Raw genomic sequence first — 56140 nt, 5'->3', positions numbered from 1 at the left:
GGTGTGCGCCTGCTTCGACGTCGCGGACACCCAGATCCTCGAGGCCTGTCCGCCGGACGCAGCCACCGTCGAGGCCCGACTGCACGCCGTGCAGGCCCGGTTGCGCTGCGGCACGCAGTGCGGTTCGTGCCTGCCCGAGGTCCGCAAGCTCCTTCAAGCCCCGACCGCACTCGCGGCGCCTGCCTGAGCAGCCGGGGCCTGTGCACCGGCCCTCGGTACGCCATACCCGCGATGCGCGCCCGCCACGACCGGCGCGCGGCGAACGCTGGTCCGAGAATTGCGGGATTGCATGGGCGCGGCCGCACCGGCTGCGCGGTGGGACGCGACAGCGTGATGGGTATTTCTCACTACATCAAAGAAATCGGCCGCGGCAAGGAAGGCGCACGCTCGCTCTCGAGCGAGCAGGCCTACGACCTCATGTGTCAGGTGCTGGACGGCCGGGTCACCGACCTCGAACTCGGCGCCTTCGCCATCGCCATGCGCATCAAGGGCGAGTCGATCGAAGAGCTGCAAGGCTTCCTGGAGGCCGTCACCGAGCGCTGCATCCCGGTGCCCGCGCCTCGCCCCATCGTGGTGCTGCCGTCCTACAACGGCGCACGCCGCCTGCCCAACTTGACACCGCTGCTGGCGCTGCTCCTCGCACGGGAAGGGGTGCCGGTGCTGGTCCATGGCGTGGGGCACGATCCCGGTCGGGTCACCACGGCGCAGATCCTCACGGCCCTGGGTGTGCCGCAAGCCAGCGATGCCCGCGCGATCCTGCAGGCCTGGCACCGCCGCCGTCAACCGGCGTTCATCCCCACCGAGGCCCTGTGCCCGCCTTTGGCGCGGCTGCTGGACGTGCGCAGGGTGATCGGGCTGCGCAACCCCGCGCACACCGTCGCCAAGATCCTCGCCCCCACCGCGCCCGGACAGGCGCTGCGCGTCGTGAACTACACCCACCCCGAGTACGGCCAAACGCTCGCGCAGTTCCTGGAGCGCACCGCCGCCCATGCGTTGCTGTTGCGGGGGACGGAGGGCGAGCCGGTGGCCGACCCGAGGCGCACGCCGCGCATGGAGGTCTTCCTCGCCGGCCGCCGGCAGCCCGCGCTGGGCGCCACCGCGCGCGAAGGCGTGCTGACCGACCTGCCGCCGCTGCCGCGCGAGTGCGACGCCGCCACCACGGCGCAGTACATCCAAGGCGTGCTCAGCGGCGAGCAGCCCGTCCCCGCGCCCATCCTCAAGCAAGTGGAATGCATCTTGCAGACCCTCGCGCAACTCCCCTGCGCGAGCGGCACGTCGCATGAACTTTCCGCATGAACTCCCCCCCAGCGAGCCACCCTGCGGCCCGGTGGTCACCCTGGTCGGTGCGGGGCCGGGGCATCCCGACCTGCTGACCGTCGCAGCCGTCAAAGCCATCCGGCGCGCCACCGTCCTTCTGGTGGACGATCTGGTCGGCGACGCCGTCTTGCGCTACGCGCGCCCGAGCACGCGCATCGTTCGGGTCGGCAAACGCGGCGGCTGCCGCAGCACCCCCCAAGCCTTCATCGAACGCTGGATGATCGCCGAGGCGCGGCGAGGCGAGCGGGTCGTGCGACTCAAGGGCGGCGACCCGTGCATCTTCGGCCGTGCGGGCGAGGAGCGCCGTGCCCTCGAAGCGGCGGGGCTGCGCGTGGAAGTGGTCAACGGCATCACGGCCGGCGTCGCCGCCGCCACCGCACTGGGCGTGCCGCTCACCCACCGCGCCCATGCGCACGGCGTGATCTTCGCCACCGGCCATACGCGCGACGGCGCCCCGTCGCCCGACTGGCGCTCGCTGGCCACCCTCGCGTCGCAGGGCTACACCCTGGTGATCTACATGGGCGTCGCCTCGGCGGCCGAGATCGAGCGCGGGCTGCGGGAGGTGCTCCCCGCCTCGACGCCCGTCGGCATCGTGCAACACGCCAGCTTGCCTCAGGAGCGGCGCGTGCACGCCCGCTTGGGAGACTTGCACGCAGCCCTCTCGCGCCACGGTCTGGCGAGCCCCGCCATCATCGTCGTCGGCGACGTGCTCGCCGCAGCGAGCCCGCACGTCACCGCCCCTTCGGCGCAGGCGGGTGGCGCCGCGCCGACGCCACGCGCCGGGCTGAACCCGACACCGGCCGCCGTGCAGGAGTGCTGAGCCGTCAGTGAGCCTGGCGCCGCACGAAGAACAGGGCCGCGCCGACGGCCATCAGCACGCTGCCGAAAAAGCGGTTCTGCCAGCGCATCGCCTGCGGGCGGCGGAACAGGGCCTGCAAGCGCGAGGCCAGCAGCGCATAGCCGTGCATCACAACGAGGTCCACCGCACACATCGTCGCCCCGAGGATCAGCAGTTGCAGGGCGAGCGGCCGCGCCGGGTCGATGAACTGCGGCAACACCGCCACCATGAAGACGATGCCCTTCGGGTTCGTCAGGTTCGTGAACACCCCGGTGAAGAAGCGCCGGCGTGCCGACATCGGTGCCACTTGCACCGTCTTGCCTGAGGTGTGCACCGGCGAACGCCACTGCTGCACCCCGAGCCAGATGAGGTAGGCGGCTCCCACCACCTTGATGACCATGAAGGCCGTCTCGGAGGCGAGCAGGATGGCCCCCAGTCCGCCGCCGGCGATCAGCAGCGTCCCCATGAGCCCGACCTGCAATCCGGCGATCGTCGTGCTTGCCCTGCGCACGCCGTACGACAGGCCGTGGCTCATCGACAGCACCGCGCCCGACCCCGGCGAAACGGCGATGACCCAGCAGGCGAAGAAGTACGCCCACCACACTTCAGTCTTCATGAGGTCTCCGAGGAAGACGCCGCAGCCGCGAAGGCGGCGCCAAGCGCAAACGAGGATGGAGGATCGGCTCGATTCTGCCGGACAGCGCCAAGGATAATCCGCCCGATGCAGCAGTTCGATGTCGTGATCGTCGGGGCCGGGGCGGCAGGCCTGTTCTGTGCGGGCGTCGCGGGTCAGCTCGGCCTCAAGGTCCTGGTGCTCGACCACGCGAAGAAGGTCGCCGAGAAGATCCGTATCTCGGGCGGCGGGCGGTGCAACTTCACCAACCGTGACGCCACGCACGAGCAGTTCCTCTCGTCCAACCCGCACTTCTGCCGCTCGGCGCTCGCCCGGTACACGCCGCGAGACTTCCTGGCACTCGTGCAGCGCCACCGCATCGCCTGGCACGAGAAGCACAAGGGGCAGCTCTTTTGCGACGAGTCGAGCGAGGACATCATCCGCATGCTGCTGCGCGAATGCGACGCCGGGGGCGTCCAGCGCTGGCATTCGTGCACCGTGCACGCCGTGCGGCACACGGCAGCCCGCTTCGAACTCGACACCCGTGCCGGCGTCGTGGCCGGCGCCCGGCTCGTGGTTGCGACCGGGGGCCTGTCGATTCCGCAGATCGGTGCCTCCGACTTCGGGTACCGGCTCGCTCGCCAGTTCGGCCACCGCGTGGTGCCCACCCGGCCCGCCCTGGTGCCGCTCACGTTCGACGCTGCAGCCTGGGCGCCCTTCGCGGCGCTGGCCGGGGTGTCGCTCGAAGTGCGGATCGCCACCGGCGAGGGCAAGGGGCGCGGCGAGTTTCTGGAGGACCTGCTCTTCACGCACCGGGGTCTGAGCGGGCCCGCCGTGCTGCAGGTTTCCAGCTACTGGCATCCCGGCCAGCCCATCCTCGTCGACCTCGTGCCCCACCTGCGCTTGAGCGAGGCGCTGCGCGAAGCCAAGGCGGCCCGCACGCGCAAGCACCTGCCGAACGAACTGGCCGCGTGGATGCCTGCCCGACTCGCCGACACCTGGCTCGCCCTCGGCGTGGAGGCCGAGGGCGCCACGCGCGGCGCCCAGCCAGGAAGTGGCCCCCCATACAAGGCGGCCGTCCCCCCTGCACTCGAGCGACCCCTCGGCGAGATCCGCGACCGTGACCTCGACCACTTGGCCGAGCGGCTGCACCGTTGGTCGCTGGTGCCCAGCGGCACCGAGGGGTACCGCAAGGCCGAGGTCACGGCCGGGGGCGTCGACACGCGGGAGCTGAGCTCCCAGACGATGGAAAGCCGGCTCGTACCCGGGCTGCACTTCATCGGCGAGGTGGTGGACGTGACCGGCTGGCTGGGGGGCTACAACTTCCAGTGGGCCTGGGCGAGCGCGGCCGCCTGCGCCCGGGCGATGGCTGCCGCTCGGCCCGGGCCCTGAGCCTCGGCGCCGCGCTCTTTGCGCCCGGCGGCCAGCCCGCTTATAATGACCGACTTTGCTGGCAAACCGCGCGCAGCATGCCGACCTCCGTTTGGCACGGCGCACGAGGGCCGAGAGGCCCCGGCACCCAGGCCGAGCGGGCCGAATCGACGCAGCGACCCTTCGAGGCGCCGCGCTCGGCTCGGCCTCTTGCGGCGCCCGGCCGGTACCACCGGGCGGCCCCGAGCGACGACGCTTGCCCCGCGCACCGATTATCGAGAAGGATCCGATCTCTCAATGACTACCATTCGCGTCAAAGAAAACGAGCCGTTCGACGTGGCCCTGCGCCGCTTCAAGCGCACCATCGAGAAGCTGGGCCTGCTGACCGAACTGCGCGCCCGCGAGTTCTACGAGAAGCCCACGGCCGAACGCAAGCGCAAGAAGGCTGCGGCGATCAAGCGCCACTTCAAGCGTGTGCGCAGCATGCAGCTGCCCAAGAAGCTGTACTGACGACACCGGCGCGGCGCCTGGCGTGGCCGCGCTGCGACGCGATACCGAAGGCGCCGCGTGCGCGACGAATCCAAGCCCGGCCGGGGACGCCCTGCCGGGCTTTCGTGTTTCTGTACCATGCCACCTCTGGCCGATCGGCACCGCTGAGAGGGCGCGGGGCACCCTCACCTCCCGCGGGCCCCGGGCCACGCCCGGCGAAGGCCGCACCCCTTTTGGGACGAACGAAATGAGCCTCAAGGAACAAATCCAGGAAGACATGAAGGCCGCGATGCGCGCCAAGGACAGCGCGCGGCTCTCCACCATCCGCATGCTGCTGGCGGCCGTCAAACAGAAGGAAGTCGACGAGCGCATCGAGTTGGACGACGCCGCCGTCATCGGGGTGGTGGACAAGCTTATCAAGCAGCGCAAGGACGCGCAGGCGCAGTACGCGCAGGCGGGCCGCGGCGATCTGGCCGACAAGGAAGCGGCCGAGATCGTCGTGCTGGAGGCCTACCTGCCCCAGCGCCTGACCGAGGCCGAGATCGAGGCCGAAGTCGCTCGACTGGTGCAGGAGACGGGCGCCACGGGCCCGGCCGACATGGGCAAGGTGATGGCAGCCGCCAAGACCCGCCTGGCGGGCAAGGCCGACATGGGCCAGGTCTCCGCCGCCGTCAAGCGGGCCCTGAGCCGCTGAGCTCGGCGCCGCGCCGAAGAGCCAGCACCGCCGCGACCGCTGGCGAGGCGCTTGCCACGCTTCCCATCGAGGGGCAGGATTCGAAGCCCGGATCCGCCCCCGCTGCCCACAGGAGGACCGACGATGACCCTATCCCTGCAACAGCTTGCGCCCGATGTGTGCGCCGCGCCGCAACTCACCCCGGCCGACATGGCGGCGGTGGCGGCCGCCGGCTTCAAGAGCGTGATCAACAACCGCCCCGACGGCGAGGGCGGCCCGGACCAACCCAAGAGCGCCGACATCGAAGCCGCGGCGCGGGCCGCGGGCCTTCAGTACGTGCACCTGCCGGTCAACCCCACCGTGCAGACACCCGAGGAGATCGCGCGCTTCGGCGAGTTGCTCCAGACGTTGCCCCGGCCCGTGCTGGCCTTCTGTCGCTCCGGCGGCCGCTGCACCCGCCTCTTCCAAGCCGCCACCTCGCGCTGAGACCCGACGGTTTTCCTAAGGGTCTTCCCTAGAACTCGCGGAAACACGGCCTGCTTTCAGGCCGTGTTCAGTTCAAGCTCCGTACAGTGCGCCCGCCGCTGTGCGGGTCGTGCGGCCCCAGTGCCGCACGCACCCGAGGCGCGTCTGCAGTTCCGGCTCGGGGGATGTCCACTGCCCCAAGCCGTCCACCATCCACGGAGACGAGATGTCCGCGCTATTAAAGCTGTCTGGTCTGATCGACCGGATCAATCTTCTTGTCGGCAAATTGACCATGTGGCTCGTCCTGGGGGCCGTACTGATCAGCGCCGGCAACGCCATCGTGCGCAAGGTGTTCAACATGAGTTCGAACGCCCTGCTCGAGATCCAGTGGTATCTGTTCGCAGCGGTCTTCATGCTCGGCGTGGGCTACACGCTGCTGCACAACGCGCATGTGCGCATCGATTTCATCTCCTCGCGACTGTCCAAGCGCACCAACGCGATCATCGACGTCCTGGGAATCATCGCCTTCATCATCCCGCTGAGCCTCATCCTCATCAACCTGTCCTGGCCTCTGTTCTACAAGGCCTATGTCAGCGGCGAGATGTCGCAGAACGCCGGCGGCCTCGTGCGCTGGCCCGTGTACCTGCTCATGCCCGTCGGCTTCTCGATCCTGCTGGTGCAGTCCGTGTCGGAGCTCATCAAGCGCGTCGCTTTCCTGGCCGGCCACCGCAGCGAGCCGTTCACCTTCAACGAAGAGAAGTCCGAGGAACAGAAGCTGGCCGAGGAACTGGCCCGCGAAGCTGAACAAGTCCAACTGAAGGCCAAGTGATGATCGAGTTCCTGACCGCCAACTTCGTCCCGCTGATGTTCGCGGGACTCCTGTTCTTCCTGCTCAGCGGCATTCCCGTCGCCTTCGGTCTGGCCGCCACCGGCCTGCTGTTCGGCTTTCTCGGGATGGAACTGGGGCTGTTCGGCTCCAACCTCTTTCAGGCCTTGCCGCTGCGTGTGTTCGGCATCATGCAGAACGACACGCTCCTGGCCATCCCCTTCTTCACGTTCATGGGCATCATCCTCGAGCGCTCAGGCATGGCAGAGGATCTGCTCGAGACGGTGGGCCAGGTCTTCGGGCCGGTGCGCGGCGGCCTGGCGATTGCCGTCATCCTGGTGGGCGCGCTGCTCGCAGCCACCACCGGCGTGGTCGCGGCCGCGGTGATCTCGATGGGCCTGATCTCCTTGCCCATCATGCTGCGCTACGGCTATAACCGCGTGATCGCCACCGGCACCATCACCGCGTCCGGCACGCTGGCCCAGGCGATCCCCCCGTCGCTCGTGCTGATCGTGATGGCCGACCAGCTCGGCCGCTCGGTTGGGGACATGTACGCCGGCGCGCTGATTCCGGGCCTGATGCTCGTGGGCCTGTACCTTGTCTTCATCGTCCTGGTGGCGATCTTCAAGCCCAGCTGGGCCCCCGCACTCCCGCCCGAGGCGCGCATCTACCGCGAAGACAACGGCTCCAGCGGCCATCGATCCTTGCTCGTGCTGCTGCTCATCTGCGGCGCTGCCGGGTATGCCTGGTCTCGCGTGCACGGCCAGATCATCAACCCGATGGTCGAGCGCAGCGGGCCGGCCCCGGGAGACGAGGTCTTCATCATGTCGATGACCGTCGCCTCCCTGCTCGCGCTGCTGATCGCGCTCCTGACGAAAGTCCTGCGGCTCAACCTGCTGTCCAAGCTCGCTCAGCAGGTCACGTTCGTGCTGATCCCGCCGCTGGTGCTGATCTTCCTGGTGCTGGGCACCATCTTCCTCGGCGTCGCCACGCCCACCGAGGGCGGCGCGATGGGCGCCGTCGGTGCCCTGGTGATGGCTCTCGCCCGCAAGCGGCTGTCCCTGCCGACCATGAAGCAGGCATTGGACAGCACGGCACGCCTGTCCTGCTTCGTGTTGTTCATCCTGATCGGCTCCACCGTCTTCAGCTTCACGTTCAACGCGGCGGACGGCCACATCTGGGTCGAGCATCTGTTCGACAAGCTGCCGGGCGGCGCGCTGGGCTTCCTGATCGTCGTGAACCTGCTGGTCTTCGTGCTCGGCATGTTCATCGACTTCTTCGAGATCGCCTTCATCGTGATCCCGATCCTGGCGCCGGTGGCCGACAAGATGGGCATCGACCTCATCTGGTTCGGCGTCATCATCGCGATGAACCTGCAGACCTCCTTCCTGACCCCGCCCTTCGGATTCGCGTTGTTCTACCTGCGCAGCGTCGCAGCGAAGAACGACTACGTGGACCGGGTCACCAACAAGCTCATCCCGGCGGTGACCACGGCGCAGATCTACAAGGGCTCGATCGCCTTCATCATCCTGCAACTGATCATGGTGTCGATGATCATCGCGTTCCCGGGGCTGGTCTCCGACAACCTCCAGAAAGGCGAGGAGCTGAGCTCCGAGGAAGTGATGCAGCAGCTCCAGATGCCGCAGGACGGCGAGGAGCCCGCGCCTGAGGAGGGTCAGAGCGAGGAAGAACAGATGCCCGCGCCCGAGGACGAGGCGCCGGCCGAGGAAGACCCGATGAAGGCGCTTGAAGATGCCGCGAACAAGGCGAACGAGGGCACGAAGCCCTAGTCGATGCCCCGGGGGCGGGTAGCCACCCGCCCCTGCCGCCGGCGCTCCCGCACGGCGCCGCGCTACACGAAGGAGCCCGACCGGGCTCCTTTGTTTTTGCCTCGCCTTGCCGGGCCCGGCGGCGACAAAAAAGCCGCCCTGGATGGGCGGCTGGGTCGCTGGGCGGCCTGGCGGCTTGCCGGCGAGGCAAGCGAGCCGCTCGCCCCGCGACGACGGCCACAGCCGGATCAGAGCTTCGCCGACTGCATGTAACGGTCGAACTGGCCCTCGGTGAAGCGGAACCACAGGTTCTGCTCGCGGCGGAAGTTCGCGTAGTCGGTGTACACCTTCTTCCAGTTCGGATTCTTGCTGCTGATCTCGCTGTACAGCGCCATCGACTCCTTGAAGGCTGCGTCCATCACCGCCTTGGGCAACGCGACCACTTTGGTCTTGGCCGCCACCAGCTGCTTGAGCGCGCCCGGGTTGCGCGCGTCGTACTTGGCCTGCATGTCGGTGTGCGCGTACGCGGCGGCCGCCTCGATGATCGCCTTGTACTCGGACGACAGACCCTCATACGCCTTGGTGTTGACGTACAGGTCGAGTTGGGGGCCGCCCTCCCACCAGCCGGGATAGTGGTAGAACGGCGCCACCTTGTTGAAGCCCAGCTTCTGGTCGTCGTACGGGCCCACCCACTCGGCCGCGTCGATCGTGCCCTTTTCCAGCGCCTGATAGATCTCGCCGCCCGGGATGTTCTGGGGAACCGATCCGAGGCGCTCGACCACCTTGCCCGCGAAGCCGCCGATGCGGAACTTCAAGCCCTTCATGTCGGCCAGGGTCTTGATCTCCTTGCGGTACCAGCCGCCCATCTGCGCCCCCGTGTTGCCCATCGGGAAGCTGATGATGTTGTACTGGGCATAGAACTCGCGCATGAGCTTCAGACCGTTGCCTTCGTACATCCAGGCGGTCATTTGCCGGGAGTTGAGGCCGAACGGGATCGCGCAGCCGATAGCGAAGGTCTCGTCCTTGCCGAAGAAGTAGTAGGGCGCGGTGTGAGCCAGTTCGACCGTGCCGTTCTGCACACCGTCCACCACGCCGAAGGGAGGCATCAGTTCACCGCCGGCATGCACCGAGATCTGGAACTTGCCGCCGGACATCTCACCGACCTTCTTCGCGAAGACCTCGGCGGCGCCGAAGATGGTATCCAGCGATTTCGGGAAGCTCGACGCGAGCCGCCAGCGGATGTTCGCCTGGGCGTGGACCACGGCGGGCGCGGCACCAGCGGCCAGGACCCCCGTCAGGCCGGCGTGACGCAGGAAAGAACGGCGTTCCATGTGTGTACTCCTGAAAGAGCGGTTAAAGGTTTTGCAAACGCGCCGCTGATTCTAGGAAGGCACTTTCAGCTCTTAGCCAGGGGTTTCCCTGTCACCGCCGCACTCGCCGCAAAAAAGGCCCTGCGGGGAAGGGTTTTCCGAGGCTGGCCGGCACGCTGGAGAGCCGCACCTTCTCACCGCGAGTTGCTCGATCGCGACAGGAGCAGGTCGGCCGATCTTCAGAAATGAAAAGGCCCCGCCTTGGCGGGGCCCGCACCGTGCTCCTCGAGCGAAGCTCAGAGCTTGGCCGATTGCATGTAGCGATCGAACTGCGCCTCGGTGAACCGGAACCAGAGGTTCTGGTCGCGGCGGAAGGCCTGCAGGTCGGAGTAGATCTTCTTCCAGGCGGGGTTCTTCGCCGAGAGCTCGGCGTAGAGCGCCTCGCACTCCTTGAACGCGGCGTCCATGATGGCTTTCGGGAACGGCAGCACCTTCACCTTGTGGCCCACCAGCTGCTTCAGGGCTCCCGGGTTGCGCGCGTCATACCTGGCCTGTACCTCGACGTGCGCGGAGGTGGCGGCTGCTTCGACGATGGCCTTGTACTCGGCGGACAACGAGTCGTAGGCTTTGCGGCCGATGTAGAAGTCCACCTGCGGGCCGCCCTCCCACCAGCCCGGATAGTAGTAATTGGGCGCGACCTGCCACAGCCCGAGCTTGAGGTCGTCGTACGGCCCCACGAACTCGGCGGCGTCGATCGTGCCCTTCTCGAGGGCCTGGTACACCTCGCCGCCCGGCAGGTTCTGCGGCACGACGCCCAGGCGCTCGACCACGCGGCCCGCGAAGCCGCCGATGCGGAACTTGAGCCCCTTCAGATCGGCGGCCGACTTGATCTCCTTGCGGAACCAGCCCGCCATCTGCGCGCCCGTGTTGCCGCCCGGGAAGTTGATGATGCCGTAGTTCGAATAGAACTCACGCATCAGCTTGAGGCCATTGCCCTCGAACATCCACGCCGTCATCTGGCGGGAGTTCAGTCCGAAGGGGATGCCGGCCCCCAGAGCCCAGGTGTCGTCCTTGCCGAAGTAGTAGTAGCCCACGCTGTAGCCGGCCTCGATGGTGCCCGCTTGCAGCGCGTCGACCACGCCGAGCGCGGGCACGATCTCGCCCGCGGCGTGCACGGAGACCTGGAACTTGCCACCGCTCAGCTCGGAGACCTTGCGGGAGAACGTCTCGGCCCCACCGTGCAGCGTGTCGAGGGACTTCGGGAAACTCGTGGCCAAGCGCCAACGCACGTTGGCCTGAGCCTGCACGACGGCAGGAGCCACCCCTGCGGAAAGCACGCCGGCCAAGCCGGCGGAACGAACGAAGAAACGACGGTCCATGGATACTGCCTCGATGTAAGACCGTGGATGAAATGCCAGGACATCGCGGCCGCAAGGACGCGACACCGGCGCGCAAAGGGCCTGGCTCGGTCGTCTTCGTGCGACGGCCGGGCGGGCCGAAACGTCCGAAGAGCCCCCGGTGGGAGCTCCCTTCCGCAGGTCACCGAGCACCCGATCGGGGCTGGAGACCGGGCGGGCGCCCTCGCGAGCGCCCGGCAATGGGTCGAAGACAATGACCGCGCCGCCACCAAGGCCGCGCGGTGCGCGTCATTACAGCTTGGCCGCCTGCATGTAGCGGTCGAACTGCGCCTCCGTGAACCGGAACCACAAGTTCTGATCGCGGCGGAAGGCGGCGTAGTCGGTGTACACCTTCTTCCAGTTCGGGTTGCTGGCCGACAGTTCCGAGTACAGCGCCATCGACTCCTTGAAGGCCGCGTCCAGGATGGCCTTCGGATAGGGCAGCAGCTTCGTCTTCTGGGCCACCAGCTGCTTGAGCGCAACGGGGTTGCGGGCGTCGTACTTGGCCTGCATGTCCACGTGCGCGTAGGCCGACGCCGCCTCGATGATGGCCTTGTATTCGGCGGACAGGCCCTGATAGGCCTTCGTGTTGATGTAGAAGGACAGCTCCAGGCCACCTTCCCACCAGCCGGGGTAGTAGTAGAAGGGCGCCACCTTGTTGAAGCCGAGCTTCTGGTCGTCGTACGGCCCGATCCATTCGGCGGCGTCGATCGTGCCCTTCTCCAGCGACTGGTAGATCTCGCCGCCGGGGATGTTCTGCGGCACACCGCCCAGGCGCTCGACCACCTTGCCAGCGAAGCCGCCGATGCGGAACTTCAGGCCCTTCATGTCCGCCAGGGTCTTGACCTCCTTGCGGAACCAGCCGCCCATCTGGGCCCCGGTGTTGCCGCCCGAGAAGCTGATGATGTTGTACTGCGCATAGAACTCGCGCATCAGCTTGGTGCCGTTGCCCTCCTGCATCCACGCGGTCATCTGGCGCGAGTTCAGTCCGAACGGGATCGCCCCGCCGATGGCGAAGGTTTCGTCCTTGCCGAAGAAGTAGTAGGGGGCCGTATGGGCGATCTCGACCGTGCCGTTCTGCACGCCGTCCACCACGCCAAAGGGAGGCATGAGTTCGCCGCCCGCATGGACCGAGATCTGGAACTTGCCGCCCGACAGCTCGCTCACCTTCTTCGAGAACACCTCGGCTCCGCCGTAGATGGTGTCCAGCGACTTCGGAAAGCTCGACGCAAGGCGCCAACGGATCGTTGCCTGCGCATGGACAGCCGGGGCCACCCCGGCGGCCAGCACGCCGGCCAGGCCGGCGCCCCGGATGAAGGATCTACGTTCCACAAAAGCTCCTAAGTTATTGCCGAAGGCTGTAAGAAAAAAATAACCGCTGCATTCTAAAGAAATGCAGCGGCGCTTCTGTTGGGGAACCTTCTGATTCGCTCTCCCGGCTTTCCTCCAGGATTATCAGGATATTTTCAGGCGACCATGATAAATACCGGCGCCATATTCAGGGAATATTCAGGAGCCCGCGACTTTCATTCGCTCGATCAGGACCGAGCCGATGGTCTTCGACCCGAGCGTGTAGGCATCGGCCCCGACCGCCACGATCTGCCGGAACATATCCTTCAGGTTCCCGGCGATGGTGATTTCGTGCACCGGATAGGCGATGCGTCCGTCCTCGACCCAGAAGCCGGCGGCGCCGCGGGAGTAATCACCCGTCACGTAATTGACGCCCTGCCCCATCAGCTCGATGACGAAAAGACCACGGTGCAGCTTGCGAAGCATCTCGTCGAGATCGTCCTGCGGCTGCGTGAGGCGGCTTTGCAGCGTGAGGTTGTGGGAGCCGCCGGCATGGCCGGTGGTCTTCATGCCCAACTTGCGCGCCGAGTAGCTCGAGAGGAAGTAGCCTTCCACCCGCCCGCCGCGCACCACATGGCGCTGCCGCGTGCGGACGCCCTCGTCGTCGAACGCAGCGCTGCCCTTGCCCTTCGGGATGTGCGGATCCTCGACGATGTCGATGTGCTCGGGAAACACCTGCTCGCCGAGGCTGTCGAGCAGGAAGCTCGCCTTGCGGTACAGCGCGCCGCCGCTCGTCGCTTGCACGAAGCCGCCCAACAACCCGGCCGCGAGCGTCGACTCGAACAGCACGGGGCACTCGCAGGTGCGGATCTTGCGTCCGTTGAGCCGCGACAACGCACGCTCGGCCGCATAGCGACCCACGGCCTCCGGCGCCGCCAGCTCGGCCGGATCGCGCATCGAGCTGTACCAGGCGTCGCGTTGCATGTCGTCGCCGCGGCCGGCTATCGGCGCCACCGAGATCGAGTGGCGCGAGCTCGCGTAGCCGCCGCCGAAGCCCCGGGTGTTGCCGGCGTAGAAGTGCGACTGCTGGGCCGACACCCCCGCCCCCTCCGAGTTGGTGATGCGCTTGTCGGTCTGCAAGGCCGCCTGCTCGCAGCGCAACGCCAGCTCTGCAGCCTTCTCCGCGTCGATCGGCCAGGGATGAAAGAGGTCCAGATCGCGTGCGGCTTCCGCGCCAAGGGCCAGGTCGTCCTCGTCCGGCAATCCGGCCGCCGGGTCCTCGGCGGTGAAGCGCGCGATGTCGTAGGCCGCGCGCACGGTCTGCTCGAGCGCCTGCCGCGAGAAATCGGACGTGCTCGCGTTGCCGCGCCGCTTGCCGAGGTACACCGTCACGCCGAGGGACTTGTCGCGGTTGCGCTCGACGTTCTCGAGCTCGCCCTTGCGCACCGAGACCGACAGGCCCACCCCCTCGGACACCTCGGCGGCCGCATCGCTCGCCCCCAACCGCTTGGCCACCTGTAGGGCTTCCTCCACGAGCTCGCGGAACTGCTCGCGCGTGTAGGAGAAGCCGTGGTCGTCGCGGGTCCTGGATGCATCGGTCATGGTGTGACAGTCGTAGAGAGGTAAAGGGCGGACTTATGATAGCGAGCCCCGCTTTGCATCCGGCCGACTGCGACGCTTGCTCGCCCACCTGCGGCGACAGGTTCGCGCCTTCGGGCGGCGGGCGGCAAAGCCCCTCGACAGGGCAAGCACACATGTCACGACGAGACTCCGACGTATTCGACGATGCCGCGGCCCAGGCCGAGCGGCCGAGCAAGACGCGCCGCAAGAAGGCGATGCACGAGTTGCAGGACTTGGGCGAGGCATTGGCCGCGCTGCCCGCGCACCAGCTCGTCACGCTCGAGATGCCCGAATCGTTGCGCGAAGCCATCCTGGAGTACCACCGCACCCGCTCTCACGAGGGGCGTCGGCGTCAGATGCAGTACATCGGCAAGCTGATGAGGGGTGTGGACTCGCAGCCCTTGCGTGAAGCGGTCGCCGCGCTCCAACTCGGCCGCGCCCGCGACACCCTGACGCTGCATCAGACCGAACGCTGGCGCGACGAGCTCATCGCCGACGACGACGCCCTCACCCGCTGGATGGCCGAGCACCCGGACTGCGACGTGCAGCCCCTGCGCGCCCTCATCCGCGCGGCGCGCAAGGATGCCGCCGCGAGCCCCGAGCAGCGCAGCGGCCGCGCGTACCGGGAGCTGTTCCAGTTTCTCAAGCCGTACCTGCAGGAGACGAACGACGATGAGTGACTTCGACCGTGTGCGCATCGGCGTGGTGTCCATCAGCGACCGCGCCTCCAGCGGCGCGTACGAGGACAAGGGCATCCCGGCCTTGAAGGAGTGGCTCACGCGCGCCTTGCGCAACCCCATCGACTGGGAGACGCGGCTCATTCCAGACGAGCAGGAGGGCATCAGCGCCAGCCTGCGCGAGCTGGTCGACGAGTGCCGCTGCGACCTGGTGTTGACCACGGGCGGCACCGGGCCCGCCCCGCGCGATGTGACGCCGGAAGCCACGCTCGCCGTCGCGGACAAGGTCATGCCCGGCTTCGGCGAGCAAATGCGGCAGATCAGCCTGCGCTTCGTGCCGACCGCCATCCTCTCGCGCCAGGTGGCGGTGATCCGCGGCCGGGCGCTCATCATCAACTTGCCGGGCCAGCCGAAGTCGATTGCCGAGACGCTGGAAGGCCTCAAGGACGACCAGGGGCAGCCGGTGGTACACGGCATCTTCGCGGCCGTGCCCTATTGCATCGACCTCATCGGCGGACCGTACATCGAGACCGTCGAGAGCGTGTGCAAGGCGTTCAGGCCCAAGTCGGCGCAGCGGCCTGCCAAGAGCGCATGACGGTGCGGTAAGGCGCCATGCCCCGGCCGGCGCCGGGCCTGCACTGGAGCAGCGGGGCCGGACCGCCGGGGGCGCGCCCGCCCCCCCGTGCGATCACTTGACGAGCTGGTTCAGCTGCTCGGCGTCGAACTGCTCGGTCGTGTGCGCCTCGCTGGGCACGCACTCCTGCGCACTTCGTCCGTGCGAGAGCTTCTGGATCGCCTGCCACAGCAAGGCGATCTGGTGCTCCTGGCTCGCGGCGTTGTCCACCAGGCCCTTGATCGCCTGCGACAACGGATCGTCGCCCTGCGTGATTCCGTAGGCCGAGAACCCCATGCGGTTGGCCGCCTCCTCGCGTGCCGATTCGGCCTCCTTGTGCAGGACGCGCGCCGGGTTGCCGACCGCCGTCGCCCCGGGGGGCACTTCCTTGACGACCACGGCGTTGGAGCCGATGCGGGCACCGTCGCCGACCGTGAACGCACCGAGCACCTGGGCATTCGCACCCACGATGACGCCGCGCCCGAGCGTCGGGTGACGCTTGGCGCCGCGAGTCAGGGACGTGCCCCCGAGCGTCACGCCTTGGTAGATGGTGCAGTCGTCACCGATCTCGGCGGTCTCGCCGATCACCACGCCCATGCCGTGATCGATGAACACGCGGCGGCCGATGCGGGCCCCGGGGTGGATCTCGATGCCGGTGAAAAAGCGGGCGAGGTGCGAGATGAAGCGGCCGAGCCACCGCCAGCCGTGCACCCAGCACCAGTGCGCCAGCCGATGCATCTGCAGCGCGTGCAGGCCCGGGTAACAGGTGAGCACCTCCCACGCGGAGCGCGCCGCAGGGTCGCGCTCCAGGATGCAGGAGATGTCTTCTCTCAGGCGCTGAAACATGGGCCGTCTGCCGGGAAACGAAACGGAGCGTGACAGTGTACCGGTGCACGCCCCGTCCTGCCCGGCGGCCCGGCGCTCGCCCCGACGCCGCCGATGGCTTGGACCCGGGGCTTCGCCCGTGCGACGAGGCCCCGGATCGCCACTGCGCGTCAGCGCGGCCCGTACACCGGCAGCGCGTTGCCCGCCTCGTAGGCCCCGATGTCGGGTGCCGCCCCGCGGAAACCGGAGTTCACGTTGGGAATGACGATGCCCTTGTCGACCACTGCAGCCGTCGCCGCGGGACGCAGGTCCGGCGCGTTGTAGGCCGTCATCGGCGAACCGGGCATCGAGGTGGGCGAGGCGAAGACGTTGAGCCCGACCTGGACGGCATGCTTTTCGGTCGTCTGGCTGCGCAGCGCCTCCAGGCTTGCGAAGCGCGCGCTGCCCAGTTGCCCGGAGAAGCTCGAGGCGGTCGTGCCATACGCATCGTAGTCCGCCTGCGAGGTCGCCGCATCGAGGTCGGCCACCTGCACCACGCGGCCAGAACCCGTGTTGTAGCCGTTGTACGTGCCGCCCGGCCCACCGATGAAGAGGTTGTTCCGGAATCGGGCGTGACGGATCGGTGCTCCGGCGAAGATGCCGAGGGCGTCGCCGCTCTTGACCACCGTGTTGTGCAACAGCAGATCGCCGGTGCTGCCGTTGTGCAGCTTGAAGGGCGACATCAGCACGTTGTACATGACATTGCGCACGAAGAACGTCGGGCCGCCGAGGCTGGGCTGCGACGAGGCTCCCATGAACGCGTTGGTGATGCGGTTGCGCAGGATGCGGCAGTTGTGGAAGCAGTAGTCGGCCTCGATGCCATCGTCGGCCGCATTGCGGATGTCGTTGTTCAGCACGTCGATGCTGAACTGATCGACGGCCTCGGACTGCTCGAGGAACGAGATCCCGTCGCGGAACCCGATGACGCGGTTGTTCATGACCACGTGGCCGGGCCCGGTCACGAGGATCCCCTCGCCCACGTTGTTGCCGCTGACCCCGAGCGAGGACGCGGCCCAGGCCGTGGCGCCGGTGACCACGTTGTCGGCGATGTAGGCGTTCTCCGCGCGCAGGAAGGTGACGATGCCGTCTCCGTTGGTCTTGATCGTGTTGCGCGTGATCGCGACATGCTTGGAGCTGTTGAATCGGACCCGCCCGTTGATCGTCAGCCCGGTGAGGTGCACGTGCTGCTGACCGATGATGTCGACGTTGCCGTTGATGACCGCGCCGCTGCTGCCCCGGATGACGATGGGCTTGCCCTCCACCCCGCTTCTCGACCAGCTGAAGCCGCTGTAGGTGCCGGGGCCGAGCTGCAGCACGTCTCCGGGCTGCGCAGAGGCCGCCACGCTGGAGAAGTTCGACGGGGTGACCGCCTTCACCGGCGCGTTCGCCATCGGGGCCGGCACCGGCCGCGTGCGCGCCTGCACCATGCGCACCGTAGAGCCTCCGTCCGGGTCCTTCAGGTTGAGCTCGATCTCGTAGGTGGTACCCGGCTTCAGGTCCATCAGGCTGCCGGAGTGCCGGTTGCCCCATGAGAAGCCGGCGTTGCTGCCCGCAGGCACACGGCGCAGCGCCATCGCGGTACGCCAGGTGGTCGCGCCCCGCTCGCGGAACCGCACCGACACTACCCCGTCCAGGTCCGCATCCCCGCTGATGGGCCACTCGATCGTGAGGCTGTGCAGCGTGGGATACGGGGTGGACACGGTACCGGGCGTGGTTGCATTCGAGGACACCGACATGCGCTCGGCCTGCTCGGGGTCGGCTCCCGCGAACTGAGGGGCCGCTCCACTGAGGTCGGCATCGAAAGCAGACGGATCGACGGTGTTCGTCCCGTCGCTCTCCCCGAGGCCGGGTGCTTCGCCCGATTCGGCGGTATCGACGCTGTCGGGGCTCGCCTCGGCCGTGGACGTGGCGCTGCCACCCCCACCGCAGGCACTCAGCCCGGCGGCAAGTGCCACCGCGCTGACCGTCAGGCGCCAAGGCATGCGGGACCATCCCGCATGAGAAAGCAAAGCAAGCAAAGGCCGGCTAGGCCGTGCAAACGACGACATCAGAGTTTCCCAACGACTGTGTGTTCGAGACACCGCGTTCGCACGAAGACCGCACGACGCGGGCGTTGCTTCTTCCGACGCGATCGCACCGGAGGCGGGGCGGATTCTTCGGGATCGAGTCGGGCGAACGTAAGCGGCCGAAACGGCAGCGGTGTCCTGCCTCTCTGGACGCGGGCCACGGCCGGTTACATGCCGGTCCACGTACTCACGAGACGTGCGAACTTGTTTGCACAACGTGCGGCCGGACGTCGCCGAGGCACGCCGGCGCGTACCCGGCCCTCTCGCTCAGGGCGATTCGTGCGTCCCGCCGGATCCCGGCGCTGCCCGTGTGCGCAGCATCGCCCTCGCGATGCCGCGCAGGATGTGGACTTCCTCCTCGGTCAGCTCCGCGCGGTTGAAGAGCTGATTGAGCCGGGGCAGGAGCTTCTTGGGCGCCGACGGATCGAGGAAGCCGATGTGCACCAGCGCCTGCTCCCAGTGGGACAGGACGCCCTGCACGGCACGGGCATCCGCGCGCCCCGTCACCGCGGTGCGCGGGTGCACCTCGAACCCTCCGAGCGCCTGTCGCCACTCGTAGGCGATCACCTGCACCGCCTGCGCCAGGTTGAGCGAGCCGTAGTCGGGAGCCGTGGGGATCGAAAGCACGCTGTGGCAGCGGTAGACGTCCTCGTTGGCCAAGCCATACCGCTCGGGCCCGAAGACGAACGCGACGCGCTCACCCCGCTGGGCCAGCGTCGGCAGGAAGGGCCGCGGCGCATGGGTCGGCGGACCGAAGTCGCGCGAGACCATCGCGGTGGCGCAGGCATGGGTCACACCGTCGAGAGCCTCGGCGAGCGTGCCTGCGATACGTGCTCTCACGAGGATGTCTGCCGCCCCGCTCGCCATCGCCACCGTCTCCTCCTGCACCAGCACGTCGGCATGGCGGGGCGAGACGAGCACGAGCTGGCGAAATCCCATCACCTTCATCGCCCGGGCCGCGGCCCCGACGTTGCCAGGGTGGCTCGTGCCCACGAGCACGAAGCGGGTCGCCGCCGCGGGATCGCAAAGGCAGGGGTCGGGCAAGTAGGTGGACATCGCGCAAACGGGGCCGCACTGGCGTGACCGGCGGGCAGGATAGAATTTCGAGCATTATCGTGATGGCGCCCGCAGGCCCGACCTGCCGGCGCCGTCTTTGCTCTTTCATTCCCGTCAACGTCCGCCTGCGGCTCGGCTGCGTCGTCCGAAGCCGCCCCCATCCGCCCAGACAGGTTTCGCTTATGTCCCAAGCCCTCCATCCGATGCTCAACACCGCGATCAAGGCCGCGCGCGCCGCCGGCGCGATCATCAACCGGGCATCGTTGGACCTGGACCTGCTGCGCGTGAGCGCCAAGTCGCCCAACGACTTCGTCACCGAGGTGGACCACGCGGCCGAGCAGGCCATCATCGAGACACTGCTCACGGCCTACCCCGGCCACGGCATCCTGGCCGAAGAATCCGGGCGCACCCACGGCAAGCGCGACAGCGACCACGTCTGGATCATCGATCCGCTGGACGGCACCACCAACTTCATCCACGGCTTCCCGGTGTACGCGGTGTCCATCGCGCTGCAGGTGCGCGGGCAGATCCAGCAGGCCGTCGTGTACGACCCGGCCCGCAACGACCTCTTCTATGCCTCCAAGGGGCGCGGCGCCTACCTCAACGACAAGCGCATCCGCGTCTCCAAGCGCACCCGGATGTCCGATGCGCTCATCGGCACCGGCTTTCCTTTCCGCAAGGGCGACAACTTCAAGCGCTACATGAAGATGTTCGAACTGGTGATGCAAAGCTGCGCCGGCGTGCGCCGCCCCGGCGCGGCCGCCTTGGACCTCTGCTACGTGGCCGCCGGGTACTACGACGGCTTCTTCGAGACGGGCCTCAACCCGTGGGACGTGGCCGCAGGCTCGCTGATCATCACCGAGGCCGGTGGCCTCATCGGCAATTTCACCGGCGAGCCGGACTTCCTGCATCAACGCGAGGTGGTGGCGGGCACGCCGCGCATCTACGGGCAGCTCGTGCAGATGCTTTCGCCCTTCACCCGCGTCATCAAGGAAGTCGAAGCCCCCGAAGGCGCGCAGGCGAAGCCCTCGCCCACCGCTGCGGCGGAGCCCGAGGCTCACGAAGAGGCCGCACCCCCCGCACCGCCCCGCAAGAAGGGCCCCGTGCGCCTGCGCCGGGCCGACGTGGAGGCCGAAAAGGCCGGCAAGAGCAAGGCCGGGACGGGCCCCGCCAGCGGATCGCCCGCTGCCGCGGGCGAGCGCCGCGACGACACGCAAGACGACACCGCCCCCTTCTGACGCCCACGACGGGAGCCGGCGATGAAGCACGCGGACGCGGCGACGCGCGAGCGCACGCAAGGGGCCCTGGGCAGTGCGGACTTCGCGCAGCACACGCCCATGATGCAGCAGTACCTGCGCATCAAGGCGCAGTTTCCGGACACGCTCGTCTTCTACCGGATGGGCGACTTCTACGAGCTGTTCTTCGACGACGCGGTCAAGGCCAACCGTCTGCTCGACATCACCCTCACCACGCGGGGCCAAAGCGCGGGCCAGCCGGTGGTGATGGCCGGCGTGCCGGTGCACGCCGTGGAGTCGTATCTGGCCAAGCTGATCAAGCTCGGCGAGGCTGTGGCCATCTGCGAACAGGTGGGCGAGGTCGGCGCGACCAAAGGGCCGGTCGAGCGCAAGGTGGTGCGCGTGGTGACGCCCGGCACGGTGACCGACACCGAACTCCTCTCGGACAAGGCCGACACTCTGCTCGTGGCCCTGCACCGTCAAGCGGCCCGCTTCGGGCTGGCGTGGCTGGGCCTGGCCAGCGGGCGGCTCGGACTGACCGAATGCGTGGAACGCGAACTGGCCACCTGGCTGGCCCGGTTGCAGCCGGCGGAGATCCTGCTGGCCGAGGGCGACTGGCCCGCCTGTGTCCAGCAGCAGCGCTGCGCGCTCACCAAGCGCCCGGGGTGGCAGTTCGACGCGGCGCTGGGCGCGCGCAAGCTGTGCGAGCAGCTGCGCGTGGCGAGCCTCGCCGGTTTCAATGCCCAAGACCTGGCCCTGGCCCACGCCGCGGCGGCTGCGCTCCTGTCGTACGCCGAGCACACGCAGGGCCGGGCGCTGGCGCACGTGGCCACGCTCGAAGTGCAGCGCGCCAGCGACTTGCTTGAGCTGCCGCCCGCCACCCACCGCAACCTGGAGCTGACCCAGACACTGCGCGGCGAGGACAAGCCGACCTTGCTGTCGGTGCTCGACACCTGCCGCACCGGCATGGGCAGCCGCATGCTCAGGCGTTGGCTGTGCCACCCGATGCGCGACCGCGAGGTCGCGATCCAACGGCACGAAGCCATCGCCTGTCTGATGGAGCACGGCTTCGACCGCTTGCGCGACGCGCTGCGGCAGACGAGCGACGTGGAGCGCATCACGGCGCGCCTGGCGCTGCGCCAGGTGCGCCCCCGGGAGTTGGCCGGCCTGCGAGCGACGCTGGCCGCTCTGCCCGCCCTGCGCGCGACCCTGCCCCCGGGGCACGCGCCGCTGCTGGAACGCCTGGCCGCAGCACTCCAGCCCGACGGCACGATCCTCGAACGGCTCGTGTGCACCCTCGCCGAGGAGCCCGCCGTGATGCTGCGCGACGGCGGGGTGATCGCACCCGGCTTCGATGCCGAGCTGGACGAGTTGCGCGCGATCAGCCAGAACTGCGACGCCTTCCTCGTCGAATTGGAAGCGCGCGAGCGCGCACGCACCGGCATTGCGAACCTGCGCGTGCAGTACAACAAGGTGCACGGTTTCTACATCGAGGTCACGCAAGGGGCCCTGGGCCGCGTGCCGATGGACTACCAGCGCCGCCAGACGCTGAAGAATGCCGAGCGCTTCATCACTCCTGAGCTCAAGGCCTTCGAGGACAAGGCGCTGTCGGCCCAGGACCGGGCGCTGGCGCGCGAGAAGTGGCTCTATGAGCAGCTGCTCGAAGACCTGCAGCCGCACCTGGCGGCGCTGGGCGCGCTGGCCGAGGCCCTGGCCACGCTGGACGCGCTCGGCGCGCTGGCCGAGCGGGCCGCCACCCTCCAGTGGTGCCGGCCGCAGTTCGTCAAGGAGCCGTGCATCGAGATCGAGCAAGGCCGTCACCCCGTGGTGGAAGCCCGCCTGCAGGAAACGGGCGCAGGCCGCTTCATGCCCAACGACTGCCGGCTCGATGCCAACCGACGCATGCTCATCATCACCGGCCCGAACATGGGGGGCAAGTCCACCTTCATGCGTCAGGTGGCCTTGATCGTGCTGCTGGCGGCCATCGGCTCCTACGTGCCCGCGAAGAACTGCCGCCTGGGGCCCATCGACGCCATCCACACCCGCATCGGGGCCGCGGACGACCTCGCCAACGCGCAGTCCACCTTCATGCTGGAGATGACCGAAGCGGCCGCGATCGTGCACGGCGCGACCGAGCATTCGCTGGTGCTGATGGACGAGATCGGGCGTGGCACTTCCACCTTCGACGGCCTGGCGCTCGCGGGCGCCATCGCGAGCCACTTGCACGACCGCAACCGCTCCTTCACGCTGTTCGCCACCCACTACTTCGAGCTGACGCAATTCCCCGCCCGGCATGAGCGGGCCCTGAACGTGCACGTCGGCGCGGTGGAGTCGGGCGACGACCTCGTCTTCCTGCACGAGATCCAGCCCGGGCCGGCCAGCCGCAGCTACGGCGTGCAGGTGGCGCGGCTGGCGGGCATGCCGCCCTCGCTCATCCGGCAGGCGCGCGCCACGCTGGAGTCGCTCGAAAGCCAGCAGCGTGCGAGCGACGCGCAGATCGACCTCTTTGCAGCCCCCGCGACGCCTGCGGTGCCGCAACCGCCCCAGCCGTCGCCCGTCGAAGAAGCCCTCGCCGCGTTGCAGCCCGATGAGCTCTCCCCCCGTCAGGCGCTGGACGCGCTGTACCGGCTGAAGAAGCTGCTATGACCGCTCCCACACCCCCGATGTCGTCTCTTTCGCCTATCGTCTTTTCGCACGCCAACGGCTTTCCGGCCGGGACCTACCGTCTGCTCTTCGATCGCTTGCGCGCGCAGGGGTACGAGGTCCACGCCATCGAGAAGTTCGGCCACGATCCGCGGTACCCGGTCACGAACAACTGGCCGCATCTGCGCGACCAGCTCATCCACTTCATCGAGCGCGAAGTGCCGCAGCGGCCTGCCTGGCTCGTCGGCCACTCGCTCGGTGGGTTCCTGAGCCTGCTGGCCGCGATCTACCGGCCCGACCTCGCGCGAGGCGTCGTGCTGCTCGACTCCCCGGTGCTCTACGGCCTCAAGGCGAGGGGCGTGCAGCTGTTCAAGGCCGCCGGCTGGATCGGCCGCGTCTCGCCGGGCAAGATCTCGCGCCAGCGCCGCGACGCCTGGGGCAGCGCCGACGAGGCGTTGTCGCATTTCGCCAGCAAGCCCAACTTCGCGAGCTGGCACCCCGAGGTGCTGGCGGACTACATCGCCGCCGGCACGCAGCCCGCGGGCGAGCAACGCACCCTGGCCTTCAAGCGCGAGATCGAGACGGACATCTACAACACGCTGCCGCACCACATCCACCACCTGCTGCGGCGCCGACCGCTGCGCGTGCCGGTGGCCTTCATCGGCGGCACCCGCTCCGTGGAGGTGCGCCAGGTGGGCCTGCGCGCCACCGAGCAGATCACGCACGGGCGCATCAGCTGGATCGAAGGCAGCCACCTCTACCCCTTCGAGAAGCCCTTCGAGACGGTGCAAGCCGTGACCGAGTGGCTCGAGCGCTTCGAGCGCGAGCCGGCCCGCCCCGCCAGCCGCCGCTGACAGCCTGCGCCCCAGGCATACCCTCAAAGCGCGACACCCGGCGCTCGCGCAACGCGTCGATATAATGCCTCTTTACCACCACAGCGGTCGCGCAAGCGGCCGCTGCTCGCAATGACCAAGTACGTCTTCGTCACCGGCGGTGTGGTGTCCTCCCTCGGCAAGGGCATCGCGTCGGCATCCCTGGCTGCGATCCTCGAATCGCGCGGCCTCAAAGTCACCCTCATCAAGCTCGATCCCTACATCAACGTCGATCCCGGCACGATGTCGCCGTTCCAGCACGGCGAGGTGTTCGTGACGGATGACGGCGCCGAGACCGACCTGGACCTGGGCCACTACGAGCGCTTCATCACCACCAAGATGAAGCGCAGCAACAACTTCACCACCGGCCAGATCTACAAGAGCGTGCTCGAGAAGGAGCGCCGCGGCGACTACCTGGGCAAGACGGTGCAGGTGATCCCGCACGTCACCAACGAGATCCAGGAGTTCATCAAGCGCGGCGCGGGGGTGGGCACCCCCGACGAGGTCGAGGTCGCCATCGTCGAGATCGGCGGCACCGTGGGCGACATCGAGTCCCTGCCCTTCCTCGAGGCGGTGCGGCAGATGAGCCTGCGCCTCGGCCCCAACAACACCGCCTTCGTGCACCTGACGTACGTGCCGTGGATCGCGGCCGCCGGCGAGCTCAAGACCAAGCCCACGCAGCACACCGTGCAGAAGCTGCGCGAGATCGGCATCCAGCCCGATGCGCTGCTGTGCCGCGCCGACCGCCGCATCCCCGACGACGAGCGCGAGAAGATCTCGCTCTTCACCAACGTGCCGGAATACGGCGTGATCTCGGTGTGGGATGTGGACACCATCTACAAGGTGCCCCGCATGCTGCACGAGCAGGGTCTGGACCAGCTGATCTGCACCAAGCTGCACCTGTCGACCAAGCCGGCCGACCTCGGCAAGTGGGACAAGCTCGTCTATGAGGTCGAGCACCCGCAGCACGAAGTCACCATCGCCATGTGCGGCAAGTACGTGGACCTGAGCGATTCGTACAAGTCGCTCAACGAGGCGCTGCGGCACGCCGGCATCCACAACCATGCGCGCGTGCGCATCGAGTACGTCGACTCCGAGGAGCTGTCGCCGGCCAACGTCGACAAGCTCGCCAAGTACGACGCCATCCTCGTGCCGGGCGGTTTCGGCAAGCGGGGCGTCGAGGGCAAGATCCTGGCCGCGCAGTACGCCCGCGAGCACAAGATCCCGTACCTGGGCATCTGCCTGGGCATGCAGGTGGCCACGATCGAGTACGCGCGCCACAAGGCCGGGCTGGAGGGTGCCAACAGCACCGAGTTCGACGCGCAGGCCAAACACCCCGTCATCGCGCTGATCGACGAATGGCAGGAGGCCGACGGCACCATCCAGCGCCGGGACGCCAACTCGGACCTGGGCGGCACGATGCGCCTCGGTGCTCAAAGCTCCGACGTCAAACCCGGCACGCTGGCCCACGAGATCTATGGCGACGTGGTCACCGAGCGTCACCGTCACCGCTACGAGGCCAACGAGAAGTACCTCGCCCAGTTGGAAGAAGCGGGCCTGGTGATCTCGGCCATCACGCAGCGCGAGAAGCTCACCGAGATCGTCGAGTTGCCGCGCGACGTGCATCCGTGGTTCATGGGTGTGCAGTTCCACCCGGAGTTCAAGTCCACCCCGTGGGACGGCCACCCGCTGTTCAAGTCTTACATCCGCGCGGCGCTGGAGCACCAGCGTCAGCGCCGCCAGGCCGGCTGATCGCCGCCGCGCCTCGCCCCTCGAGGAACATCGATGGAACTTTGCGGCTTCAAGGTGGGGCTGGACCAGCCCTTTTTCCTGATCTCCGGCCCGTGCGTGGTCGAGTCCGAGCAGCTGCAGATGGACACCGCCGGCACGCTCAAGGAGATCACCTCCGAGCTGGGCATCGCGTTCATCTTCAAGTCCAGCTACGACAAGGCCAACCGCTCCTCCGGGGCCTCGTTCCGCGGCCCCGGCATGGAAAAGGGTCTGGAGATCCTGGCCAAGGTCAAGCGCGAGCTGGGCGTGCCGGTGCTGACCGACGTGCACACCGAAGAAGAAGTGCCGGCCGTCGCGGCCGTGGTGGACGTGCTGCAGACGCCGGCGTTCCTGTGCCGCCAGACCGACTTCATTCGCGCCGTCGCCCAGTCCGGCAAGCCGGTCAACATCAAGAAGGGCCAGTTCCTCGCGCCGGGCGACATGAAGAACGTGATCGACAAGGCGCGCGCGGCGGCCCGTGAAAAGTGCCTGCCGGAGGACAACTTCCTCGCGTGCGAGCGCGGCGCGAGCTTCGGCTACAACAACCTCGTCTCCGACATGCGATCGCTCGTCATCATGCGCGAGACGGGCGCGCCGGTCGTCTTCGACGCCACGCACTCGGTGCAGCTGCCGGGCGGCCAGGGCACCAGCTCGGGCGGGCAGCGCGAGTTCGTGCCGGTGCTCTCGCGAGCCGCCGTGGCGGTCGGCGTGGCGGGCCTGTTCATGGAGACGCACCCCGAGCCGAGCAAGGCCCTGAGCGACGGCCCCAACGCCGTGCCGCTGCGCCGCATGAAGGCCCTGCTCGAGACGCTGCTGGAGCTCGATCGCGTCACCAAGCGCCACGGGTTCCTCGAGAACGACTTCAACTGAGCCTGCCCGATGAAGCCTGCCTACATCATCGCCGACGTCACGGTCACCAACGACGAGCAGTATGCCGAGTACCGCAAGTGGTCCACCCAGGCGATGCAGGCGCATGGCGCCGAAGTGCTGGTGCGCGGCGGGCAGGTGCAGGTGCTGGAGGGCCGCTGGCAGCCCACGCGCCTGGTGATCCTCAAGTTCCCGTCGATGGACCAGGCCCGCGCCTTCTACGACTCCGCCGAGTACCGCCGCGCCCGCGATGCGCGCGCCGGCGCCGCCCTCATGCGCATGGTGGTCGTGGAAGGTTTGTAACGCGGCCGTGCCGGGAATCTGCTCCAATGCGCGCGTCGCCGTGACCGCATCCCATACATCCAAGAAAGAGGAAGCCACATGAGTGCCATCGTTGACATCGTCGGCCGCGAGATCCTGGACAGCCGCGGCAACCCGACCGTCGAGTGCGACGTGCTGCTGGAGTCGGGCGTGATGGGCCGCGCCGCGGTGCCGTCCGGCGCATCCACCGGCTCGCGCGAGGCCATCGAGCTGCGCGACGGGGACAAGGGCCGCTACCTGGGCAAGGGCGTGCTCAAGGCCGTCGAGCACATCAACACCGAGATCTCCGAGGCGGTGCTGGGCCTGGATGCGTCGGAGCAGGCCTTCCTGGACCGCACGCTGATCGACCTGGATGGCACCGACAACAAGTCGCGCCTGGGCGCCAACGCCATGCTGGCGGTCTCGATGGCCGTGGCGCGCGCGGCGGCCGAGGAGTCGGGCCTGCCGCTGTACCGCTACTTCGGCGGCTCGGGCTCCATGCAGATGCCCGTGCCGATGATGAACGTCATCAACGGCGGGGCGCACGCCAACAACAACCTCGACCTGCAGGAGTTCATGATCCTGCCGATCGGCGCGCCCAGCTTCCGCGAAGCGGTGCGCTACGGTGCCGAGGTCTTCCACGCGCTCAAGAGGATCATCCACGACAAAGGGATGAGCACGGCCGTGGGTGACGAAGGCGGCTTCGCGCCCAGCGTCGCGAGCCACGAGGCGGCGATCCAGTTGATCCTCGAGGCCATCGAGAAGGCCGGCTACACCCCCGGCGAGCAGGTCGCGCTGGGCCTGGACTGCGCCTCCAGCGAGTTCTTCAAGGACGGCAAGTACCACCTCGAGGGCGAGGGCCTGACGCTCTCGGCCGAGGAATGGACCAACGTGCTGGCCACCTGGTGCGACAAGTACCCGATCATCAGCATCGAGGACGGCATGGCCGAGGGCGATTGGGCCGGCTGGGCACACCTGACGCAGGCGCTGGGCCAGAAGGTGCAGCTGGTGGGCGACGACCTGTTCGTCACCAACACCAAGATCCTGCGCGAGGGCATCGAGAAACGCATCGCCAACTCGATCCTCATCAAGATCAACCAGATCGGCACGCTGACCGAGACGTTCGCGGCGATCGAGATGGCCAAGCGCGCCGGCTACACGGCCGTCATCTCGCACCGCTCCGGCGAGACGGAGGACTCCACCATCGCCGACATCGCGGTGGGCACGAACGCCGGGCAGATCAAGACGGGTTCGATGTCGCGCTCGGACCGCATCGCCAAGTACAACCAGCTGCTGCGCATCGAGGAGGACCTCGGCGACGTGGCGAGCTACCCCGGCCGCGCGGCCTTCTACAACCTGCGCTGAAGCGGCGGCTGCGGTGTCTTCCCGCCTCCTCACCCTGGCGCTCGTGGCGCTCTTGGTGCTCGTCCATGCCGACCTGTGGTTCGGCAAGAACGGCGTGCACCGGGTGATGGAGCTGCAGCGGCGGCTGGGAGCCCAGCAGGTCAAGAACGAGGCCGCACGAGAGCGCAACGCGCAGCTCGCCGCCGAGGTGCGCGACCTCAAGGAAGGCCTCGAGATGGTCGAGGAAAAGGCCCGCTACGAACTCGGCATGATCAAGCCGGACGAGGTGTTCGTGCAGATCACCCCGCCGCCGCGTTGAGGCCCCCGGGGCACGGTGCGCGGCAGGCGGTGCCCGTCACACGCGGAGCCCCGGGCTCCGCTTTTTCTTGTGCGACGCGATGATGGATGCCCTGCTCGCTGCGGTGCAGCCGTGGATGCAGCCGGCCTTCGTGGTCGGCGCCGTGCCCTTCACGTGGCTCGAGCTCGTCGCGGTGGCGCTGGCCCTGGCCATGGTGGTGTGCAACATCCGCGTGATCCACTGGGGCTGGCCGCTGGCGATCGCGAGTTCCCTGCTGTACTTCCTGCTCTTCTGGCAGTACCGCCTCTATGGCGATGCGGTGCTGCAGATCTTCTTCGCCGTCGTGGCCGGCTGGGGCTGGTGGCAATGGCTGCGGGGGCGCGACACCTCGGGGCGGGCGCTGGCGGTCCATCGGCTGTCGGCTCGGGGCCGCGCGCTCAACCTGCTGGCCTTGGGACTGACCTGGCCGCTCGTCGGGTGGTATCTCGACCACTACACTGACACCGATGTGCCGTACTGGGACGCCTTCCCCACGGCGGCCAGCGTGCTAGGGCAGTTCCTGCTCGGGCGCAAGCTGGTGGAGAACTGGCCGGTGTGGATCGTGGTCAATGGGGTGAGCGTGGCGCTTTTCGTCTACAAGGATCTGTGGCTGACCGCCGGGCTGTACCTCGTCTTCATCGCCCTGTCGGTCGTCGGCTGGCGCGCCTGGTCGCGTCAGATCGAGGCCGCCTCACCTGCGCGGGGGGCCCGTCGATGACACCTGCCTCGTCCGCGCTGCCCCCGCCGCCGGCCGGTGCGGTCGTCGCCCTGCTCGGGGCGGAAAGCACCGGAAAGACCTCCACGGCGTGGGCCTTGCAGGCCCGGCTGCGCGAAGCCGGGCTGGAGGCAGTCGTGGTGACGGAGTACCTGCGCGAGTTCTGCGAGCGCGAAGGGCGCACGCCCCATCGCCACGAGCAGGCCGAGATCGCTCGCATCCAGACGGAACGCATCGCCGCGGCGCGACGCGAAGCGCCCCTCGTGCTGGCGGACACGACGGCGCTCATGACCGCGATCTACAGCGAGATCCTCTTCGGCGACACCGGCCTGCACGAGAGCTGCCGGCAGGCTCATGCGCAGGTGCACCTCACGCTCTTGATGGGGCTGGACCTGCCCTGGCAGGCCGATGGGCTGCAGCGCGACGGCCCGCATGTGCGTGAGCCGGTGGATCTGCGTGTGCGCCGCGAGCTTGCTGCGCTGGCCCGCCCTTACGGCGTGATCTATGGCCACGGCCCCACGCGGGCCGACAACGCCTGGCGCGCGGTGCAGGCCCACTTGCCGGGCCTGGCGGGGCGGCCCTTCCCGGCGGCCTCGGCACCGGCACCGGGCCCCGAAGAGGCCGATCCCCGTGGGGGCCGCGACGACGCACGCTGGCAGGCCTGGTGCCGCGAGTGCCTCGTGCCCGAGTGCGAGCACCGCCTGTTCCGCGGGCTCGCCGCCCGGCGCTGACAGCGGCGCCCGCCGGCGACGACCGCTACTGCACGGACGACGAGCCGGGCGGCAGGTCGCGTCCCGGTGTGAACAGGCTGCCGACGTCCACCGGGTCGAAGTGGTAGTGCTGCCCGCAGAAATCGCAGCCGATCTCGACGCGCCCCTGTTCCTGCAGGATGCTGCCCACCTCCTCGCGGCCCAGGCCGACGAGCATGCGCGCAACCCGCTCGCGCGAGCAGGTGCAGGCGAACCGCGGGCCTTCGTCGCCCCGCAAGGGCTCGAAGCGCACCAGCTTTTCCTCCCAGTACAGGCGGTGCAGGATCTGATCGATCGGCAGGTGCAGCAGTTCGTCTGCCGTGAGCGTGGCCGTCAGGTGGGCGATGCGGTTGTAGCCTTCGTTCAGGCCGATCTCGTCCTCGTTGGCCGAGGCGCGGCCGGAAGGCTCGCCACCCCCTTGGGCGGCCGCCGCCCGGCCGGCGAGGTTGCCGGCGCCCTCGATGGGCAGTCGCTGGATCAGCAAGCCGGCCGCCACCTCGTCGTTGGCCGCGAGCACGAGCTTCGTGTCGAGCTGCTCGGACTGCAGCATGTAGTGCTCCAGCACCTCGCTCAGGCGCTGCAGGGGCTCGCGGCGGTCGCCATGCAAGGGCACGATGCCCTGGTAGGCCTGCTGGCCCGGCAATCGGTCGCGCGGGTCCAGCGTGATTGCGCAGCGGCCGTGCCCGCCCACGTTGACCAGGGCCTCCAGCCGAGCGTCGGCCGCAACCTCGCCGATCACCTTCGCGGTCGCCCGCAAGGTGAGGTCCGGCTGGGCCTCTGCGACGGCGACCCTGACCGGCCCGTCGCCGAGGATCTGCAGCACCAGCGCGCCGTTGAACTTGATGTTGGATTGCATCAGGACGCTGGCCGCCGCCATCTCGCCCAGGAGCCGCCGCACCGGCTCGGGATAGCCGCCCACCTGCTCGCGCCGGCGCAGGATCTCCTGCCAGGCGTCGGTCAGGCGCACGATGATGCCGCGCACGGGCAGCCCGTCGAACAGGAACTTGTGCAGTTCGCTGGGCAAGGGGGCGGGAGCGTTCAAGAGCAGGACCTCGCTGAGTGTCAAGACAGCAAGCGCCGCGTCCCCGAAGGGGGCGGCGCCTGGATTCGGTGCGGGAAGGCCGGTATTTTGCCCCGGCGCGAATCACCCCAGTTTCTTCAGCCCCTGGCGAAAGCGCCGGGCGTTGTGCACGTAGTGCCGAGCCCCAGCCTGAAAGAGCGCGATCTGCTCGGGCGTGAGTTGCCGCACCGCCTTGGCGGGCGCGCCGAGGATCAACCAGCCGTCCGGGAACTCCTTGCCCTCGGTGACCACCGAGCCCGCGCCGACGACGCAACCGCGGCCGATGCGGGCGCCGTTGAGCACCACCGCCTGGATGCCGATGAGCGCGCCGTCGCCGATCGTGCAGCCGTGCAGCATGACCTGGTGGCCCACCGTGACCTCCTCGCCGATCGACAGCGGCTGCCCGGCATCGGCATGCAGCACCGAATTGTCTTGGATGTTCGAGCCGCGCCCGATGCGGATCAGATCGGTGTCGCCGCGCACCACGGTGCCGAACCAGATGCTGGCGTCCCTCGCCACTTCGACCCGGCCGATGACTTCGGCACTGTCGGCCACCCAGGCGGTTTCGTGGATCTGCGGGACGAGGTCGTCGAGCTGGTAGATGGCCATGAGGGCTCCCAACGGGTGCACCACCGCGCGCGGGTGGGATGGGACAATTCTAGGTTCGACGCTTGCCTTGCGCCGCCCTTCACCGGAAGGACACCTGAAGGACCGCCCTCCGCCATGCCGACGTTGGATGCCCGCTGCCGCGCCCTCGACGTGCTCACGCTGTGCGACCCCGCCGAGAAGGCCGCCGCCGCACGCGCCTTGTTCGGCGAGGCACGGACCGGCTCGCTGACGCTTGCACCGCAGGCCCGCTTGAGCGAGCCGCACGGCGTGCCGGGCCGCCCGCAGCGGCCGCGGCTCGTGCCCCCCGACGAGGTGCCGCGGCGCTCGCCCCACACCCCGCACGGCCGCGCGGCCCTGCTGCATGCGATCGCGCACATCGAGTTCAATGCGATCAACCTGGCGCTCGATGCCGTCTGGCGTTTCGAGGCGATGCCCGCCGCCTACTACCTGGACTGGCTGCAGGTGGCGGCGGAGGAGGCACTGCACTTCACGTTGCTGCGCGAGCACCTGCGCTCGCTGGGCCACGACTACGGCGAGTTCGACGCCCACGACGGCCTGTGGGCCATGGCCTGGAAGACACGCGAGGACCCGGTGGCCCGCATGGCGCTCGTGCCGCGCACGCTCGAAGCCCGCGGCCTCGATGCCACGCCCCTGATCCAGGACAAGCTGCGCCGCGCCGAGGACCTGCGTGCTGTGGAGATCCTGGACGTCATCTTGCGCGACGAAGTGGGCCACGTGGCCATCGGCAACCGCTGGTACCGCTGGCTTTGCGAGCGCGAGGGCCTCGACCCGGTCGCGCACTATGGGGAGCTGGTGCGGCGCTACCAGGCCCCCCGGCTCAAGCCGCCCTTCAACGAGGAGGCGCGACGCCGCGCCGGGTTCAGCGACGAAGAGTTGGCGTACCTGCTGGGCGACGTCTGAGCCCGGCGCGAAGACGGGCGCAACGACCGTCGCCTGGCCGCCCCGGGGGAGGACCGGCCGCGCCGTGTCGCCCTTTCTCAGCCCAGGAAGTAGCGCTTGAGGCCCGCAAGGATCATCTCGACCGAGATCGCGGTGAGCACCAGGCCCATCAGCTTCTCGAGGGCGTTGACGACCGAATCGCCGAGGAGCCGTCGGATGCGGTCCGCCGCAAGCAGCACGAGGCCGCACACCGCCATCGCCGCCGTCAGGGCCCCGACCCACTCCACCAGCCGCTCCGGCTGCCGTGCCGCCAGGAGCAGCACGGTCGCCATGGCCGAGGGCCCCGCCATCAGCGGGATCGCCAACGGAAAGATGAACGGCTCGCGGCCGCCCTCGGCCGCGTAGATGGACTCGCCGGAGGAAAAGATCATGCGGATCGAGATCATCAGCAGGATCACGCCTCCGGCCACTTCGAGCGAACGCTCGCTCAGGTGCATCACGCGCAGGAAGGCATCCCCGGCCAGCATGAACACCAGCAGCGCGACGAAGGCGAGCACGACCTCCCGCAGCGCCACCCAGCGCCGGCGCTCGGGCGCCACGCCGCGCATGACCGAGATGAAGATGGGCAGGCTGCCGAACGGGTCCAGCACCAGCAGCAGCAAGATGAAGGCAGAAAGGAAGGTGTGATCCATGGGGCGCGATTGTCGCGCCTTCTCACCCGCGCGGATGGTGCCTGGCGTGCAGCGCCTTGAGCCGCTCGCGCGCCACGTGCGTGTAGATCTGCGTGGTCGAGATGTCCGCATGCCCCAGCAGCATCTGTACGGCCCGCAGGTCTGCGCCGTGGTTGAGCAGGTGCGTCGCGAACGCGTGGCGCAGCACGTGCGGCGAGATGGGCGCGAGGATGCCGGCCTGCAGCGCGTACTTCTTCACCAGCTTCCAGAACATCTGCCGCGTCATCGGTTCGCCCAGCCGCGTGACGAACAAGGCGTCGCTGGCCCGGCCGGCCAGGATGGCCGGACGCCCTTCGGCCAGGTAGCGGCGCACCCACTGATGGGCCTCCTCGCCGAAGGGCACGAGGCGCTCCTTGCTGCCCTTGCCCATCACGCGCAGCGCGCCCTCGTCCAGCCCCACGTGCACCGTCTTGAGCGTGACGAGTTCGCTCACGCGCAAGCCGCTCGCGTACATCAGCTCCAGCATGGTGCGGTCGCGCAGCCCCAGAGGTGCACTCGCGTCGGGCGCATCCAGCAAGGCCTCGACCTGCGACTCCGAGAGCGTCTTGGGCACACGCAAGGGCCGGCGCGCGGTGGCCAGCTTGAGGGTCGGGTCCGCCTGCACGAGTCGTTCGCGCAGGGCCCAGCGGAAGAAGCGCCGGAACACCGCGAGGCGCCGGTTGGCCGATGTGGCCTTGTCCGCCGCCCGGTGCACCGCGTAGGCGCGCAGGTCCACCTCCGTGGTCTGCTCGATGGACTTGGCCGTCGCGCCGTGCAGCCAGCCGGCATAGAGCCTCAAGTCGCGCCGGTACGCCGCCAGCGTGTTGGCCGAGAGCCCTTCCTCGATCCACAGGGCGTCGATGAAGCGGTCGATCTGGGCGAGGCTGTCGGGGTGCACGGGCCTAGGCAAAAAAGGCCACCCGCCCGAACCCGGACGCGTGGCCTGTCGATGGGCAGAGGCGACGTTCAGTCGAGCTTGAGCTTCTGGCGCTCGACGACCTTCTTGTACACCTCGAACTCGGCCCGCGTCTGCGCGGCGAACTGGTCCGGGGTGTTGCCCACGATGATGGAGCCGGTGTCCTCGATGCGCTTGCGCACCTCGGGGACCTCCAGCGTCTTCTTGACCGCCGCGTGGACCTTGTCCACCACCTCCTTGGGCAGCCCCTTGGGCCCATGGATGCCGTAGTAGGCCATCCGGTTCACCGGCTCGAGGCCCACTTCCTTGAAGGTCGGCACGTTGGGCAGAACCGCGAGGCGCTCCGGCGCCGCGACCACGATGGGGATCAGCCGGCCGTCCTTGATGAAGGGCAGCGCCGAGGGCAGGTTGTCGAAGATGATCGGCACCTGGCCCGCGACGGTGTCGTTGAGCGCCGGGCCTGCGCCGCGGTACGGGATGTGCGTGACGAAGGTGCCCGACAGCGACTTGAACAGCTCCATCTGCAGATGGCCGATGCCGCCGGTGCCCGAGCTCGCGTAGGAGTACTTGCCCGGGTTCCTCTTGAGTTCGGCGAGGAAGCCCTTGTAGTCCTTGGCGGGGAAGCTCGGGTGCACCGCGATCACGTTCGGCGTGGCCGCGATGTTGATGATGGAGGTGAAGTCGGTGAGCGGGTTGTAGGGCGTCTTGGGGTTGATGGCCGGATTGGAGGCCGTCGTGGAGACGGTGGCCATGCCCAGCGTGTAGCCGTCCGGCTGCGCCTTGGCGATCTCGGCCGCGCCGATGATGCCACCGCCGCCGCCCCGGTTGTCCACGATCATCTGCTGCCCCAGGGCGGGCTGGATCTTGTCAGCCACGACACGGGCGATGATGTCGGTGGTACCGCCTGGCGCGAAGGGCACGATCAGGCGCACCGGCTTGGCCGGATAGGCCTGCGACCATACGGAGCCGGCGGCCAGGGCCAACGGCAGGGCCATGACGGCCAAGATCAGTCTGCGCTGCATTGTGATGCGTCTCCTTGTTCGATGGGAGTATCGGACCGGGGCGAAGCGTACCAGAGGGTGACCCTGGCCGCGCGGCCATCGGTCCGCTGGCGCAATGCTGAGCCACCCGGCGCACCGGCTGGATTGTGGGAACTACGCATCGGGTGACCCCGGGGTGGCGGCGTTGGCAATGGCGAGCGCGCTGGTAGGCTTGCGCCGATGTCAGACGCCCTGCTCCTGCTTCCGGACTTCCTCCTCATCGTCTCGGGCTTCCTCGTGTGCCGCCATACCCCGCTGGGCCGCAGCGTGTGGGACGGCGTCGAACGGCTGGTGTATTACCTGCTGTTCCCGGTGCTGCTGTTCCACTCCATCGTGCGCAGCCCGCTCGCCTTCGGCGAAACCCTGCCGCTCGTCGTGGCGGGGCTGGGGGTCGTGGGCACCGGCATCGCGATGAGCTATGCGTTGAAGGCGGTGCCCGGCGTCGACCCCGTCGCGCATGCCTCCGGTGCGCAAGTGGCATTCCGGTTCAATTCCTATGTCGCGCTGGCGCTGGCCGACAAGCTGGCCGGCCCGGCAGGCGTCGCGTGGACGGCGATGCTCGTCGCGGTGTGTGTGCCCCTGTGCAACTTCGGCGCGGTGTATCCGCTGGCCCGGCAGGGCGGGCACCGCTTCTGGCAGGAGGTGCTGCGCAACCCACTGATCCTCAGCACGCTGGCCGGCCTGACCGCCAACCTGCTCGGCCTGCGCGTGCCCGAGCCTGTCGCCCCCGCCCTGCAGCGCATGGGCCAGGCCGCGCTCGCCTTGGGCCTGATGACGGTCGGGGCCGGGCTGCAGCTGGGCGGGCTGTGGGCTGCGCCGCGGTTGGCCGCCGCGCTCCTGGGCATCCGGCATGTCGTGTTGCCGCTGGTGGCGTTCGGCTTGATCGCTCTGCTGCGGGTGCCCGCGGCCCAACAACCGGTCGTCGTGGCCTTCGCCGCGATGCCCACAGCCTCCAGCGCCTACGTGCTGGCGCTGCGCATGGGTGGCAACGGGCCCTACGTGGCGGGCCTCGTCACCGTCTCGACGCTGCTCGGCATGGCCTCGATCCCCCTTTGGCTCGCAGCCTGGCGGCACCTCGCGTGAGCGGGCCAAGCGCAATGCTCCCGGCAAGCGACACGACGGCTTGCCAAGCGTTGCGCGCCCGGCGCCTGCGTGCCCCTCAGCGCCCCACCTCCAGCGCCCAGTCGATGTGCTCGCGCACGAGCGGCGAGGCCGCCTCGCGGGCGGCCACGAGGGCGCGGCGCACGCTCTCGTCGCGCGTCGCACGCCAAGCGTTGCCCAGTGCCACGGCGAGGTTGCGCCGCCAGCGCTCATAGCCGATGCGCCGGATCGGGCTGCCCTCGGTGTGGCGCAGGAATTCCTCCTGCGTCCACGACCACAGACCGAGCAGTGTCGGCGTCCTCCAAGGCTCGCGGGGGTCGAAGTCCGGCAGGCGGCTGGGGGTGGCGTACTTGTTCCAGGGGCAGACGAGCTGGCAGTCGTCACAGCCGTAGACGCGGTTTCCCATCGCGGGGCGCAGGTCCACCGGGATCGGGCCGTCGTGCTCGATCGTGAGGTAGGAGATGCAGCGCCGCGCGTCGACGCGGTACGGCTCGACGATGGCGCGCGTGGGGCAAGCCTCCAGGCACGCAGTGCACCGGCCGCAATGGGCCGAGACGGGCGGCGTGACGGGCAATGCGAGATCGACGAAGATCTCGCCCAGGAAGAACATCGAGCCCCCCTGGCGGTCGAGCGCCAGGGTGTGCTTGCCGCGCCAGCCCAACCCGCTGCGCGTCGCCAGCTCGACCTCCAGCACCGGCGCCGAGTCGGTGAACACGCGGTGGCCGAAGGGCCCGATGTGCGCGGCGAGGCGGTCGGCCAGCTTCTGCAACCGCTGGCGCAGCACCTTGTGATAGTCGCGCCCCCGGGCATAGATCGAGACCGTCGCCTCGGCCCCACGCGCGAGCCGGTCGAACTCGATGCGCTGCCAGCCGTCGGGCGTGCCACGAGGCAGGTAGTCCATGCGCGCGGTCACGACGCTGACGGTGCCCGGCACCAGCTCGGCCGGGCGCGCGCGCTTGAGCCCGTGCGACGCCATGTAGTGCATCGAACCGTGAAACCCTCGTGCAAGCCACGCGAGCAGCCCGGGCTCGGCGTCCCGCAGGTCGACGCCGCTCACCCCGATCTGTGAAAATCCCAGCTCGTGCGCCCACGTGCGCAGCTGCGCAACCACGTCGGCGGGGTCGACGTGCGGTTGGGCGACGACAGGGGATCGATGCTGCATTCCGCGATTCTAGAAACCCGACACCTGCGCTGGCGCGATGAGGCGGCGTGCGAGGCGTGTGCGCGCCGGCTGGCGGCGCGGCCCGAGCTGCGGGACGCCTGCGTGGAACTGCACGGCCCGCTCGGTGCGGGCAAGACGACCTTCGTGCGCCACCTGCTGCGCGCGCTCGGCGTGACCGGCAGGATCAAGAGCCCCACCTACGCGGTGATGGAACCTTACACCCTGCCCGGCGGGTTCTCGATCAGCCATTTCGACTTCTATCGCTTCGACGATCCTCGCGAGTGGGAAGACGCGGGCTTGCGCGACGTGTTCGCCGCGCCCGGCCTCAAGCTGGTCGAGTGGGCCGAGAAGGCACAAGGCATGCTGCCGGCACCGGACTTGCGACTGGAACTGAGCATCGGGGCCGACGATCAACGCGAGGTCACGGCCACCGCCCATACCGACCGCGGCCGCTCCTTGCTGGCCGCCTGCCACGACGCATGATCGAAAGCCGACGCCGATTGTTACGCTCCACCGGCAGCCTCGCGCTGCTGCTGTCTGCGCCCGGCCTCGTGTGGGGCGCGAACATCGTCGCCGTGCGGGTCTGGCCGGCCACCGACTACACCCGCGTCACGCTCGAAAGCGATGTGCAGTTGCAGGCCCGTCACTTCCTGATGGAGGACCCGCCGCGGGTGGTGATCGACATCGAGGGGCTCGAGCTCAGCCCGCAGCTGCGGGAGCTGGTCGGCAAGGTGCTGCCCGACGACCCCTACATCGCCGGCATCCGCATCGGGCAGAACCAGCCGCGCGTGGTGCGCCTGGTCATCGACCTCAAGCAGCTCGTGGACCCGCAGGTGTTCACTTTGCCGCCGGTGGCCGCCTACAACCACCGGCTGGTGTTCGACCTCTTTCCCACGGTCGCACCCGATCCGCTGCTCGCGCTCATCCGCGAGAAGGAGCAGGCCGAGCGGCAGGCGCAGTCGGCCATCAACGACGCCCTGGGCGAGTTCATCGACCGCATGAACCGCTCGCCCTCGGTCGCGACGGCGCCCACCCCGGCCCCGGCCCCCGCTCCCCTCACCCCCCGCGAGCCGGTGGACGCCAAGACGAAGAGCAAGATCGACCGCCTCGTCATCGTGGCACTCGACCCGGGCCACGGCGGCGAAGACCCGGGCGCCATCGGCCCGAGCGGGCTGAAGGAAAAGGACGTGGTGCTCCAGATCGCCCGCAAGCTGCGCGACCACATCAATGCGCAGCCCAACATGCGGGCGATGATGACGCGCGACGCGGACTTCTTCGTGCCCCTGCACCAGCGCGTCGAGAAGGCCCGCCGGGTGCAGGCGGACCTGTTCATCTCGATCCACGCCGACGCCTTCATCACCCCGCATGCGCGCGGTGCCTCGGTCTTCGCGCTGTCCGACCGGGGCGCCACCAGCACCGCAGCGCGCTGGCTCGCCAACAAGGAGAACGCCGCCGACCTGGTGGGAGGAGCCAACCTCCGCCACAACGACGCGCACGTGATGCGCGCGTTGCTCGACATGTCCACCACCGCGCAGATCAACGACAGCCTCAAGCTCGGCAGCGAAGTGCTGGGACAGATCAGCCGGGTGGGCCGCTTGCACAAGCGCCGGGTCGAGCAAGCGGGCTTTGCCGTGCTGAAGGCGCCCGACATCCCGTCGATCCTCGTCGAGACGGCCTTCATCTCCAACCCGGAGGAAGAAGCGAAGCTGCGGGACCCGCGCTACCAGGACGAGTTGGTGGACGCGATGATGAGCGGCATCCGGCGCTACTTCGCCAAGAATCCGCCGCTGGCACGCAATCGTCAACTGTGACAATCCGCCGTCGTGAGCGGTGAGGCGCGGGCCTCGCGCATCGCGACCGGCGCGACAAGCCCCCGCCGGCGCGAACCCGCCTCGTCAGGTGCGTCGCGCCCGCCCCTTCACCCGCTGCTGCGCTCGGCCAGCGCCGCGGCGCGGCGGCCCCGCCAGGCGCCGAAGATCGCCACCAGGCCGGGCACGATGAACAGCGCCCAGATGATGAGGCTCAGGTTCTCCTGCACGATGGGCAGGTTGCCGAACAGGTACCCTGCCGTCGTGAGACCGCACACCCACAGCACGGCACCGAGCACGTTGTAGAACGTGAACTTGCCGCGGCTCATCTCCGCCACGCCGGCCACGAACGGCGCGAAGGTGCGGATGAAGGGCATGAAGCGCGCGAGCACGATCGTGATGCCCCCATAGCGTTCGTAGAAGGCATGAGCCTGGTCGAACGCAGCGCGGTTGAAGAAGCGCGACTGCTCCCACCGGAACACCTTGGGCCCGACGTAGCGCCCGATGGTGTAGTTGATCTGGTCGCCGGCGATGGCCGCCACGAGCAGCAGGATCATCGCCAGCGGCAGGTTCATCACGCCGGCCCCGCACAGCGCTCCGACGACGAACAGCAGCGAGTCGCCCGGCAGAAAGGGCATGACGACCAGCCCCGTCTCGACGAAGACGATGAGAAACAGCAGCGCATACACCCAGGCGCCGTAGTGGGCGACGAATTCGGCGAGGTGCGCGTCGACGTGCAGGATGAAATCGATCAGGAACGCGACAATGTCCATCGGCCGATTATCGGGTGCGCACCCTCCCCGACGCCCAATGCCCCCGGGAGTGGCCGTCCCTGGACCGGCAAATCAATAGAATCGCGGCGATGAGTGCCCTGCCCCAGCCGAGCCCGCGTCGCCCGATCCGAGAGCTGCCGGACGAGCTGATCAGCCAAATCGCCGCCGGCGAGGTGGTCGAGCGGCCGGCCTCCGTGGTGCGCGAACTGGTGGACAACGCGCTGGATGCGGGTGCGACGGAGATCACGGTCAGGCTCGTTGCCGGGGGCGTGCGCGCGATCTTGGTCGAGGACGACGGCATCGGCATCCCGGCTGACGAGCTGCCCATGGCGCTCAAGCGGCACGCGACCAGCAAGATCGCCTCGCTGGCCGAGCTCGAGGCGGTGAGCACGATGGGATTCCGCGGCGAGGCGCTGGCCGCCATCGCGTCCGTCGCCGAGGTGGCCGTGCTGAGCCGCACGGCGGGCGCCGATCATGCGTGGCGGCTGGATGCACGCAGCGGCGAGCTCGCCCCGGCGGCGCGCGGGGTGGGCACCAGCGTGGAAGTCCGGGAGCTGTTCTTCAGCACGCCGGCGCGGCGCAAGTTCCTCAAGACCGACGCGACCGAACTCGCTCACTGCATCGAGGCCGTGCGCCGCCACGCGCTGGCCCGCCCCGACGTGGCCTTCGCCGTCTGGCATGAGGGCCGCTTGGTGGAGCAGTGGCGGCGCGCGAGCTTCGAGCAGCGTGTGCGCGATGTGCTGGGCGCCGACTTCATGGAAGGAGCACGCGAAGTGCAGGCCCGAGTGGGCCCGCTCGCCCTCTCGGGCTATGCCGGCGTGCCCGAGGCCGCCCGCTCGCGTGCGGACCAGCAGTACTTCTACGTCAACGGCCGCTACGTGCGCGACAAGCTGCTGGCGCACGGCGTGCGGGCCGCCTACGAGGACGTGTTGCACGGAGCGCGTCAGCCGGTGTACCTGCTGCGGCTGGACATCGCCCCCGATCGCGTGGACGTGAACGTGCACCCCACGAAGATCGAGGTGCGCTTCCGCGACGCGCGGGAGGTGCATCAGGCCGTCCGCCATGCGGTGGAGGCGGCGCTCGCACAGCCTCACACCCAGGCCGCCGCTGCCCCCGCGGGGCCCGTCGCGCAGCCGACGGCCTCCACGGGTGCGCAGCCTGCAACCGCGACGCAGACGGGGACGGAGACGGCATGGGTCTCGGGCGGCGGCCGATCGTTCTCGGCCCCCCCCGTCGTGCGAGAGCCCGTCGCCGCCTTCGGCGCGCAGCTGCAAGGGCGCCTCGCGTGGCAGGAGGCGCTGGCGCTGCACGCGGCCGAGCCCGGCGCCGCCTGGCCGCGCAGGTTGGAGGTGCCTGCGGCACAAGCGGACACGCCCTGCGCTGCCGCCGACGAGCCCCGGCCCGACTGGCCGCTGGGGCGCGCGATCGCTCAGTTGGGCGGTGTGTACATCCTGGCCGAGAACGCGCACGGATTGGTGATCGTGGACATGCACGCCGCCCACGAGCGCATCGTGTACGAGCGGCTCAAGCGCCTTCTGGCAGAACAGCGCATCGAGGCCCAGCCGCTCTTGATTCCGGCCACCTTCGCGGCCACACCGGCGGAGATCGCAACCGCCGAGAGCGCCCGCGAGGCGCTGCTGACGCTCGGACTCGACGTCTCGCCGCTCGGGCCCGGGACGCTCGCAGTGCGCTCCCGGCCGGCGGCCCTGGCGCAAGCCGATGTGGTGGAACTCGCCCGCAGCGTGCTCGCCGAACTCGCGCACTACGACGCCAGCCACGTCATCGAGCGCGCGCAGCACGAGTTGCTCGCGACCATGGCCTGTCACGGCGCGGTGCGGGCCCACCGGCGTCTGACCCTCGAGGAGATGAACGCCCTGCTGCGCGAGATGGAGCGCACCGAGCGCGCCGACCAGTGCAACCACGGGCGCCCGACATGGCGGCAGCTCACGCTGAAGGAGCTGGACGGCCTCTTCCTGCGCGGGCGCTGAGACCCGGCCGCGCAGCGGCCACTGCCCGGAGCCGGGCCGCTGTGATTTCCGACCGCCGCTTCCTGCTTCATGCCGCCTGGCGGTGAACTTTCCGCCCCCAGGCCGATCCCTGTGGGCGGAGATGACGAATTCGACCTCCTCCCCGATGCGCCCCTTCCCGCGCGGCCTGGTCCGGAGCCCGCCGGTGCGCCGTGCCGCCCTGCTGGGCGTGCTCGCTTATGCGCTGCTGGCGGGCTGCAGTGCGCTGGACGAGCGCCAGCGCCAGTGGATCTTCCAGCCGTCTTCCGCGAGCTGGGGCAACACGGCCACCGAGGCCCAGGGGATGCAGGACGTGTGGATCGACTTCCACTCGCGCGTGGCGAAGGCGCCGGCGCGGCTGCACGCGCTGTGGATGCCCCACGAGCGCGCCGACGCGCCGGTGCTGCTCTACCTGCATGGCGCGCGCTGGGGCGTGGCCGGCAGCGCCCCGCGCATCCGCCGCATGCAGGCGCTCGGATTCCACGTCCTCGCGATCGACTACCGAGGCTTCGGCCGCAGCACCCCGGCGCTGCCGTCGGAGGCCACCGCCCACGAGGACGCCGTGGCCGCCTGGGACTGGCTCGCCGCCCGCCACCCTGGTGCGCCACGCTATGTGTTCGGGCACTCCCTGGGTGGGGCGATCGCCGTGCATCTGGCTTCGGAGGTCGACGGCGTCGCCGGCCTCATGGTGGAGGGCACGTTCTCGTCGGTACCCGACGTGTTCGCCACCCTGCGCTGGGGATGGTTGCCGGTGAGCTGGCTCATCACGCAGCGCTTCGATTCCGCCGAGCGGATCGGCAAGGTGCGCGCGCCGGTGCTGGTGGTGCACGGCAGCGACGACCGGCTGATCCTTCCCTCGCTGGGCCGGCGGCTCTACGAGCGGGCGCGGGGGCCCAAGCGCTGGGTGCTGGTGCCGGGGGGCACCCACCACAACACCCACGACTTGGGGCTGGCCGAGTACGAACGCGCGTTGCACGAGCTCTTTGCCCTGCCGGCCGGGGCCAAAGCGTCGAACCACGCGCGTCGCACCCCCGCCCCAGTCACCCACGTGCGTCGCGGCTGAACGCCCGGCCCGTGGTCAAATCTCGCTCCCGCCGCCTCATCGTCAGGAGATGAAACCTCCCCCGCGCCCCCGTCGCCCGGCTGCCGGGCCTGAACCCGCTGCCCGCAAGCCCGCGCCTGCAGCCCACCGGCCTCCCGCCGCGGACGAGCCCGCCGCCTGGCCGAGGCTTTCGAAACGCATGGCAGAACTGGGGCTCGCGTCTCGCCGCGAGGCCGACGAATGGATCGCCAAGGGCTGGGTGCGCGTGGACGGAGAGATCGTCAGCGAACTCGGCTCGCGGGTCGGTCCGCACCAACGGATCACGGTGGACCCGGCCGCGCGCCAGGCACAAGCCCAGCGAGTCACGATCCTGCTGCACAAGCCGGTGGGCTACGTGAGCGGCCAAGCCGAGGACGGCTACCAGCCCGCCAGCGTGCTGGTGCGGGCCGAGAACCGCTGGCGCGGCGACCGCAGCGGCATCCGTTGGCACCCGGCCCACGCCCGGGGCCTCGCACCCGCGGGCCGCCTGGACATCGATTCCGTCGGGCTGCTGGTGCTGACGCAGGACGGACGCATCGCCCGCCAACTGATCGGCGAGGATTCGGAGATCGAGAAGGAGTACCTCGTGCGGGTGCGGTACGACCGCCCGGGCCGTCTGCCCGACGTGTTCCCCGCCGAGAAGCTGAAGCTGCTGCGCCACGGGCTGCACCTCGACGGCCACGCATTGCGCCCGGCCCAGGTGAGCTGGCAGAACGACGACCAGCTGCGCTTCGTGCTGACCGAAGGCCGCAAGCGGCAGATCCGCCGCATGTGCGAGGCGGTGGGGCTGAAGGTCGTCGGCCTCAAGCGCGTGCGGATCGGGCGGGTGCGGCTGGGCGACCTGCCGCCCGGGCAGTGGCGCTACCTGCAGCCCGACGAGTCGTTCTGAAGGGGCGGCCGGTCAACGCAGCGGCCCGCGGCCGTCGGCGTGCAGCCGGGCCTGCAGCTCGCGTGCCTGCGTGGACCACGCGCCGCCGAGCGCCACGGCCTCGCGGGCTGCCGCCTCGGCCCGGGTGCGCTGCCCGAGCTCCAGGGCGACCGTGCCGAGGTTGATCCACGCCGCGGCATGGCGGTGCTCGCGCGCCGCAGCTTCGAAGCGATCCGCGGCCTCGGCCTTGCGGCCCGCGGCGTAGAGCGCGTTGCCCAGCCCCATCTGCAAGGTGAGCACGCCCGGCCAGCGGGTCAGCGCCCTCTCGTAGGCGCGCACGGCCAGTGCGGGAGGGGCGACCCGCTCGAAGGCGACGAGCGAGCGCACGGCTTCCGCTTCGCCCACGGTGGCGGGCAGACGGCCCGGCGCGAGCGCCACGAAGGCCCAGTGGTCCGAGCGGGCCCAGGTGTGCTCGAAGGTGCGCAGGGCCATCTCCTGCCGCCGCACAGGGCCGGACCGCAGCAGCACGAGCCCTTCGTCGAGGTCGTAGCCCACCACCACGGCGTAGTGCCAGGTGGGCGCCCATTGCAGGCCCAGGTTCTGGAGGATGACGACCGGCGTGCCGGCCGCCACCTCGCGCAGCAGCGCCTCCAGCCTGGGGGGCAGCACATACGCCACCGCCCCTTGCCGGCGCGTGGCCGCGAGCATCTCGGCCTGCAACGAGCCCTGCCGCCCCGGCACGTAGACCTGCGGCACGAGGTCCGGCGGCGTGACGGCGAGCCCCGTGGCCTGCAAGACCGCCGCGAGGGACTCCGGCCCGCACAGGTAGCGCTGGTCCTGAGGGAAGAAGGGCGTGTCCACCAACTCGGCGCGCCGGGGCAGCCCCTCCACCGCCCCGAAGCGCAGCGCAGCCGTCTGGGTCGCGCACCCGCCCAGCAGGGCCAGCGAGGCACCGGCGATCAGAAGGCTTCTGCGCTGCATGGCGGGTCTCCCTCGGGCATCCGGCTGCGCTCGCCGGAAAAGAGCGCCAGCGGGACCGGGGCGGCCGCCCCCGCCGGCGAGCGCGAAAGCCCTCAGCGGATCGAGCGTGTGAACGGGAACACCTTGGTGAAGCCCAGGATGTCCGTGATGAGCAGCAACACGAAGACGAACAGGATGACGCCGAGGACGTCGCCTCCGGCCGGGGCCTGGTCGATCTTCGCCACGAGCGCCGCCGCCTCTTCGTCGCTGAGCGCCGCCACCCGCGCCTTGGCATCCTCGGCGCTCACACCCCACTGTTGCAGGCGGGCCTGGAGCTCGGGGCGGTCGAGTTCGCTCGCCAGCCGCTCGCGGTGCGCCCGCCCGGCTGCGGTGCGGTCGGCGGTCGCCGCCTCCTGCGCCAACTGCTCGGTGGTGATCAGCGTCGTCGCCATGGCGGGACGGGTGAAGGCGCCAAGGGCGAGCGCCAGCGACACCGAACAAGCGGTGACGCGGAGGAATCGGGAGACGGACATCGGGCACTCCTCGGGGGTTGTTGTTCGCAGCGCGGCAGCCCATGGGACGGACGACCACGCCGGGCAATTGTGTTTCAGCCCCCCGGCCCCGCGCGACGTTGCAAGTGAAACAAGACGCTGCAGGAGCGAGTTCTTCCCAAGGCTTTCAGAAGAGCTTGTTTCGACCGCTTACAGTGGCGGGCACGGCGCTCGCGCCGTTTCGCGGGCACCGCTGGCCGGTTTCGCGGGCACCGCGCTCGCTCCGTTTCTCGCTGCGGCGGGCCGCCTCGCCAGCAGGATGCCGTCGGGGCGTCTCTGTTACCCTCGCGGAGATGTCGTCCAGTTCGCCCGTGTCCACCTCTTCTTCCTCGAACTGCTGCGCCCCGGAAGGCTCCACGGCGGCGGCCCGGCCCCGGCGCCCGAGCGCCGGCACGGTCGTCATCGCACTGATGCTGCTGCTGGGCACCCAGCCCATCTCCACCGACCTGTACCTGCCCTCGCTGCCTTCGTTGCCAGGCTACTTCGGGGTGCCGGTGGCGACGGTGCAGTTGACTCTGAGCGTGCTCGTCGTGTGCTTCGGGGCCGCGCAGCTGCCGCTGGGCGCCTTGTCCGACCGCATCGGCCGCCGCCCCGTGCTGCTCGGGGGCCTCGCGCTCTACACGGCCGCCAGCGCCCTGGCGATGGTCGCCACGCACATCGGGGCGCTGGTGGCCTGCCGGGCCGCACAGGGCATCGGCATGGCGGCCTGCGTGGTGGGCGTGCGCGCAATGCTGCGCGACCTCTACGCCCCGCAGGAGGGCGCCCACATGCTGGCCCGGGGCTCCACGTGGATGAGCCTCATCCCGCTGCTCGGGCCCGTGCTCGGCGGCTACATCGAGAGCCACTGGGGCTGGCGCGGCGCATTCGCGGTGCTCACCGTCTTCGGCGCTCTGACCCTGCTCTATGTGGCCACCCGGCTGCCGGAGAGCCTCTCGCGCCGGGGGACCGGGCGCTGGACGGAAGGCTGGAGCGAGATCCTGCGCCATCCCGGCTTCTGGTCGTACACGGCGGTGTCGAGCTTCACGTACGCCGGTCTCTTCAGCTTCATCGCGGGCTCGTCCTTCGTGCTCGTCAAGGTGCTCGGTCTGACGCGGCAGGAGTTCGGCTTCGCCTTCGCGTTCGTGGTCTCGGGCTACCTGATCGGCTCCACGGTGTGCCGGCATCTGATTCCGCGACGCGGGCTGGTGCGCACGCTGCGGCTCGCCGCCTGGGTGAGCCTGGCGGCGGGCACACTGATGGCCGGTCTTGCCTGGGCGGGAGTGCATCATCCGCTGGCGTTGATGGTGCCGCAGTTCGTCTACACGCTGGCGCACGGCCTGCACCAGCCGTGTGCCCAGGTGGGTGCCATCGCCGCCTTCCCCCAACGCGCGGGCACCGCCTCGGCCCTGTCGGGCTTCGTGGGCATGACACTGGCTTTCGGCGTAGGCTACTGGATCGGCTGGAGCTTCGACGGCACCGTCTATCCGCTAGCACTCACCGTGGCCTTCTGGTCCGCGGCGGTGGCGGCGGCAGCGCTGCTGCTCGTTCCCCGGTACGCGCACCACAGCCATGCCGAGTGACCCCTTCTTCGACGCACCCAACGATCGCGTCCCGTACGTCTGCCTCGCAGGGCCGACGGCCTCGGGCAAGACCGCCGCGGCGCTTGCCTTTGCGACGCGGGTGCCGGTCGAGATCGTCAGCGTCGACTCCGCGCTCGTCTATCGCGGCATGGACATCGGCACCGCCAAGCCCACGCTCGCCGAGCGCGAGCGGGTGCCCCATCATCTGATCGACATCCTCGACCCCACCCAGTCGTACTCGGCGGCGCAGTTCGTGGCCGACGCCAAGCGGCTGGTCGATGAGATCCGCGCCCGCGGCCGGCTGCCCCTGCTGGTGGGTGGGACGATGCTGTACTACAAGGCGCTGCTCGAAGGCATCGACGAGCTGCCCGCGGCCGATGTCGCGGTGCGGGCGGAACTGGATCTCTGGGCCGCGCGCGAGGGCTGGCCCGCGCTGCATGCCGAACTGAGCCGGGTGGACCCGGACACCGCCGCGCGGCTCGCTCCCACCGACGCGCAGCGCATCCAGCGGGCGCTGGAGGTGTACCGGATCACCGGCCGTCCGCTTTCGAGCTTCCACACCCGCGCACGCGAAGCCTCCGGCGCCGTGCGCGAAGCCACGGCGGCTCCGCTGGTCTCCCTGGAGCCGAGCGAGCGGGCGTGGCTGCACGATCGCATCGCCGCACGCCTGCATCGGATGCTGGAGGACGGGCTGGTGGACGAGGTGCGCGCCCTGCGAGCGCGGGGGGACCTGAGCCTCATGCTGCCCTCGATGCGGTGCGTGGGATACCGGCAGGTCTGGGAGATGCTGGACGGCGCCTACGACCTCGACGAACTGCCGTCACGGGCCATCGCCGCCACGCGGCAATTGGCCAAGCGCCAGCTCACCTGGTTGCGCGCGATGCCCGAGCGCATGGTGGTGGCCTGCGACCGCGAGGACGCCCTCGACCACGCGGTGGCCGCCTTGCTGCGCGCCGCCCGAGGCTGGGCATGACCGGCGTGGCGACGCTGCCCGTCGTGGAAGTGCGCGCCTTGACCAAGCGCTACGGCGCGCACACCGTCTTCGAGGCCGTGGACCTCACCGTGCGAGCGGGCGAGATCGTCGCGATCGTCGGGGAGTCGGGTGTGGGCAAGTCGACCCTGCTCAACTGCATCGCCGGACTGGACGCCGCCGATAGCGGCGACGTGCGGGTGATGGGCGAGGCCGTCGCCCGACTGCCGGAGGCCGAGCAGGCCCGCCTGCGCCGCCGGCACATCGGCTTCGTCTTCCAGGCGTTCCACGTGCTGCCCCACCTCACCGTGGCCCAGAACGTGGCGCTGCCGCTGCTGCTGCTCGGCGGCGGCGACGACCGCGAGCGGGTGCAGCGGGCGCTCGCGCAGGTGGGCCTGGCCGATCTGGGCGAGCGACTGCCGGCGCAGCTGTCGGGCGGTCAGTTGCAACGCGTGGCCATCGCGCGCGCGCTGATCCACCGCCCCGCGCTGCTGCTGGCCGACGAGCCGTCGGGCAACCTCGACCCGAGGACGGCGGAGTCTGTGCTCGATGCGCTGGTGGAGCAGGTCCGCGGGCACGGCGCGGCCTGCCTGCTGGTGACCCACTCCCCGGCCGCGGCCGCCCGCGCCGACCGCATCCTCGAACTCACTCCGCAGGGGCTGCGGCCTCGCGAGGGCGCCGCAGCGCCTCCGACGCACTGAGTGCCCCGGCGCCCGGACGTCGGCGCATCCCGCCGCAGCCGTACGGCTCCCCGATCATCCCCTCACCCGCCCGCCCCAGTTGAGCAAGGTCAAGGGACGATGCCCGGGTCTTCCCTAGAGTGGAGCCTCGTCTTGACCTCGCTCATGCCATGCCCATCGAACTCTACGCCCGCGGCGATCACCGCTGCCTGATGTTCACCGACCTCATGGACGAGGGCGGCGAAGCCGTGCAGGCCAATCAGTTCCTCATCGTGCACGGTGACACGGGGGCCATCCTCGATCCGGGCGGCAATTTGGCCTACAACGAGCTCTACGTGGGGATGATGCGCTACTTCCCGCCGCACCGGCTGGGCGCGATCCTCGCCTCGCACGCCGATCCCGACATCATTGCGTCCCTCGACCGATGGATGACGGCCACGAGCGCGCCGCTGTACATCTCGCGGGTGTGGGAGCGCTTCGTGCCTCACTTCTGCAAACCGGGCAAGACGGAAGGACGCATCGTCGGCATCCCGGATTCGGGCCAGATCATCCAGGTCGGCGATTGGCAGATCGTCGCACTGCCGGCGCACTTCCTCCATGCCGAGGGCAACTTCCAGTTCTACGACCCGGTCAGCCGCATCCTCTTCTCCGGCGACCTCGGTGCCTCGGCCGCAAGCGGCCGGCAGGCCCAGCAGTCCGTACGGTCCTTGGCCGAGCACGTCCCCCGCATGGAAGCGTTCCACCGCCGCTACATGGTCTCGAACAAGGTCCTGCGGCACTGGGCGCGCATGGTGCGCGAACTCGACATCGAGATGATCGTGCCCCAGCACGGCGCGCCGATGGAAGGCCCCGCCGTGCAGGAGTTCATCGACTGGGTCGAAGGGCTGAGCTGCGGCATCGACCTGATGAGCGACGCCAACTACGCGGTGCCGGCGGGCGCGACACGCTTGCGCCGCAACCACACGGGCGCGGCGCTGCTCGGCTGAGGGCAAAAGCGCGCTGCGGGGCTCTGTCCTTCTCCGGAGCAACGGACAGCGAGCGCGACTCCGACGCGGCCTGCCCTTGACGGCACACGGGCCGCACAGGGCCGACAATGGGTCTGGCCATGTCGTCCCTCCCTGCCCCCGACCCGACCTCGAGCGCCTGGCGCGCCCCGCCCGGCGTGGTACGCGCGCTGGTGCGCCGCTACGCGTGGCCCGAGTGGCGCCTGCACCCCTGGCGCCACGCGACGGTGGTCGTCGCGGTGCTGCTCGGCGTCGCGCTCGCGTGGTCGGTTCACCTCATCAACCGCTCCGCCCTCGCGGAATTCAGCCAGGCGGTGCGCGCCGTCAATGGCGAACCCGACCTCGAACTGCGCGCCGCCGCCGGCTCCTTCGACGAACAGGTGTACGCGCGGGCAGCCCGGCATCCGCAAGTGCAGGTCGCCAGCCCCGTGGTGGAAGTGCAGACGCAGGCGCGCGTGCCGGCGGCCGACACCGCATCCGCAGGCCCGAGCGTCGGAGTGCGCGTGCTCGGCATCGACGCCCTCGTGGCCCCTGCCATCGCCCCTCGACTGCTCCCGCGGGCGGCCGAAAGGCAGGATCGGCTGGCGCTGGTGGACCCCGGACTCGTCTTTCTCAACCCGGCCGCACAGCGAGTCCTCGGCGTACAGCCGGGTGACCGGCTCGAACTGCGCGCCGGCACGCAATGGCGTGCGTGGAAGGTGGCGGGCAATGTCGGTGCGGGCGGCGGACCCCTCGTCGTCATGGACATCGCGGGGGCGCAGGAGGCCTTCGGATTGCTCGGCCGCGTGAGCCGCATCGACCTGAAGCTCGCCCCCGGTGCCGACGGCGCCGCCCTGCTGGACGCGCTCGCGCTGCCTGCCGGTGTACGGGGCATCGCCCCCGGCGCGGCCGAGGAGCGCATCTCGCACCTCTCGCGCGCCTACCGCGTCAACCTCACGGTGCTCGCCTTTGTCGCGCTCTTCACCGGGGGCTTTCTCGTCTTCTCGGTGCTGGCGCTCTCGGTCGCCAAACGCAGTGCGCAACTGGCGCTGCTCGGCGTGCTGGGGCTCACCGCGCGCGAGCGACGCCAGTTGGTGCTGGCCGAGGCGGCCTTCCTCGGCGGCGTGGGAAGCGCGGCCGGGCTGGCCGCCGGCACGGGCTTGGCGAGCCTCGCGTTGCGGTTCTTCGGCGGAGACCTGGGGGGCGGCTACTTCACCGGCGTACAACCGAGCTTGCAGTGGTCCACCCCTGCGGGCGGCGCCCACCTCGCGCTCGGCGTGGCCGCCGCGCTGGCCGGGGCGTGGCTGCCGGCCCGGCAAGCCGAGCGCCTGCCGCCTGCGCAGGCACTCAAGGGCCTGGGCAGCGTGCCCTCGGCGGTGGAGCGGCGTTGGCGCCGGGCGGGCGGGCTGGCCCTGCTGGCGGCCGGCGCGCTGCTGGCATTGCTGCCGCCCGTGGCGGGCTTGCCGTTGTTCGCATATGCCTCGGTGGCCTGTCTGCTCCTGGGCGGGATCGCCTGTGTGCCGGAGGCCGTCACGCTGGCGCTGGGGCGCCTGCGGGCACGCCGGCCCGAGACCCTGCTCGCGCTCGAGCGCGCCCGGCGGCAGCGCCATACGGCGACGACGGCCGTCGCCGGGGTGGTGGCGAGCCTGAGTCTGTCGGTGGCACTCACGGTGATGGTCGGCAGCTTCCGCGCGTCGGTCTCGCAGTGGCTGGACCAGGTGCTGCCCGCACCGCTCTACGTGCGCGCCGGCCTGAGCCCGGCCGGAAGCGAGGGGGCCTTTCTCGACGAGGGCCTGGTCGACGCCATCGCCGGACTGCCGGGTGTGGCCCGTGTGGAGCCTCTTCGCGTGACCCCGCTGCTGCTCAAGCCCCAGCGACCGCCCGTGGCCTTGATCGCACGCGCGCTGGACGATCCGGCCCGGCAGCTGCCGCTGGCAGGGCGAAGCCGCCTGCTCGACGAGCGCGAACGGCCCGACGGCGCCGTCGCGGCCTTCGTCAGCGAGGCGATGGTGGACCTCTACGACCTGCAGCCCGGACAGCGCCTGCCCCTGCCGTTGGGCTCCGGCCTCGAAATCTGGGTGCAGGGCGTGTGGCGCGACTACGTGCGCCAGCACGGCTCCATCGTGATCGCACGCGCCGCCTATGTGCGGGCCACCGGCGATACACGGGTGAACGACCTGGCGCTGTGGCCCGACGCGGGCCTCGACCTGGCCGAACTGCAAGCCCGTGTGAGGGCCCTTCCCGGTGCACAGACGCTCGAGTTCACCTCAGCGCAGACGATCCGCAGCGCCTCGCTTCGCATCTTCGACCGCAGTTTCGCCGTCACCTACTGGCTGCAGGCGGTGGCCATCGCGATCGGGCTCTTCGGCATCGCGGCAACCACTTCCGCCCAGACGCTTGCACGTCGCAAGGAATTCGGCCTGTTGCGGCACCTCGGGTTCACACGCTCGCAGGTGATGCGGCTCGTCGCGCTCGAGGGCCTGGCGTGGACGACCGTCGGCGCGCTGTGGGGTACCGCGCTCGGTATCGCCGTGAGTGCCGTGCTGGTGCATGTCGTCAATCCGCAGAGCTTTCACTGGACGATGGAGCTGCAGTTGCCCTTCGCCCGCCTGGCCGCGCTGGCGCTCACCGTCGTGGCGGCCGGCACGGCCACCGCCTGGTGGGCTGCGCGAGCCGCGATCCGGCACGACGTCGTGCTGGCCGTCAAGGAGGACTGGTGATGGATCGCCGCACGTGGCTCGTGGCCACCCTGAGCGCGGCCCTCGTGCCCCCCTGCAGCCGAGCCGCCGCGCCCGCCCCCCGGGTGCGGGCCGGCGTGGCATTGCGGTTCCCGCGCGATCACGGCGCCCACCCGGAGTACCGCATCGAGTGGTGGTACATGACGGGTGTGCTGCGGTCGGCCGAGCGCCGCCTCTATGGGTTCCAGGTCACGTTCTTCCGCTCCCGCACGCAGGTCGACCCCCAGCACCCCAGCCGCTTCGCCGCCTCGCAGCTGCTGTTCGCCCATGCGGCGGTCACGGATGTCGCGGCCGGCCGCTTGATGCACGATCAGCGCCTGGCGCGCGCCGGCTTCGGCGTGGCGGCCGCCGCGCTGGAAGACACCGACGTGCACTTGCGCGACTGGCAGCTGCGCCGCGAGGCGGTGGGCCCGCACTACCGCGCTCACCTCGCGGCCCACGAGTTCACGCTCGACCTGCGGGCCGACGAGACCCAGCCCGTGCTGCTTCAGGGCGACGCCGGCTACTCGCGCAAGGGCCCCGAGCCGGAACAGGCGAGCTACTACTACTCCAAACCCCAGCTCGCCGTGCACGGGGAGCTTTCGCTCGGCGGGCACCGCCAGGCCGTGCAGGGGCGCGCCTGGCTGGACCACGAATGGAGCGAGGCGCTCATGCATCCGGAGGCGGTCGGCTGGGACTGGATCGGCATGAATCTGGACGACGGTGCGGCGCTGACCGCCTTTCAACTGCGCCGGCGCGACGGCACGGCTTTGTGGGCAGGCGGCAGCTATCGTGCGGCATCCCGAGAGGCCCGCGCCTTCGCCGTCCACGAAGTGCGCTTCGTGCCGCAGCGGTGGTGGCGCAGCCCTCTGACCGGGGCGCACTATCCGGTCGAGTGGTGGGTCGAGACGCCGCTGGGGCGCCACCGCGTGCGTGCTCGGGTCGACGCCCAGGAGCTGGACAGCCGGGCCTCGACCGGCGCCGTGTACTGGGAGGGGCTCAGTGAGCTCCTCGGCGCCGACGGCCGGCGGCTCGGCCACGGTTACCTGGAGATGACCGGCTACGTGGACCGGCTGCGGCTGTGAGGCCGTCCCTCATGAACGACACCACCCTTCCACCTCCTGCGAAACGCATCTCGTCGCTGCGGCAACTCGCCCCTTTCGTGCGGCCATACCGAGGCCGCGTCGTGGCCGCCGCGGTGTTCCTGCTGCTCGCTGCGCTCACCACGCTCGTCTTTCCCCTCGCGTTGCGCGGGCTCATCGACCAGGGCCTGGTCGCCACGCCCGCCCCCGAGCGCCTGCTCGCGCTGCGCGGGCATTTCGCCGAGCTGTTCGCCGTCGGCGCGGCGCTCGGCGTCTTTTCCGCGGCCCGGTTCTACGTGGTGAGCTGGCTCGGCGAGCGCATCACCGCCGACTTGCGCGCCGCGGTGTATGGCCACGTCGTGGGGCAAAGCCCCGAGTTCTTCGAGACCACCCGCACGGGCGAGGTGCTGTCGCGGCTCACCACCGACACCACCTTGGTGCAGACCGTGGTGGGCTCCAGCCTCTCGATGGGCCTGCGCAACCTGGTGATGGGCGTGGGCGCGCTCGTGATGCTCGTGGTCACCAATCCCTACGTCATGACGCAGGTCATGGGCATTCTCCTGCTGGTGGTGCTGCCGGCCCTGGTCATCGGCCGGCGCGTGCGCAAGCTCTCGCGCGCCAGCCAGGACCGCGTGGCCGACTCCAGCGCCATCGCCGCCGAGGTGCTGAACGCGATTCCCGTGGTGCAGAGCTTCGCGCAGGAGCCCCACGAGGCCCGGCGCTTCGCGGCGGCCACCGAGCAGGCCTTCGCCACCGCCATCCGTCGCACACGCGCCCGCGCCGCAATGGTGGCCTTCGTCATCACGGCCACCTTCGGCGCGTTGCTGTGGGGCCTCTATCAGGGCACACAGGCCGTGCTGCGGGGCGACATCACCCCCGGGCATCTCGGCCAGACCATCGTCTACGTGGTGCTGCTGGTCAGCTCGGTCGCCGTGCTCGCCGAGGTCTGGGGGGACTTGCTGCGCGCCGCCGGCGCCACCGAGCGCCTGATGGAACTGCTGGCCACGCGCTCGCCGATCCAGGACCCCCCCATGCCCCGGGCCCTGCCGCCCGCCCGTGGCGGCTCCTCCCTCCGGCTCGACCGCGTGACCTTCGCCTACCCCTCGCGGCCGCAGCGGCCCGCCCTGCAGGACCTGAGCCTGGACGTGCGTCCGGGCGAAACCGTGGCTCTCGTGGGCCCGAGCGGTGCGGGCAAGAGCACGCTGTTCCAGCTCCTGCTGCGCTTCTACGATGCCCAGGCCGGCCGCATCGAGATCGACGGCGTGCCCGTCGCCGAGGTCGCACTGCGCGAGCTGCGGGCGCGCATCGGCCTCGTCCCGCAGGACACCGTCATCTTCTCCGCCGACGCGATGGCGAACATCCGCTACGCCCGTCCGCAGGCGAGCGACGAGGAAGTGATCGCCGCTGCACGCGCCGCTCACGCGGACGAGTTCCTGCGCAGCTTGCCGCAGGGCTATCGCACGTTCCTCGGCGAGCGCGGGGTGCGGCTCTCCGGGGGGCAGCGCCAGTGCATCGCGATCGCCCGCGCGATCCTCAAGAACGCACCCCTGCTGTTGCTCGACGAGGCCACGAGCGCCCTCGATGCGCACAGCGAGCGGCTGGTGCAGGAGGCGCTCGAGGAAGCAATGCGCGGGCGCACCACGCTCGTCATCGCGCACCGGCTCGCGACGGTGCAGCGCGCCGACCGCATCGTCGTGCTCGAGCACGGCCGGGTCGTGGAAACCGGCACGCACACCGAACTGCTCGCCCGCGGCGGCCTGTACGCCCGCCTCGCCGCCCTCCAGTTTCAGATGGACTAGGGCCTGTTAACACTATCGCAACGATTCGACGATCAGTGCGAAGTGGATGAAGGCCGCGAACATGACGTCGAGCTTGTCGAAGCGGCTGAAGATGCGGCGGAATCCTTTCAGACGGCGGAACAGGCGCTCGATTTCGTTGCGGCGCTTGTAGATCTCGGTGTTGTACGCCCATGGCTGGGCCCGCAGCGGATGCGGGGGCACGACCGGATCCAGGCCCAGATCCAGCGCGAGCTGCCGGGTTTCATTGCCCTCGTAGGCGCGATCCATGACCAGATGACAGCGCGCGGGCAGGGGTGGCAGGGCATGCAGCAGGGCGCGACCGGCTGGGGCATCGCCCGCCTGGCCCGGCGAAAGCGAGAAGGCTAACGCGCAGCGGGAATCCGCGGCAGCCATATGAATTTTGGTGGTCCAGCCTGCGCGGGAGCGGCCGATGGCCTGCGGGCCGTTCGTGCGCCGGTGCCGTCCGGGTGGACCTTGACGATCGTACTGTCCAGGCTGACCGCCTCCAGCCGCACCCGGACCAGCTGTTCGGCCTGCATGCGCTCGAAGACCCGATCCAGGACCCCGGCCTTGGCCCACCGGTTCATCCGCGTGTAGATCGTGTGCCAGTTGCCGAACCGCTTGGGCAGGGCCCGCCACTTGCAGCCATTTTCGGCCACGAACAGGATCGCGTTGAGCACTTGAAGGTTGTCCAGCGACACATTGCCCCGCTGCCGCGG

General features: G+C 69.6%; 52 protein-coding genes and 1 pseudogene (2 of these 53 cut by a window edge). 35 read left to right on the top strand and 18 right to left on the bottom strand.

Annotated elements, in window-relative coordinates:
• The 3 genes from OMP39_RS06170 to cobA all read left to right on the top strand — a co-directional run.
• On the top strand, positions 1-187 hold the 3' end of the coding sequence (locus OMP39_RS06170; protein ID WP_264894010.1) for a nitrate reductase. 2615 nt of this gene lie to the left of the window's left edge; the window shows 187 of its 2802 coding nt (coding positions 2616-2802); the start codon falls outside the window, past its left edge; the stop codon is at positions 185-187.
• 146 nt (positions 188-333) lie between these two features.
• Positions 334-1296, top strand: a complete 963-nt coding sequence (gene ybiB, locus OMP39_RS06165; protein WP_264894008.1) for a DNA-binding protein YbiB — start codon at positions 334-336, stop codon at positions 1294-1296.
• Positions 1280-2137, top strand: coding sequence for a uroporphyrinogen-III C-methyltransferase (cobA, locus tag OMP39_RS06160; protein ID WP_264894006.1), 858 nt, complete (start codon positions 1280-1282; stop codon positions 2135-2137). The genes ybiB and cobA overlap by 17 nt, the downstream gene beginning before the upstream one ends.
• A 4-nt stretch (positions 2138-2141) precedes the next feature.
• On the opposite strand, the gene rhtB is transcribed toward cobA, so the two are convergent.
• Positions 2142-2771, bottom strand: coding sequence for a homoserine/homoserine lactone efflux protein (gene rhtB, locus OMP39_RS06155; protein ID WP_264894004.1), 630 nt, complete (start codon positions 2769-2771; stop codon positions 2142-2144).
• A 105-nt stretch (positions 2772-2876) separates the two neighbouring features.
• Here rhtB and OMP39_RS06150 point away from each other — a divergent pair, with 105 nt between their 5' ends.
• The 6 genes from OMP39_RS06150 (at position 2877) to OMP39_RS06125 (ending at position 8382) form a co-directional block, all read left to right on the top strand.
• Positions 2877-4160: a BaiN/RdsA family NAD(P)/FAD-dependent oxidoreductase gene (locus OMP39_RS06150; RefSeq protein ID WP_264894002.1), complete on the top strand. Its 1284-nt coding sequence runs from the start codon at positions 2877-2879 to the stop codon at positions 4158-4160.
• Positions 4161-4436: 276 nt separating this feature from the next.
• Positions 4437-4649: a 30S ribosomal protein S21 gene (gene rpsU / locus OMP39_RS06145; protein ID WP_019559597.1), complete on the top strand. Its 213-nt coding sequence runs from the start codon at positions 4437-4439 to the stop codon at positions 4647-4649.
• Positions 4650-4875: 226 nt separating this feature from the next.
• Positions 4876-5322, top strand: coding sequence for a GatB/YqeY domain-containing protein (locus tag OMP39_RS06140; RefSeq protein WP_264894000.1), 447 nt, complete (start codon positions 4876-4878; stop codon positions 5320-5322).
• A gap of 123 nt (positions 5323-5445) precedes the next feature.
• Positions 5446-5787 (top strand): protein tyrosine phosphatase family protein, encoded by a 342-nt coding sequence (locus OMP39_RS06135; protein ID WP_264893999.1) that lies wholly within the window; start codon positions 5446-5448, stop codon positions 5785-5787.
• Positions 5788-5992: 205 nt separating this feature from the next.
• Positions 5993-6595, top strand: coding sequence for a TRAP transporter small permease subunit (locus tag OMP39_RS06130; protein ID WP_264893997.1), 603 nt, complete (start codon positions 5993-5995; stop codon positions 6593-6595).
• Positions 6595-8382, top strand: a complete 1788-nt coding sequence (locus OMP39_RS06125) for a TRAP transporter large permease (RefSeq protein ID WP_264893995.1) — start codon at positions 6595-6597, stop codon at positions 8380-8382. The genes OMP39_RS06130 and OMP39_RS06125 overlap by 1 nt, the downstream gene beginning before the upstream one ends.
• A 227-nt stretch (positions 8383-8609) precedes the next feature.
• Here OMP39_RS06125 and OMP39_RS06120 read toward each other — a convergent pair whose 3' ends face one another.
• The 4 genes from OMP39_RS06120 to pmbA form a co-directional block, all read right to left on the bottom strand.
• The gene (locus OMP39_RS06120; RefSeq protein ID WP_264893993.1) at positions 8610-9692 is read right to left on the bottom strand and encodes a TRAP transporter substrate-binding protein; all 1083 of its coding nucleotides are present in this window, start codon (positions 9690-9692) and stop codon (positions 8610-8612) included.
• Between the two features lie 275 nt (positions 9693-9967).
• Positions 9968-11050 carry a TRAP transporter substrate-binding protein gene (locus OMP39_RS06115; protein ID WP_264893982.1) on the bottom strand — a complete coding sequence of 361 codons (1083 nt, stop codon included), beginning with the start codon at positions 11048-11050 and terminating at the stop codon, positions 9968-9970.
• 270 nt (positions 11051-11320) lie between these two features.
• Positions 11321-12400: a TRAP transporter substrate-binding protein gene (locus OMP39_RS06110; RefSeq protein ID WP_264893981.1), complete on the bottom strand. Its 1080-nt coding sequence runs from the start codon at positions 12398-12400 to the stop codon at positions 11321-11323.
• Between the two features lie 177 nt (positions 12401-12577).
• Entirely contained in the window at positions 12578-13960 is a 1383-nt protein-coding gene (gene pmbA / locus OMP39_RS06105) for a metalloprotease PmbA (protein WP_264893979.1), read from the bottom strand.
• 152 nt (positions 13961-14112) lie between these two features.
• Between pmbA and yjgA the strand changes: the two genes are divergently transcribed.
• Entirely contained in the window at positions 14113-14658 is a 546-nt protein-coding gene (gene yjgA, locus OMP39_RS06100) for a ribosome biogenesis factor YjgA (RefSeq protein WP_264893977.1), read from the top strand.
• The gene (gene mog / locus OMP39_RS06095) at positions 14651-15250 is read left to right on the top strand and encodes a molybdopterin adenylyltransferase (RefSeq protein WP_264893975.1); all 600 of its coding nucleotides are present in this window, start codon (positions 14651-14653) and stop codon (positions 15248-15250) included. The genes yjgA and mog overlap by 8 nt, the downstream gene beginning before the upstream one ends.
• A 93-nt stretch (positions 15251-15343) precedes the next feature.
• On the opposite strand, the gene cysE is transcribed toward mog, so the two are convergent.
• From cysE to OMP39_RS06080, 3 genes are all read right to left on the bottom strand, one after another.
• Positions 15344-16114, bottom strand: coding sequence for a serine O-acetyltransferase (gene cysE, locus OMP39_RS06090; RefSeq protein ID WP_264893973.1), 771 nt, complete (start codon positions 16112-16114; stop codon positions 15344-15346).
• A 149-nt stretch (positions 16115-16263) separates the two neighbouring features.
• Positions 16264-18114, bottom strand: a complete 1851-nt coding sequence (locus OMP39_RS06085) for a right-handed parallel beta-helix repeat-containing protein (RefSeq protein ID WP_264893970.1) — start codon at positions 18112-18114, stop codon at positions 16264-16266.
• Positions 18115-18465: 351 nt separating this feature from the next.
• Positions 18466-19254 carry an RNA methyltransferase gene (locus OMP39_RS06080; RefSeq protein ID WP_264893968.1) on the bottom strand — a complete coding sequence of 263 codons (789 nt, stop codon included), beginning with the start codon at positions 19252-19254 and terminating at the stop codon, positions 18466-18468.
• A 182-nt stretch (positions 19255-19436) separates the two neighbouring features.
• Here OMP39_RS06080 and OMP39_RS06075 point away from each other — a divergent pair, with 182 nt between their 5' ends.
• From OMP39_RS06075 to OMP39_RS06030, 10 genes are all read left to right on the top strand, one after another.
• Positions 19437-20492, top strand: a complete 1056-nt coding sequence (locus OMP39_RS06075) for an inositol monophosphatase family protein (RefSeq protein WP_264893966.1) — start codon at positions 19437-19439, stop codon at positions 20490-20492.
• 99 nt (positions 20493-20591) lie between these two features.
• Positions 20592-23135 carry a DNA mismatch repair protein MutS gene (gene mutS / locus OMP39_RS06070; RefSeq protein ID WP_264894454.1) on the top strand — a complete coding sequence of 848 codons (2544 nt, stop codon included), beginning with the start codon at positions 20592-20594 and terminating at the stop codon, positions 23133-23135.
• Positions 23132-23986 carry an alpha/beta fold hydrolase gene (locus OMP39_RS06065; RefSeq protein ID WP_264893964.1) on the top strand — a complete coding sequence of 285 codons (855 nt, stop codon included), beginning with the start codon at positions 23132-23134 and terminating at the stop codon, positions 23984-23986. Before mutS ends, OMP39_RS06065 begins: the two co-directional genes overlap by 4 nt.
• A gap of 111 nt (positions 23987-24097) precedes the next feature.
• Positions 24098-25756 (top strand): CTP synthase, encoded by a 1659-nt coding sequence (locus OMP39_RS06060; protein WP_264893962.1) that lies wholly within the window; start codon positions 24098-24100, stop codon positions 25754-25756.
• 33 nt (positions 25757-25789) lie between these two features.
• Positions 25790-26644: a 3-deoxy-8-phosphooctulonate synthase gene (gene kdsA / locus OMP39_RS06055; RefSeq protein ID WP_264893960.1), complete on the top strand. Its 855-nt coding sequence runs from the start codon at positions 25790-25792 to the stop codon at positions 26642-26644.
• Positions 26645-26653: 9 nt separating this feature from the next.
• On the top strand, positions 26654-26944 hold the full coding sequence (locus OMP39_RS06050; RefSeq protein ID WP_264893958.1) for a DUF1330 domain-containing protein: 291 nt from the start codon (positions 26654-26656) through the stop codon (positions 26942-26944).
• 78 nt (positions 26945-27022) lie between these two features.
• Positions 27023-28306, top strand: coding sequence for a phosphopyruvate hydratase (gene eno, locus OMP39_RS06045; protein WP_264893956.1), 1284 nt, complete (start codon positions 27023-27025; stop codon positions 28304-28306).
• A gap of 13 nt (positions 28307-28319) precedes the next feature.
• Entirely contained in the window at positions 28320-28604 is a 285-nt protein-coding gene (ftsB, locus tag OMP39_RS06040) for a cell division protein FtsB (protein WP_264893954.1), read from the top strand.
• A gap of 79 nt (positions 28605-28683) precedes the next feature.
• Entirely contained in the window at positions 28684-29340 is a 657-nt protein-coding gene (gene pnuC, locus OMP39_RS06035) for a nicotinamide riboside transporter PnuC (RefSeq protein ID WP_264893952.1), read from the top strand.
• A complete protein-coding gene (locus OMP39_RS06030) occupies positions 29337-30068 on the top strand; it encodes an AAA family ATPase (protein ID WP_264893950.1) in 732 nt (243 codons plus the stop codon). The genes pnuC and OMP39_RS06030 overlap by 4 nt, the downstream gene beginning before the upstream one ends.
• A gap of 25 nt (positions 30069-30093) precedes the next feature.
• Here OMP39_RS06030 and hslO read toward each other — a convergent pair whose 3' ends face one another.
• Positions 30094-31128, bottom strand: coding sequence for an Hsp33 family molecular chaperone HslO (hslO, locus tag OMP39_RS06025; protein WP_264893948.1), 1035 nt, complete (start codon positions 31126-31128; stop codon positions 30094-30096).
• Positions 31129-31230: 102 nt separating this feature from the next.
• The gene (locus OMP39_RS06020; protein ID WP_264893946.1) at positions 31231-31755 is read right to left on the bottom strand and encodes a gamma carbonic anhydrase family protein; all 525 of its coding nucleotides are present in this window, start codon (positions 31753-31755) and stop codon (positions 31231-31233) included.
• Positions 31756-31878: 123 nt separating this feature from the next.
• Here OMP39_RS06020 and OMP39_RS06015 point away from each other — a divergent pair, with 123 nt between their 5' ends.
• Positions 31879-32676 carry a ferritin-like domain-containing protein gene (locus tag OMP39_RS06015; protein WP_264894452.1) on the top strand — a complete coding sequence of 266 codons (798 nt, stop codon included), beginning with the start codon at positions 31879-31881 and terminating at the stop codon, positions 32674-32676.
• Between the two features lie 77 nt (positions 32677-32753).
• On the opposite strand, the gene OMP39_RS06010 is transcribed toward OMP39_RS06015, so the two are convergent.
• The 3 genes from OMP39_RS06010 to OMP39_RS06000 form a co-directional block, all read right to left on the bottom strand.
• Positions 32754-33347 (bottom strand): MarC family protein, encoded by a 594-nt coding sequence (locus tag OMP39_RS06010; protein WP_264893944.1) that lies wholly within the window; start codon positions 33345-33347, stop codon positions 32754-32756.
• Positions 33348-33369: 22 nt separating this feature from the next.
• The gene (gene xerD, locus OMP39_RS06005; protein ID WP_264893943.1) at positions 33370-34263 is read right to left on the bottom strand and encodes a site-specific tyrosine recombinase XerD; all 894 of its coding nucleotides are present in this window, start codon (positions 34261-34263) and stop codon (positions 33370-33372) included.
• 68 nt (positions 34264-34331) lie between these two features.
• Positions 34332-35303: a tripartite tricarboxylate transporter substrate binding protein BugE gene (locus OMP39_RS06000; RefSeq protein ID WP_264893942.1), complete on the bottom strand. Its 972-nt coding sequence runs from the start codon at positions 35301-35303 to the stop codon at positions 34332-34334.
• A 198-nt stretch (positions 35304-35501) separates the two neighbouring features.
• On the opposite strand from OMP39_RS06000, the gene OMP39_RS05995 reads away from it, so the two are divergent.
• Positions 35502-36404: an AEC family transporter gene (locus OMP39_RS05995; RefSeq protein WP_264893941.1), complete on the top strand. Its 903-nt coding sequence runs from the start codon at positions 35502-35504 to the stop codon at positions 36402-36404.
• A gap of 76 nt (positions 36405-36480) precedes the next feature.
• On the opposite strand, the gene queG is transcribed toward OMP39_RS05995, so the two are convergent.
• Entirely contained in the window at positions 36481-37584 is a 1104-nt protein-coding gene (gene queG / locus OMP39_RS05990; RefSeq protein WP_264893940.1) for a tRNA epoxyqueuosine(34) reductase QueG, read from the bottom strand.
• Here queG and tsaE point away from each other — a divergent pair.
• Together tsaE and OMP39_RS05980 are read left to right on the top strand one after the other, a co-directional pair.
• Positions 37576-38067: a tRNA (adenosine(37)-N6)-threonylcarbamoyltransferase complex ATPase subunit type 1 TsaE gene (gene tsaE / locus OMP39_RS05985; RefSeq protein WP_264893939.1), complete on the top strand. Its 492-nt coding sequence runs from the start codon at positions 37576-37578 to the stop codon at positions 38065-38067. The two genes, queG and tsaE, sit on opposite strands and share 9 nt — an antisense overlap.
• The gene (locus OMP39_RS05980) at positions 38064-39395 is read left to right on the top strand and encodes an N-acetylmuramoyl-L-alanine amidase (RefSeq protein WP_264893937.1); all 1332 of its coding nucleotides are present in this window, start codon (positions 38064-38066) and stop codon (positions 39393-39395) included. Before tsaE ends, OMP39_RS05980 begins: the two co-directional genes overlap by 4 nt.
• A 107-nt stretch (positions 39396-39502) precedes the next feature.
• Here the strand turns inward: OMP39_RS05980 and OMP39_RS05975 are convergent, their stop codons facing one another.
• Positions 39503-40165 carry a DedA family protein gene (locus OMP39_RS05975; protein ID WP_264893935.1) on the bottom strand — a complete coding sequence of 221 codons (663 nt, stop codon included), beginning with the start codon at positions 40163-40165 and terminating at the stop codon, positions 39503-39505.
• An 89-nt stretch (positions 40166-40254) separates the two neighbouring features.
• Here OMP39_RS05975 and mutL point away from each other — a divergent pair, with 89 nt between their 5' ends.
• The 3 genes from mutL to OMP39_RS05960 all read left to right on the top strand — a co-directional run bounded on the left by mutL (position 40255) and on the right by OMP39_RS05960 (position 44141).
• The gene (mutL, locus tag OMP39_RS05970) at positions 40255-42153 is read left to right on the top strand and encodes a DNA mismatch repair endonuclease MutL (protein WP_264893934.1); all 1899 of its coding nucleotides are present in this window, start codon (positions 40255-40257) and stop codon (positions 42151-42153) included.
• Between the two features lie 184 nt (positions 42154-42337).
• On the top strand, positions 42338-43234 hold the full coding sequence (locus OMP39_RS05965; protein ID WP_264893933.1) for an alpha/beta hydrolase: 897 nt from the start codon (positions 42338-42340) through the stop codon (positions 43232-43234).
• Positions 43235-43412: 178 nt separating this feature from the next.
• Complete coding sequence (locus OMP39_RS05960; RefSeq protein WP_264893932.1) at positions 43413-44141, top strand: pseudouridine synthase; 729 nt, start codon at positions 43413-43415, stop codon at positions 44139-44141.
• Between the two features lie 12 nt (positions 44142-44153).
• Here the strand turns inward: OMP39_RS05960 and OMP39_RS05955 are convergent, their stop codons facing one another.
• Together OMP39_RS05955 and OMP39_RS05950 are read right to left on the bottom strand one after the other, a co-directional pair.
• Positions 44154-45101, bottom strand: coding sequence for a PA2778 family cysteine peptidase (locus OMP39_RS05955; RefSeq protein WP_264893931.1), 948 nt, complete (start codon positions 45099-45101; stop codon positions 44154-44156).
• Positions 45102-45193: 92 nt separating this feature from the next.
• Positions 45194-45613: a PA2779 family protein gene (locus OMP39_RS05950; RefSeq protein ID WP_264893930.1), complete on the bottom strand. Its 420-nt coding sequence runs from the start codon at positions 45611-45613 to the stop codon at positions 45194-45196.
• A 329-nt stretch (positions 45614-45942) separates the two neighbouring features.
• Here OMP39_RS05950 and OMP39_RS05945 point away from each other — a divergent pair, with 329 nt between their 5' ends.
• The 7 genes from OMP39_RS05945 to OMP39_RS05915 all read left to right on the top strand — a co-directional run bounded on the left by OMP39_RS05945 (position 45943) and on the right by OMP39_RS05915 (position 55421).
• A complete protein-coding gene (locus OMP39_RS05945) occupies positions 45943-47190 on the top strand; it encodes a multidrug effflux MFS transporter (protein ID WP_264893929.1) in 1248 nt (415 codons plus the stop codon).
• Positions 47180-48163 carry a tRNA (adenosine(37)-N6)-dimethylallyltransferase MiaA gene (gene miaA, locus OMP39_RS05940; protein ID WP_264893928.1) on the top strand — a complete coding sequence of 328 codons (984 nt, stop codon included), beginning with the start codon at positions 47180-47182 and terminating at the stop codon, positions 48161-48163. The genes OMP39_RS05945 and miaA overlap by 11 nt, the downstream gene beginning before the upstream one ends.
• Entirely contained in the window at positions 48160-48861 is a 702-nt protein-coding gene (locus OMP39_RS05935) for an ABC transporter ATP-binding protein (RefSeq protein ID WP_264893927.1), read from the top strand. Before miaA ends, OMP39_RS05935 begins: the two co-directional genes overlap by 4 nt.
• Before the next feature lie 149 nt (positions 48862-49010).
• Positions 49011-49826, top strand: coding sequence for an oxygen-binding di-iron domain-containing protein (locus OMP39_RS05930; protein ID WP_264893926.1), 816 nt, complete (start codon positions 49011-49013; stop codon positions 49824-49826).
• 119 nt (positions 49827-49945) lie between these two features.
• Positions 49946-52543, top strand: a complete 2598-nt coding sequence (locus tag OMP39_RS05925) for an ABC transporter permease (RefSeq protein ID WP_264893924.1) — start codon at positions 49946-49948, stop codon at positions 52541-52543.
• On the top strand, positions 52543-53625 hold the full coding sequence (locus tag OMP39_RS05920; RefSeq protein ID WP_264893922.1) for a lipocalin-like domain-containing protein: 1083 nt from the start codon (positions 52543-52545) through the stop codon (positions 53623-53625). Before OMP39_RS05925 ends, OMP39_RS05920 begins: the two co-directional genes overlap by 1 nt.
• An 11-nt stretch (positions 53626-53636) precedes the next feature.
• On the top strand, positions 53637-55421 hold the full coding sequence (locus OMP39_RS05915) for an ABC transporter transmembrane domain-containing protein (RefSeq protein WP_264893920.1): 1785 nt from the start codon (positions 53637-53639) through the stop codon (positions 55419-55421).
• A gap of 12 nt (positions 55422-55433) precedes the next feature.
• Here the strand turns inward: OMP39_RS05915 and OMP39_RS05910 are convergent.
• Positions 55434-56140: pseudogene (locus OMP39_RS05910) on the bottom strand (IS5 family transposase) (it continues 45 nt past the right edge of the window).

The organism is Schlegelella aquatica, from assembly GCF_026013905.1.
GTDB classification, from domain to species: Bacteria; Pseudomonadota; Gammaproteobacteria; order Burkholderiales; family Burkholderiaceae_C; genus Caldimonas; species Caldimonas aquatica.
The sequence above is the reverse complement of the archived record's forward strand: the minus strand, read 5'-3'. Positions and strand labels throughout refer to the sequence as shown.

Coding starts and splice junctions, on each gene's coding strand:
- mutL (WP_264893934.1), top strand. CDS start 40,255: ATGAGTGCCCTGCCCCAGCCGAGCCCGCGTCGCCCGATCCGAGAGCTG.
- cysE (WP_264893973.1), bottom strand. CDS start 16,114: ATGTTTCAGCGCCTGAGAGAAGACATCTCCTGCATCCTGGAGCGCGAC.
- mutS (WP_264894454.1), top strand. CDS start 20,592: ATGATGCAGCAGTACCTGCGCATCAAGGCGCAGTTTCCGGACACGCTC.
- tsaE (WP_264893939.1), top strand. CDS start 37,576: ATGCTGCATTCCGCGATTCTAGAAACCCGACACCTGCGCTGGCGCGAT.
- cobA (WP_264894006.1), top strand. CDS start 1,280: ATGAACTTTCCGCATGAACTCCCCCCCAGCGAGCCACCCTGCGGCCCG.
- OMP39_RS05960 (WP_264893932.1), top strand. CDS start 43,413: ATGGCAGAACTGGGGCTCGCGTCTCGCCGCGAGGCCGACGAATGGATC.
- OMP39_RS05935 (WP_264893927.1), top strand. CDS start 48,160: ATGACCGGCGTGGCGACGCTGCCCGTCGTGGAAGTGCGCGCCTTGACC.
- rhtB (WP_264894004.1), bottom strand. CDS start 2,771: ATGAAGACTGAAGTGTGGTGGGCGTACTTCTTCGCCTGCTGGGTCATC.
- eno (WP_264893956.1), top strand. CDS start 27,023: ATGAGTGCCATCGTTGACATCGTCGGCCGCGAGATCCTGGACAGCCGC.
- OMP39_RS06060 (WP_264893962.1), top strand. CDS start 24,098: ATGACCAAGTACGTCTTCGTCACCGGCGGTGTGGTGTCCTCCCTCGGC.
- OMP39_RS06120 (WP_264893993.1), bottom strand. CDS start 9,692: ATGGAACGCCGTTCTTTCCTGCGTCACGCCGGCCTGACGGGGGTCCTG.
- OMP39_RS05975 (WP_264893935.1), bottom strand. CDS start 40,165: ATGGACATTGTCGCGTTCCTGATCGATTTCATCCTGCACGTCGACGCG.
- OMP39_RS05925 (WP_264893924.1), top strand. CDS start 49,946: ATGTCGTCCCTCCCTGCCCCCGACCCGACCTCGAGCGCCTGGCGCGCC.
- OMP39_RS05950 (WP_264893930.1), bottom strand. CDS start 45,613: ATGTCCGTCTCCCGATTCCTCCGCGTCACCGCTTGTTCGGTGTCGCTG.
- OMP39_RS05920 (WP_264893922.1), top strand. CDS start 52,543: ATGGATCGCCGCACGTGGCTCGTGGCCACCCTGAGCGCGGCCCTCGTG.
- OMP39_RS06140 (WP_264894000.1), top strand. CDS start 4,876: ATGAGCCTCAAGGAACAAATCCAGGAAGACATGAAGGCCGCGATGCGC.
- OMP39_RS06125 (WP_264893995.1), top strand. CDS start 6,595: ATGATCGAGTTCCTGACCGCCAACTTCGTCCCGCTGATGTTCGCGGGA.
- ybiB (WP_264894008.1), top strand. CDS start 334: ATGGGTATTTCTCACTACATCAAAGAAATCGGCCGCGGCAAGGAAGGC.
- pmbA (WP_264893979.1), bottom strand. CDS start 13,960: ATGACCGATGCATCCAGGACCCGCGACGACCACGGCTTCTCCTACACG.
- OMP39_RS05915 (WP_264893920.1), top strand. CDS start 53,637: ATGAACGACACCACCCTTCCACCTCCTGCGAAACGCATCTCGTCGCTG.
- OMP39_RS06050 (WP_264893958.1), top strand. CDS start 26,654: ATGAAGCCTGCCTACATCATCGCCGACGTCACGGTCACCAACGACGAG.
- OMP39_RS06135 (WP_264893999.1), top strand. CDS start 5,446: ATGACCCTATCCCTGCAACAGCTTGCGCCCGATGTGTGCGCCGCGCCG.
- OMP39_RS06130 (WP_264893997.1), top strand. CDS start 5,993: ATGTCCGCGCTATTAAAGCTGTCTGGTCTGATCGACCGGATCAATCTT.
- OMP39_RS06085 (WP_264893970.1), bottom strand. CDS start 18,114: ATGCCTTGGCGCCTGACGGTCAGCGCGGTGGCACTTGCCGCCGGGCTG.
- pnuC (WP_264893952.1), top strand. CDS start 28,684: ATGATGGATGCCCTGCTCGCTGCGGTGCAGCCGTGGATGCAGCCGGCC.
- OMP39_RS06010 (WP_264893944.1), bottom strand. CDS start 33,347: ATGGATCACACCTTCCTTTCTGCCTTCATCTTGCTGCTGCTGGTGCTG.
- OMP39_RS05995 (WP_264893941.1), top strand. CDS start 35,502: ATGTCAGACGCCCTGCTCCTGCTTCCGGACTTCCTCCTCATCGTCTCG.
- OMP39_RS06000 (WP_264893942.1), bottom strand. CDS start 35,303: ATGCAGCGCAGACTGATCTTGGCCGTCATGGCCCTGCCGTTGGCCCTG.
- kdsA (WP_264893960.1), top strand. CDS start 25,790: ATGGAACTTTGCGGCTTCAAGGTGGGGCTGGACCAGCCCTTTTTCCTG.
- OMP39_RS06115 (WP_264893982.1), bottom strand. CDS start 11,050: ATGGACCGTCGTTTCTTCGTTCGTTCCGCCGGCTTGGCCGGCGTGCTT.
- OMP39_RS06150 (WP_264894002.1), top strand. CDS start 2,877: ATGCAGCAGTTCGATGTCGTGATCGTCGGGGCCGGGGCGGCAGGCCTG.
- OMP39_RS05980 (WP_264893937.1), top strand. CDS start 38,064: ATGATCGAAAGCCGACGCCGATTGTTACGCTCCACCGGCAGCCTCGCG.
- OMP39_RS06065 (WP_264893964.1), top strand. CDS start 23,132: ATGACCGCTCCCACACCCCCGATGTCGTCTCTTTCGCCTATCGTCTTT.
- mog (WP_264893975.1), top strand. CDS start 14,651: ATGAGTGACTTCGACCGTGTGCGCATCGGCGTGGTGTCCATCAGCGAC.
- OMP39_RS05930 (WP_264893926.1), top strand. CDS start 49,011: ATGCCCATCGAACTCTACGCCCGCGGCGATCACCGCTGCCTGATGTTC.
- OMP39_RS06080 (WP_264893968.1), bottom strand. CDS start 19,254: ATGTCCACCTACTTGCCCGACCCCTGCCTTTGCGATCCCGCGGCGGCG.
- OMP39_RS06075 (WP_264893966.1), top strand. CDS start 19,437: ATGTCCCAAGCCCTCCATCCGATGCTCAACACCGCGATCAAGGCCGCG.
- queG (WP_264893940.1), bottom strand. CDS start 37,584: ATGCAGCATCGATCCCCTGTCGTCGCCCAACCGCACGTCGACCCCGCC.
- rpsU (WP_019559597.1), top strand. CDS start 4,437: ATGACTACCATTCGCGTCAAAGAAAACGAGCCGTTCGACGTGGCCCTG.
- OMP39_RS06030 (WP_264893950.1), top strand. CDS start 29,337: ATGACACCTGCCTCGTCCGCGCTGCCCCCGCCGCCGGCCGGTGCGGTC.
- OMP39_RS05955 (WP_264893931.1), bottom strand. CDS start 45,101: ATGCAGCGCAGAAGCCTTCTGATCGCCGGTGCCTCGCTGGCCCTGCTG.
- OMP39_RS06020 (WP_264893946.1), bottom strand. CDS start 31,755: ATGGCCATCTACCAGCTCGACGACCTCGTCCCGCAGATCCACGAAACC.
- miaA (WP_264893928.1), top strand. CDS start 47,180: ATGCCGAGTGACCCCTTCTTCGACGCACCCAACGATCGCGTCCCGTAC.
- yjgA (WP_264893977.1), top strand. CDS start 14,113: ATGTCACGACGAGACTCCGACGTATTCGACGATGCCGCGGCCCAGGCC.